This window comes from Nocardiopsis sp. CNZ308, from assembly GCF_004217075.1.
In genome coordinates, this window is the sequence record NZ_SHKJ01000001.1 from 1,268,776 (window position 1) to 1,326,003 (window position 57,228).

51 protein-coding genes are annotated in these 57,228 nt (G+C 72.9%); 17 read left to right on the forward strand and 34 right to left on the reverse strand.

Annotation, left to right across the window (positions count from 1 at the left end):
• The first annotated feature begins 221 nt into the window (after window positions 1-221).
• Both EV372_RS05380 and EV372_RS05385 read left to right on the forward strand, forming a co-directional pair.
• Window positions 222-446 carry a hypothetical protein gene (locus EV372_RS05380; RefSeq protein ID WP_013154830.1) on the forward strand — a complete coding sequence of 75 codons (225 nt, stop codon included), beginning with the start codon at window positions 222-224 and terminating at the stop codon, window positions 444-446.
• Window positions 447-710: 264 nt separating this feature from the next.
• Window positions 711-1,349, forward strand: coding sequence for a TetR/AcrR family transcriptional regulator (locus EV372_RS05385; RefSeq protein ID WP_013154831.1), 639 nt, complete (start codon window positions 711-713; stop codon window positions 1,347-1,349).
• Between the two features lie 36 nt (window positions 1,350-1,385).
• Here EV372_RS05385 and EV372_RS05390 read toward each other — a convergent pair whose 3' ends face one another.
• A complete protein-coding gene (locus EV372_RS05390; protein ID WP_197044362.1) occupies window positions 1,386-2,744 on the reverse strand; it encodes an IS4 family transposase in 1,359 nt (452 codons plus the stop codon).
• Between the two features lie 413 nt (window positions 2,745-3,157).
• Between EV372_RS05390 and EV372_RS05395 the strand changes: the two genes are divergently transcribed.
• The gene (locus EV372_RS05395) at window positions 3,158-3,955 is read left to right on the forward strand and encodes a mechanosensitive ion channel family protein (RefSeq protein WP_130395098.1); all 798 of its coding nucleotides are present in this window, start codon (window positions 3,158-3,160) and stop codon (window positions 3,953-3,955) included.
• 105 nt (window positions 3,956-4,060) lie between these two features.
• On the opposite strand, the gene EV372_RS05400 is transcribed toward EV372_RS05395, so the two are convergent.
• The 3 genes from EV372_RS05400 to EV372_RS05410 all read right to left on the reverse strand — a co-directional run bounded on the left by EV372_RS05400 (window position 4,061) and on the right by EV372_RS05410 (window position 5,731).
• Entirely contained in the window at window positions 4,061-4,303 is a 243-nt protein-coding gene (locus tag EV372_RS05400; RefSeq protein WP_013154833.1) for a hypothetical protein, read from the reverse strand.
• Between the two features lie 271 nt (window positions 4,304-4,574).
• On the reverse strand, window positions 4,575-4,886 hold the full coding sequence (locus tag EV372_RS05405; protein WP_013154834.1) for a DUF6401 family natural product biosynthesis protein: 312 nt from the start codon (window positions 4,884-4,886) through the stop codon (window positions 4,575-4,577).
• A 161-nt stretch (window positions 4,887-5,047) separates the two neighbouring features.
• Entirely contained in the window at window positions 5,048-5,731 is a 684-nt protein-coding gene (locus EV372_RS05410) for a ferritin-like fold-containing protein (RefSeq protein WP_019608167.1), read from the reverse strand.
• Window positions 5,732-6,293: 562 nt separating this feature from the next.
• Here EV372_RS05410 and EV372_RS05420 point away from each other — a divergent pair.
• A complete protein-coding gene (locus EV372_RS05420) occupies window positions 6,294-7,859 on the forward strand; it encodes a DEAD/DEAH box helicase (RefSeq protein ID WP_130395100.1) in 1,566 nt (521 codons plus the stop codon).
• Between the two features lie 189 nt (window positions 7,860-8,048).
• Window positions 8,049-8,921, forward strand: coding sequence for an alpha/beta fold hydrolase (locus tag EV372_RS05425; RefSeq protein WP_130398768.1), 873 nt, complete (start codon window positions 8,049-8,051; stop codon window positions 8,919-8,921).
• A gap of 85 nt (window positions 8,922-9,006) precedes the next feature.
• Here EV372_RS05425 and EV372_RS05430 read toward each other — a convergent pair whose 3' ends face one another.
• The 8 genes from EV372_RS05430 to EV372_RS05465 form a co-directional block, all read right to left on the reverse strand.
• The gene (locus tag EV372_RS05430; protein WP_130395101.1) at window positions 9,007-10,026 is read right to left on the reverse strand and encodes an MBL fold metallo-hydrolase; all 1,020 of its coding nucleotides are present in this window, start codon (window positions 10,024-10,026) and stop codon (window positions 9,007-9,009) included.
• Window positions 10,027-10,136: 110 nt separating this feature from the next.
• Window positions 10,137-11,012, reverse strand: coding sequence for a PHP domain-containing protein (locus EV372_RS05435; protein ID WP_130395102.1), 876 nt, complete (start codon window positions 11,010-11,012; stop codon window positions 10,137-10,139).
• A 61-nt stretch (window positions 11,013-11,073) separates the two neighbouring features.
• On the reverse strand, window positions 11,074-11,739 hold the full coding sequence (locus EV372_RS05440) for a DUF6758 family protein (protein WP_130395103.1): 666 nt from the start codon (window positions 11,737-11,739) through the stop codon (window positions 11,074-11,076).
• Window positions 11,740-11,830: 91 nt separating this feature from the next.
• Entirely contained in the window at window positions 11,831-13,723 is a 1,893-nt protein-coding gene (gene typA, locus EV372_RS05445; protein ID WP_019608173.1) for a translational GTPase TypA, read from the reverse strand.
• A gap of 278 nt (window positions 13,724-14,001) precedes the next feature.
• Window positions 14,002-14,436 carry a (deoxy)nucleoside triphosphate pyrophosphohydrolase gene (locus EV372_RS05450; protein ID WP_130395104.1) on the reverse strand — a complete coding sequence of 145 codons (435 nt, stop codon included), beginning with the start codon at window positions 14,434-14,436 and terminating at the stop codon, window positions 14,002-14,004.
• 253 nt (window positions 14,437-14,689) lie between these two features.
• A complete protein-coding gene (gene recD2 / locus EV372_RS05455) occupies window positions 14,690-16,942 on the reverse strand; it encodes an SF1B family DNA helicase RecD2 (RefSeq protein ID WP_130395105.1) in 2,253 nt (750 codons plus the stop codon).
• A 19-nt stretch (window positions 16,943-16,961) separates the two neighbouring features.
• Window positions 16,962-17,387 (reverse strand): MmcQ/YjbR family DNA-binding protein, encoded by a 426-nt coding sequence (locus tag EV372_RS05460; protein WP_130395106.1) that lies wholly within the window; start codon window positions 17,385-17,387, stop codon window positions 16,962-16,964.
• Between the two features lie 93 nt (window positions 17,388-17,480).
• The gene (locus tag EV372_RS05465) at window positions 17,481-18,566 is read right to left on the reverse strand and encodes a hypothetical protein (protein ID WP_130395107.1); all 1,086 of its coding nucleotides are present in this window, start codon (window positions 18,564-18,566) and stop codon (window positions 17,481-17,483) included.
• A gap of 179 nt (window positions 18,567-18,745) precedes the next feature.
• Here EV372_RS05465 and EV372_RS05470 point away from each other — a divergent pair, with 179 nt between their 5' ends.
• Window positions 18,746-19,819, forward strand: a complete 1,074-nt coding sequence (locus EV372_RS05470; RefSeq protein ID WP_130395108.1) for a serine/threonine-protein kinase — start codon at window positions 18,746-18,748, stop codon at window positions 19,817-19,819.
• 154 nt (window positions 19,820-19,973) lie between these two features.
• Here EV372_RS05470 and EV372_RS05475 read toward each other — a convergent pair whose 3' ends face one another.
• A complete protein-coding gene (locus tag EV372_RS05475) occupies window positions 19,974-20,534 on the reverse strand; it encodes a hypothetical protein (protein ID WP_013154847.1) in 561 nt (186 codons plus the stop codon).
• Between the two features lie 285 nt (window positions 20,535-20,819).
• Here EV372_RS05475 and EV372_RS05480 point away from each other — a divergent pair, with 285 nt between their 5' ends.
• A complete protein-coding gene (locus tag EV372_RS05480; RefSeq protein WP_130395109.1) occupies window positions 20,820-22,958 on the forward strand; it encodes a 5'-nucleotidase C-terminal domain-containing protein in 2,139 nt (712 codons plus the stop codon).
• 127 nt (window positions 22,959-23,085) lie between these two features.
• On the opposite strand, the gene EV372_RS05485 is transcribed toward EV372_RS05480, so the two are convergent.
• Window positions 23,086-23,691 carry a PT domain-containing protein gene (locus EV372_RS05485; RefSeq protein WP_130395110.1) on the reverse strand — a complete coding sequence of 202 codons (606 nt, stop codon included), beginning with the start codon at window positions 23,689-23,691 and terminating at the stop codon, window positions 23,086-23,088.
• 776 nt (window positions 23,692-24,467) lie between these two features.
• Between EV372_RS05485 and EV372_RS05490 the strand changes: the two genes are divergently transcribed.
• Window positions 24,468-25,136 carry a response regulator transcription factor gene (locus EV372_RS05490; protein ID WP_013154850.1) on the forward strand — a complete coding sequence of 223 codons (669 nt, stop codon included), beginning with the start codon at window positions 24,468-24,470 and terminating at the stop codon, window positions 25,134-25,136.
• Between the two features lie 63 nt (window positions 25,137-25,199).
• A complete protein-coding gene (locus EV372_RS05495) occupies window positions 25,200-26,486 on the forward strand; it encodes a sensor histidine kinase (protein WP_130395111.1) in 1,287 nt (428 codons plus the stop codon).
• A gap of 112 nt (window positions 26,487-26,598) precedes the next feature.
• Here EV372_RS05495 and EV372_RS05500 read toward each other — a convergent pair whose 3' ends face one another.
• The 3 genes from EV372_RS05500 to wecB all read right to left on the reverse strand — a co-directional run bounded on the left by EV372_RS05500 (window position 26,599) and on the right by wecB (window position 32,006).
• Complete coding sequence (locus tag EV372_RS05500) at window positions 26,599-28,812, reverse strand: glycosyltransferase (protein WP_253794900.1); 2,214 nt, start codon at window positions 28,810-28,812, stop codon at window positions 26,599-26,601.
• Window positions 28,813-28,850: 38 nt separating this feature from the next.
• Window positions 28,851-30,566: a hypothetical protein gene (locus EV372_RS05505; RefSeq protein WP_130395112.1), complete on the reverse strand. Its 1,716-nt coding sequence runs from the start codon at window positions 30,564-30,566 to the stop codon at window positions 28,851-28,853.
• A gap of 330 nt (window positions 30,567-30,896) precedes the next feature.
• Window positions 30,897-32,006: a non-hydrolyzing UDP-N-acetylglucosamine 2-epimerase gene (wecB, locus tag EV372_RS05510; RefSeq protein ID WP_130395113.1), complete on the reverse strand. Its 1,110-nt coding sequence runs from the start codon at window positions 32,004-32,006 to the stop codon at window positions 30,897-30,899.
• A 229-nt stretch (window positions 32,007-32,235) separates the two neighbouring features.
• On the opposite strand from wecB, the gene EV372_RS05515 reads away from it, so the two are divergent.
• The 4 genes from EV372_RS05515 to EV372_RS05530 all read left to right on the forward strand — a co-directional run bounded on the left by EV372_RS05515 (window position 32,236) and on the right by EV372_RS05530 (window position 37,543).
• Window positions 32,236-33,963 carry a glycosyltransferase family 4 protein gene (locus EV372_RS05515; protein WP_130395114.1) on the forward strand — a complete coding sequence of 576 codons (1,728 nt, stop codon included), beginning with the start codon at window positions 32,236-32,238 and terminating at the stop codon, window positions 33,961-33,963.
• Between the two features lie 103 nt (window positions 33,964-34,066).
• A complete protein-coding gene (locus EV372_RS05520) occupies window positions 34,067-35,428 on the forward strand; it encodes a nucleotide sugar dehydrogenase (RefSeq protein WP_130395115.1) in 1,362 nt (453 codons plus the stop codon).
• Window positions 35,429-35,672: 244 nt separating this feature from the next.
• Window positions 35,673-36,827: a glycosyltransferase gene (locus EV372_RS05525; protein ID WP_130395116.1), complete on the forward strand. Its 1,155-nt coding sequence runs from the start codon at window positions 35,673-35,675 to the stop codon at window positions 36,825-36,827.
• Window positions 36,828-36,937: 110 nt separating this feature from the next.
• Window positions 36,938-37,543 (forward strand): malonic semialdehyde reductase, encoded by a 606-nt coding sequence (locus EV372_RS05530; protein WP_130395117.1) that lies wholly within the window; start codon window positions 36,938-36,940, stop codon window positions 37,541-37,543.
• A 109-nt stretch (window positions 37,544-37,652) separates the two neighbouring features.
• Here EV372_RS05530 and EV372_RS05535 read toward each other — a convergent pair whose 3' ends face one another.
• The 6 genes from EV372_RS05535 to EV372_RS05560 all read right to left on the reverse strand — a co-directional run bounded on the left by EV372_RS05535 (window position 37,653) and on the right by EV372_RS05560 (window position 43,355).
• Entirely contained in the window at window positions 37,653-39,335 is a 1,683-nt protein-coding gene (locus EV372_RS05535; RefSeq protein WP_130395118.1) for a PP2C family protein-serine/threonine phosphatase, read from the reverse strand.
• The gene (locus EV372_RS05540) at window positions 39,332-40,381 is read right to left on the reverse strand and encodes a SpoIIE family protein phosphatase (RefSeq protein ID WP_130395119.1); all 1,050 of its coding nucleotides are present in this window, start codon (window positions 40,379-40,381) and stop codon (window positions 39,332-39,334) included. The genes EV372_RS05535 and EV372_RS05540 overlap by 4 nt, the downstream gene beginning before the upstream one ends.
• The gene (locus EV372_RS05545) at window positions 40,378-40,812 is read right to left on the reverse strand and encodes an anti-sigma regulatory factor (protein WP_130395120.1); all 435 of its coding nucleotides are present in this window, start codon (window positions 40,810-40,812) and stop codon (window positions 40,378-40,380) included. The genes EV372_RS05540 and EV372_RS05545 overlap by 4 nt, the downstream gene beginning before the upstream one ends.
• Window positions 40,809-41,204, reverse strand: a complete 396-nt coding sequence (locus EV372_RS05550) for an STAS domain-containing protein (RefSeq protein ID WP_013154862.1) — start codon at window positions 41,202-41,204, stop codon at window positions 40,809-40,811. The genes EV372_RS05545 and EV372_RS05550 overlap by 4 nt, the downstream gene beginning before the upstream one ends.
• A 12-nt stretch (window positions 41,205-41,216) precedes the next feature.
• Window positions 41,217-42,104: an STAS domain-containing protein gene (locus EV372_RS05555; RefSeq protein WP_130395121.1), complete on the reverse strand. Its 888-nt coding sequence runs from the start codon at window positions 42,102-42,104 to the stop codon at window positions 41,217-41,219.
• A 126-nt stretch (window positions 42,105-42,230) separates the two neighbouring features.
• The gene (locus EV372_RS05560; RefSeq protein ID WP_130398770.1) at window positions 42,231-43,355 is read right to left on the reverse strand and encodes a PP2C family protein-serine/threonine phosphatase; all 1,125 of its coding nucleotides are present in this window, start codon (window positions 43,353-43,355) and stop codon (window positions 42,231-42,233) included.
• A 220-nt stretch (window positions 43,356-43,575) separates the two neighbouring features.
• Between EV372_RS05560 and EV372_RS05565 the strand changes: the two genes are divergently transcribed.
• The gene (locus EV372_RS05565) at window positions 43,576-44,067 is read left to right on the forward strand and encodes a MarR family winged helix-turn-helix transcriptional regulator (protein ID WP_197044363.1); all 492 of its coding nucleotides are present in this window, start codon (window positions 43,576-43,578) and stop codon (window positions 44,065-44,067) included.
• A 656-nt stretch (window positions 44,068-44,723) separates the two neighbouring features.
• Window positions 44,724-44,924: a hypothetical protein gene (locus EV372_RS29320; protein WP_253794902.1), complete on the forward strand. Its 201-nt coding sequence runs from the start codon at window positions 44,724-44,726 to the stop codon at window positions 44,922-44,924.
• Between the two features lie 120 nt (window positions 44,925-45,044).
• On the opposite strand, the gene EV372_RS05575 is transcribed toward EV372_RS29320, so the two are convergent.
• The 8 genes from EV372_RS05575 to EV372_RS05610 form a co-directional block, all read right to left on the reverse strand.
• The gene (locus tag EV372_RS05575) at window positions 45,045-45,911 is read right to left on the reverse strand and encodes a glycosyltransferase family 2 protein (protein ID WP_130398773.1); all 867 of its coding nucleotides are present in this window, start codon (window positions 45,909-45,911) and stop codon (window positions 45,045-45,047) included.
• Between the two features lie 302 nt (window positions 45,912-46,213).
• Window positions 46,214-46,984: a CDP-alcohol phosphatidyltransferase family protein gene (locus EV372_RS05580; RefSeq protein WP_019608196.1), complete on the reverse strand. Its 771-nt coding sequence runs from the start codon at window positions 46,982-46,984 to the stop codon at window positions 46,214-46,216.
• Window positions 46,962-48,011, reverse strand: coding sequence for an iron-containing alcohol dehydrogenase family protein (locus EV372_RS05585; RefSeq protein ID WP_130398774.1), 1,050 nt, complete (start codon window positions 48,009-48,011; stop codon window positions 46,962-46,964). Before EV372_RS05585 ends, EV372_RS05580 begins: the two co-directional genes overlap by 23 nt.
• Before the next feature lie 5 nt (window positions 48,012-48,016).
• A complete protein-coding gene (locus EV372_RS05590; protein ID WP_013154871.1) occupies window positions 48,017-48,748 on the reverse strand; it encodes a phosphocholine cytidylyltransferase family protein in 732 nt (243 codons plus the stop codon).
• A gap of 33 nt (window positions 48,749-48,781) precedes the next feature.
• The gene (locus EV372_RS05595) at window positions 48,782-49,423 is read right to left on the reverse strand and encodes a DUF5941 domain-containing protein (protein ID WP_238347033.1); all 642 of its coding nucleotides are present in this window, start codon (window positions 49,421-49,423) and stop codon (window positions 48,782-48,784) included.
• A gap of 86 nt (window positions 49,424-49,509) precedes the next feature.
• Window positions 49,510-50,496: a hypothetical protein gene (locus tag EV372_RS05600; protein ID WP_130395122.1), complete on the reverse strand. Its 987-nt coding sequence runs from the start codon at window positions 50,494-50,496 to the stop codon at window positions 49,510-49,512.
• Between the two features lie 214 nt (window positions 50,497-50,710).
• Window positions 50,711-51,595, reverse strand: coding sequence for an ABC transporter ATP-binding protein (locus EV372_RS05605; protein ID WP_130395123.1), 885 nt, complete (start codon window positions 51,593-51,595; stop codon window positions 50,711-50,713).
• Window positions 51,595-52,437 carry an ABC transporter permease gene (locus EV372_RS05610; RefSeq protein ID WP_130395124.1) on the reverse strand — a complete coding sequence of 281 codons (843 nt, stop codon included), beginning with the start codon at window positions 52,435-52,437 and terminating at the stop codon, window positions 51,595-51,597. The genes EV372_RS05605 and EV372_RS05610 overlap by 1 nt, the downstream gene beginning before the upstream one ends.
• 613 nt (window positions 52,438-53,050) lie before the next feature.
• Between EV372_RS05610 and EV372_RS05615 the strand changes: the two genes are divergently transcribed.
• Both EV372_RS05615 and EV372_RS05620 read left to right on the forward strand, forming a co-directional pair.
• Window positions 53,051-53,800: an IspD/TarI family cytidylyltransferase gene (locus EV372_RS05615; RefSeq protein WP_130395125.1), complete on the forward strand. Its 750-nt coding sequence runs from the start codon at window positions 53,051-53,053 to the stop codon at window positions 53,798-53,800.
• Window positions 53,797-54,570 (forward strand): glycerophosphodiester phosphodiesterase, encoded by a 774-nt coding sequence (locus tag EV372_RS05620; RefSeq protein ID WP_130395126.1) that lies wholly within the window; start codon window positions 53,797-53,799, stop codon window positions 54,568-54,570. The genes EV372_RS05615 and EV372_RS05620 overlap by 4 nt, the downstream gene beginning before the upstream one ends.
• Before the next feature lie 89 nt (window positions 54,571-54,659).
• On the opposite strand, the gene EV372_RS05625 is transcribed toward EV372_RS05620, so the two are convergent.
• From EV372_RS05625 to EV372_RS05635, 3 genes are all read right to left on the reverse strand, one after another.
• The gene (locus EV372_RS05625) at window positions 54,660-55,706 is read right to left on the reverse strand and encodes a DUF4429 domain-containing protein (protein WP_130395127.1); all 1,047 of its coding nucleotides are present in this window, start codon (window positions 55,704-55,706) and stop codon (window positions 54,660-54,662) included.
• A gap of 103 nt (window positions 55,707-55,809) precedes the next feature.
• Complete coding sequence (locus tag EV372_RS05630; RefSeq protein ID WP_013154879.1) at window positions 55,810-56,805, reverse strand: glycosyltransferase family 2 protein; 996 nt, start codon at window positions 56,803-56,805, stop codon at window positions 55,810-55,812.
• Window positions 56,806-56,929: 124 nt separating this feature from the next.
• Entirely contained in the window at window positions 56,930-57,166 is a 237-nt protein-coding gene (locus EV372_RS05635) for a TM2 domain-containing protein (protein ID WP_013154880.1), read from the reverse strand.
• Between the last annotated feature and the right edge of the window lie 62 nt (window positions 57,167-57,228).

Genomic DNA, 57,228 nt, shown 5'->3' on the forward strand with positions numbered 1-57,228 from the left:
GAGGGGGCGGGGAGGCGAAGCGTGCTTGCACTCATACCCAACCTAACGGGTGGGGTATTGCATTCCCGTCACCGGGAGGCGTGGAGCACACCCTTCGCGGGTCCGTCCCCGCCCGTCACAACCAACGCGGCGTGCGAGTTCATCCCGGGGGCCGCGCGTACCGGCCCGGGCGGCGGGTAGTGGTCGGGCGTACGCACGGCGACGACGTTGGGGAGGACCCCGTGGCACAGGAGAACCGTTCCGTGGGACGCCGCCCGGCCGCCGGAGGGGACCCCGCGGCCGAGGTGCCCGAGGCCGACGCGGTCGAGCAGCGCGCGTCCGCCGGGGCCGACGAGGGCGGGGACGGGTGGGAGGACCCGCCGCAGGAGAGCTTCGAGCACGCCGCCGAGGCCGACGTGGTCGAACAGGCCCGCGAGGCGGGCCCGGACGACGAGGAGCGGCGCTGACGGGGGCTCCCCCGCCCGGAAGCGCGTCCTTTTTCCTCCGCTTCCTCCCGGCCGCCGATCGCGGCCCTGACCACGTGTTCGGCCGGTGCCCCACCGTGCCCGCCCGGGACCCCGGCCGGCTTCCCCCTGCTCACGGGGAACCTACGCCGGAGTAGGATGAGGGGGACCGCTGTGGAGCGCGCCACTGGCCGCGCTCCGCGAGCACTAGCCACGCAGATGTCCGGTTATGGCGTGCATCTGCCATGCCGAGTTCGGAGGGTCGGTGTGACAGCTCCTTCAGACTCCCGCGCCCGGGGAACCCGTCTGCCCCGGGTCAGGCGCCGCCGCCAGCTCCTGGCGGCGGCCCAGGAGGTCTTCGTCGCGCGCGGGTACCACGCGGCGGCGATGGACGAGATCGCCGACCGCGCCGGAGTCAGCAAACCGGTCCTCTACCAGCACTTCCCGGGGAAGCTGGAGCTGTACCTGGCCCTGCTGGAGGAACACTCCGAGGTGCTGGTCGACAAGCAGCGCGAGGCCCTGGAGAGCACGGACGACAACCGCCAGCGCGTCATCGCGAGCTTTCGCGCCTACTTCGACTTCGTCGCGGGCGACGGCGAGGCCTTCCGCCTGGTCTTCGAGTCCGACCTGCGCAACCTCCCGGCCGTGCGGGCCAAGACCGAGGAGACCTTCCAGCGCTGCGCCGAGGCCATCGGCGAGGTGATCCGCCAGGACACCAGCATCTCCGACGAGGAGGCGCACCTGCTGAGCATCGGTCTGGTCGGCATGGCCGAGACCAGCGCCCGGTACTGGCTCAACAGCCGCGGCTCCGTGCCCAAGGACGCGGCCGAGCAGCTGGTGGCCCGCCTGGCCTGGCGCGGGATCAGCGGCTGGGACCTCCAGCGCGGCTCCGGCGAACAGGGCTAGGGGCAATGCCGTTTAGTTAAGGCTGAGCGAGCGCTGTCAAGAGCCTGGTGGAACCAGGACATCAATGCTGATGGTGGCCTTGTAGCTAGTTCGGTCCACCACACCTTTCGCGTTGTACTTGGAGATCGCGCGTTTGACCACACGGGGTCGCACCCGCACACGCCGACCCGGCAGCAGATCGGCCAACACCCGGCGACCGATAACGCCCACCAGATCGATGACCGCGCCCGAGACCACGCCCGCGGCCTGCACGACCAGGTCGCGGGCGGTGTTCACCGCGATAGCGAAGCTGACCCGATCTGGGTCCACACCCGCCCGAGCAGCGGCCGCATCGGCCATGCACAGGCGCACGACCTGGTAGGTGACCAACAACGCGTACACCTCCTGAGCCACCCCTTGCGGGGTCCGCGCCCGCAGCACGCGACCGCCCAGCAGGGTGGACTTGATCTCCAGGTAGGCGGTCTCGATCTCCCACCTTTGGTGGTAGAGCGCGATCAGTTCAGTAGCGGGGTGGGTGCGGTGGTCGGTCAAGGTGGTGACCAGCCGGTAGCCGCTCCTGCGCAGGCCAGCGGTGGTGGCGACACTGATCTCGCAGTCGATGACGCGCACCTGCACAGCGCCCAGACACGACAAGGAGGAACCATCGTCCAGACGGCCCAGGACGGGCAGTCGACGGCCCTGTTTGACGCGTACCAGGGTGTGCGCTCCGGTCCGGGCGATGGCCTGGACCAGAGCCTGGGAGGCGAAAGCGCGGTCGGCCAGCACGATCATGCCCGCTCCCATACTGCGCACCAGCGTGGGAGCGTAGGTGCTCTCGCCCTGGGCAGTGGGTCCGAAAACGGCGTCGATGAGCGTGCGGGTGCCGCAGCACACCAGGGTGAGCAGCCGCAGGGCGGGGTGGCTGGAACCGCCGTTGTGCGAGCCGTGCTTGGTGTAGCGGGACAGGTTCGCGGGGCTGTCGGCCAGGGCCATGGTGGTGCCATCGATCGCGCATACTCGCAGGCCGTGCCACCACACTCCGGGGGTCGCGATGCCCGGGGCGGGGCCGCGCAGCAGGTCGAACAGCCACTGGAGTGGGGCGGTGCCCACCCGTGTGCGGGCCTGGGCCAGCGCGCTGCTGGTCGGGCAGGCCACCGGTAGTCCTTGGAGTCCGGCGGTCAGGCGCTGCCATACCTGTGACCAGCCCAGGTCGGGGAACAGGGCTGCGGCCAGGAGGAGGTAGACGACCACGCGGGAGGGGAGGTCACGGACTCGTTGTTGTGTTCGATGGGTCTGAGCGAGGGCTTCGTCGACCATGTCGAAGGGCACGGTCTGGGTCAGTTCGCCGAGGTGGCCGGGAGCGAAGGCTCCCGCGGCGACCACGACCGGGCGGGAGATGGCACACTGGGTGTCCAACGGAGCTCCTGTTGAACGGTGATCTTGGTCGACACGGTTCTAGCAGGAGCTCCGTCCTGTTTTCAGGTGGTTTGACGTACCAGCGTCTCGCTTAACTAAACGGCATTGGGGCTAGGGGCGCGGCCGCACCCGCCGCCCGAAGGGCGAGGGCACCCGTGCGCGCACGGGGGCCCTCGCCCTTCCCTGTGCCCCCGGAAAAGCGCCCCGGCACACGGAAAAGGGATTTCTTCCCACCGCCGCGCAAGGAATGTCCCAAAAAAAGGTAATCACCTCCGCTTGCGTGGGACAAGCGATTCAATTGCCGCCCGCCGGGTATCGCCGGAATGAGAAGTAACGCACTTCTCTTCGCCGTATCCGCCCGGTCCTTCGCTTCGAAGCCCCGGCGGAGCAAGCGATTTGGGGGTGAAGACGTTATGGACATGGGTCAGGGCCTGTCGACGGCCTGGCAGGCGGTGGCGAGTTTCGTGCCTCTGCTGATCGGCTTCCTGGTGATCCTGGTCCTGGGATGGATCATCGCCTGGCTGGTGGGCAAGGCGGTCGCCAAGGGTCTGCACGGCGTCGGACTGGACCGCGCCCTGCACCGCGGGGGTGTGGGCGAGTACTTCGAGCGCAGCCGGTGGAGCGCCAGCGAGCTGTGCGGAAAGATCATCTACTACGTCGGGCTGCTGTTCGTGTTCACGCTCGCGTTCAGCGTCTTCGGACCGAACCCGATCAGCACGCTGCTCAACGACGTCATCGCCTGGATCCCGCGCGGCATCGTCGCGCTGGTGATCGTGGTGGTGGCCGCGATGATCGCCAAGGCGGTCCGCGACATCGTCTCCGGCGCGCTGGGCGGCCTCTCCTACGGCCGCTTCCTGGCCAACGCCGCGGGCGTGTTCATCCTGGCCCTCGGCGTCATCGCGGCGCTGAACCAGATGGGCGTGGCGGTGACCGTCACCGTGCCGGTGCTGATCGCGGTCCTGGCCACGATCGGCGGCATCCTCGTCGTCGGCGTGGGCGGCGGCATGATCGAGCCGATGCGCTCGCGCTGGTCCCGCTGGCTGGACGTGGCCGAGCGCGAGACCAACCGCATGAGCGAGGAGGGCAGCTACCGGGCCGGTCGCGAGGCGGCCCTGGGCCGTCCCGCGGCCGCCGAGCGCACGGAGCCGCGCGAGGGCGCGACCTCCCAGAGCGCGCGGCGCGGCACGGGCGGCGAGCCGCCCGCTCCGTAGCCGGGGCGCGCACACGCGACGAGGGCGGGGCCGTGCGGCCCCGCCCTCGCCGTGTGCCGTCAGGATCGCTCGGCGGGCCGGTGCGAACGGCCCGCGAGGCGCCTCCTAGAGGAATTCGGAGTCGCGCAGTTCCAGGCGGGAGAGGTGCTCGATCCGCCGGAAGGTCAGTACGACGGAGGCGATGATCGGGAGGAAGGCCAGCCAGAAAGCGGCGTTCCCGGGCCCGGTGAAGACCATCGACACCAGCGCGACGACGAAGATCAGTGCGAAAAGCGCGAAGTCGACGCGGTCCTGTTGGATCAGGACGCCGACCGGTGGGCGCGCCGCCCCATGCCGACCGCTCCTCATTCGCCTTCCTTTCTCGCGGCTCTGCGGGCCGCTCCGCCAGTTACGGCGCCTGTGGTCCGTTTTCCGGACCGACATAACACCGTCAGTCCCAGGTTGCATTCCGCAGGGCCCTGGTTCCGCCGCGGTGCGCCGGGCCGTCGTCGGCCGCTGTGGAGTCACCGGTACTTTTCAGCGTACGCCCGATGACGGGTTTCCACCGGAGAACGGGCAGGGGCGGGGGCCACGAGGAGCTCGGGTTGTGGACCACACCGTTCTGCGGACGCCACCAAACCTAGCGGACGAAACCGCGCTCCTTGGCCAGTCGGCAGATCGCGAGGATGCGCAGTGTCTCCCAGTCGTACTCGACCGCCTCGGAGTCCCAGCCCCGTTCGAGGCAGCCGTCGAGGAACCCGTGCAGGTAGGTGCCCAGGGTGCGGGCGTTGAGCACGCCGCCGGAGGAGGTGATGCCTTCGCACACCTGTGCGGCGTGCTGGTCCAGCTCAGCGCACATCCAGGGCTCGATCGGGGCGCCGAGGGGGCCGATCCGGTGGAAGTCACGGGTGAGTCCGGCCAGCGGATGGCGCACGGAGGTCCCACTGGGCATGGAAGTACCTACTCGCGTGGTCAGGAGACGGAAACTTCACTGATTTTACGGCCAGTGCCCAACGAATCGTCACGAAAGTGTTGGATATTACCCGCGCTTGACCAAGGTCGCACAGGTTCCGGTCAAGGACGGGCAAGGAATCGGGCCGCCGCGACGGCGGGTCAGGCGGTCAGCCCCATGGCCTTGAGGCGGTCGGAGTGGCGGTCGGTGAGCGAGGCGAACATCCGGCTGACCGCGGCGAGGTCGCCGAGCCCCGTGCCGTCCGCGGCGTGTCCGCCGTCCCCCGCCAGGAGCGCGGCGAGCCGGGGGCGCGAGACCGCCACCGCCTGCGCCTGGCTGAGCGCCTCGCCGACCAGGCGGCGAGCCCACAGGGACAGGCGCCCGACCAGCTTGGGGTCCTCCTCCACGGCCGCGCGCACCGTCGCGGAGACGAACTCGGCCCGGTCGGTCTCGGCCAGCACGCCCTCGACCAGGGTGCGCGTGTCCTCGTCGGCCAGTTCGGCGACCTTGCGGTAGAAGTCCCCCGCGATGCCCTCGCCGACGTAGGTCTTGACCAGGCTCTCCAGCCAGCTCTGCGGCTCGGTCCTGTCGTGCCAGGCGTCCAGCGGCTCCACGAAGGGCTCCATGGCCTCCTCGGGCACGACGCCCAGCTCCTCCAGCCGGTCGCGCAGCGACTGGTAGTGCGCCTGCTCGGTGGCGGCGAGGGCGGCCAGCTGACCCTTGGAGCGCAGCGACGGGGCCAGGCCCGCGTCGTCGGCGAGGCGGAAGAAGGAGCCGAGCTCCGCGTAGGCGAGCAGGCCGAGCAGGTCGATCACGCCGGGCTCGGCGGAGGGGCCGTGGGTCATGCCCGTCAGGGTATCGCCAGGCCGCCCGGGCGCCGAACCGGGGACTAAACGGACCGAAGGCACGGTTGTACACGCCGGGAGCGGGTACGGTCCAAGCCGTCCACAGCCCGGTGAACTGGTATGTCCACCTGGCGAGTCACCAGCTAGACTCTGCGTGATGACCGGTGTGTGCGCCCGACGCGGACATCTCCCTCACACACGCGGGATCTCCCACGTACCGGCGCCGCGGAGGCGGCGCCCGCACAGGCGCGGACCCCACCGACGGTGGCCCGGACCGCGCGAGGAACAACGAAGAACCACGGATGCACCCCGTCCCGAGCGGGGAGGGTCCCGATCCGCGGCCGGACAACCCCTGCGCCGCACGGGTCCTCACGGCAGCGCCACCGCACCGTTCCGCCACAGGAACGACCGGTGAGCCGCGCCCCCCGCGGCGGCCAGGAGCCGTCCGCGACCGCATCCCGCCGCGGCCACGCCAACGTTGCGGCCCGCCAAGATGGAGGCTTGAGCCCTGAGCAGCACAGCAGAGACCACCAAACCCAAGACGACCTTCCGCGACCTCGGTGTGAACACCGAGTTCGCGGACGCCCTGGAGGCCGAGGGGATCGTCGAGCCCTTCCTCATCCAGGAACTCGCCCTGCCGATCGCGCTGGGCGGCAGCGACATCATCGGCCAGGCCCGTACCGGCACCGGTAAGACCCTGGCCTTCGGCCTGCCCCTGCTCCAGCGGGCGCAGAAGGACCCCGGAACGTCCAAGAGGCCGCGCGCCCTGGTCGTGGTCCCCACCCGCGAGCTGGCCATCCAGGTCGCCGCGGACCTGACCACCGCCAGCAAGCGCAGCGGGACCCGCATCCTGACCGTCTACGGCGGCCGTTCCTACGAGCCGCAGGTCAACGGGCTCAAGGAGGGCACCGACGTCGTCGTCGGCACCCCGGGCCGCCTGCTGGACCTGGAGAAGCAGAAGCACCTGCGCCTGGACGGGGTGTTCGCGGTGGTGCTGGACGAGGCCGACAAGATGCTCGACCTGGGCTTCCTGCCCGACATCGAGCGCATCCTCACCAAGACCCCGGACGAGCGCCAGACCATGCTCTTCTCGGCCACCATGCCGAGCGAGATCGTCTCCCTGTCGCGCAAGTACCTGCACCGTCCCACGCACGTGCGCGCGAGCGACGACGACGAGATCGACGGGTCGGCCATCACGGGGCAGATCACGCAGCACGCGTTCCGCACCCACCAGATGGACAAGATCGAGATGCTCGCCCGCCTGCTCCAGGCCAGCGACCACGGCCAGAGCATGGTGTTCTGCCAGACCAAGCGGGCCTGCGACCGGGTGGCGGGCGACCTGGAGGCGCGCGGGTTCGCCGTCGCGGCCGTCCACGGCGACCTGGGACAGAGCCAGCGCGAGCGGGCCCTGCGGGCCTTCCGCAACGGCAAGATCAACATCCTGGTCGCCACCGACGTGGCCGCCCGGGGACTGGACGTGGACGACGTCACGCACGTGGTCAACTACGAGACCCCCGAGGACGAGAAGACCTACACGCACCGCATCGGCCGCACCGGCCGGGCCGGGCGCAGCGGCACCGCCGTCACCTTCGTGGACTGGCAGGAGATGCCGCGCTGGAAGCTGATCAACGGCGCCCTCGGCCTGCCCTTCCACGAGCCGGAGGAGACCTACTCCAATTCGCCGCACTTCTTCGAGGCGCTGCGGATCCCGGCCGGGACCAAGGGCAAGCTGGCCGAGGACCGGCGCGACGATCACGCGGGCCTGGAGGCCGAGGAGATCGAGGACATCGGCGACACCGGCGTGGCGCGCGGCGAGCGCGGCGGCCGGCGGGGCCGGGGCCGCGTCGAGGGCGCGCGCTCGGGGGGCGGACGCGGTGAGAGCGGACGCGGTGAGAGCGACCGTGACGAGGGCGGGCGCGGTCGCGGCCGCAACCGTTCGCGTCGGCGCACCCGCGGCGGCCAGGGCACGGCCGGGTCCGAGACCGCCTCGGGCGGCAGGGCCGAGAGCGCACCCGCGGTCCAGGAGGCGCCGCGCGAGGGCGCGGCCCCCTCCGACGAGGGCGCGCGCAGGGTACGGCGCCGCCGCCGCACCCGCGGCGCGGTCCGCAGGGACCCCGAGAACACCTGACCCCTTCCGGCGCCCGCACGTGGCGGGCGCCGCGGCCGTGCGCCCCGCGACCCGTTCGCGGGGCCCTGGGACCGACGTACGCGCCGGTCCCGGCCGTCGGCCACGGCCCGGGTTATCTCTGCCCGGGCCGGCGATCGTCTAGGGTGACCCGACGTGAGTACACCTCAGTTCATCGACCTGCCACCGGGCGTGCGACGCGCCGATCTGAACCTGTCGTACGGTCCGGTGGCCGCCCTGCGGGCGCTGCCCACCTCCGGCGGCCCCGAACTGGCCCCCGCTGTCCTGGTGCACGGTTTCACCGGCAGCAAGGAGGACTTCATCGCCCTCCTCCAGAGCCTGGCCCAGGCCGGGCGGGAGGTGGTCGCGATCGACCTGCCCGGCACCTACGAGTCACCGGGCCCCGAATCCCTCTCCCCTCCCCCGGGCGTGCGCAGACCGGACTACGGCCTGCCCTCCCTGGGCGCGGTGGTCGCCGAGGTCATGGACCAGATCGGCGACGGCGGCCCCGTCCACCTGCTGGGCCACTCCTTCGGCGGGCTGGTCTCCCGCGAGGCCGCGCTGGTGGAGATGGCTCCGCTGGCCTCGCTCACCCTCCTGTGCTCGGGCCCCGGCGCCCTGAGCGGCCCGGGCGCGAACACCGCGAGCGCCCTCGTCGCCGCCGTGTCCATCAACCCCACCGCCGAGCGGCTCCGCGAGCTGTGGGAGGAGCAGTTCGACTCCGTGGCGCGGGCCCGCAGCCCCCGGTCCGAGATCCGCGACTTCCTGCGCGAGCGGCTGCTCAGGAGCAGCGCCGTGGGCCTGATGCACATGGCCGAGGAGCTGGTGTCCGCGCCGGACCGCGTGGACGAGGTGGCCGGGGTGGAGGCCCCCAAGCTGGTCCTGTACGGCGAGAACGACGACGCCTGGCCGCTGGAGGAGCAGGACCGGATGGCCGAGCGGCTGGGCGCCAAGCGCCTCGTGGTGCCCGGCGCCGGTCACTCCCCCAACGTGGAGGCGCCCGAGACCGTCGCGAGCGCGCTGACCGCGTTCTGGAACGAGGCGGAGTCGGTGGGCCGCCGCTGACCCCGTCCCGCGCGGCGACGGCCGCCGCCCCGTCCGGGCGACGGGGCGGCGGCCGTGCGGGGGCGGGGCCCCGGAAGGTCCGTGCTCAGACCCAGGAGTCGAAGTTCTTGCCCTCGGCCGCCGCGGTGGTGGCGGGGCCGCGGTCGGGCAGGATGCGCGTGTCCGGGGGCAGGGACAGCAGCGCCTCGCCGATGGAGGCGAGCTGCGTGGTGTAGTCGATGTAGGTGTTGCCGACCATGCCGGGCTCGCCCTTGCGCAGGGTGTCGCCGCCGAAGACGACACCGCGCTCGCTGACGTAGTAGCCGACGGTGCCGGGGGAGGTGCCGGGCAGGGCCAGGACGTCGATGTGCAGCTTGCCGATGTCGAGGGCGCCCTGGCCCTCCACCTCGATCTCGGGGCGGTGCTCGGCGCCGTGGTGGCGGCGCCAGGCGCGCATCTCACGGGGGTGCAGCGCGATGGGGGCCTCGGACTCCTCGGCGACCTTGATGGCCGACTCGATGTGGGGGCTGTAGGCGTTGGTGCAGGCCACCAGGTAGACCTCGCGCTCACCGACGGCCGCCAGGATCGCCTCGGCGTCGTGGCCGGGGTCGATGACGACGACGCCCTCGTCGTCGGCGTCGATGATCCAGGTGTTGCTGACGACCGGGTACTCCTCGCCGTCGAACTCGAAGGTCCCGGCGGTGCGCACGCGCGTGATGCCGTCCTCGTCGGGACCGGTCACCCCGGCTTCCTCGCCCTCGTCGGCGAAGACGTCGGCCTTCACCGGCGCCTCGTCCTCCTCGTCCTTGTCGGACTCCTCGTCCGCGTCGGAGTCCTCGGACCCGTCCGTCTCCCCGGCCTCCACCTTCTCGTCGGCGGCGGAGCCCCCGGCGTCCTCGTCCTTCTCCGCCTCGGCGAGCTCCCCGGCGTCGGCCGCGGGCTCCGCGGCGCCGTCGTCAGCGGCCTCCGCGGCGGCCTCGGCGGTCCCGGCCGGGTCCTTGGCCCCGTCCTCCGCGGCCGCGTCCCCGCTGGCGGCGGTGGTCTCCTCGCGCTCCGCCGCGGCCTCCGCAGCGGAATCGGTGGCCTCCTGGCCCTCCTGCTTCTTCGACTTCCGATTCCAGAACACGGCTCAGACCTCTCGACTTCGTCCGGGTATGGGTGGTTGCGCTGCGACCATTGTCGCGCTCCCGCACAGTGGTCGGTACCGTACCGGACGCCGGTACGACGACACGCGGTTCACCCGCGCAGAAGGGGGACCCCCGTCGCGGGCGCCACCAGCCGTTCGAACGCCTCCGGGTCGGTGGTCCTGCACCCCAGGCGGCGGCCGGTCAGGCTTCCGTGGTCGTCGCTGGACCCGGTGACCAGCACGCCCAGCTCCTCGGCCACGCCCCGCCAGTGGCGGGCCTGGTGCCGGTTGTGCGAGGGGTGGTCGGCCTCGATCGCCCCCAGGCCCGCCCCGGCCATGCGCTCCACGAGTTCGAGGGGGACCGCGCCGTTGAGGGCGCCCTCCGCCCGTCCCGGGTGCGCCAGCGAGCAGACCCCGCCCGCCGCCCGGACCAGCTCCACCGCGCGGACCGGGTCGATCGCGTACCGCGAGACGTAGGCCGGGCCGCCGGAGCCGATCCAGCGGTCGAAGGCGTCCTGCACGTCCTTGGCCGCGCCCGCCTCCACGATCGCGCGGGCCAGGTGCGGGCGGCCGATCGTGTTGGCGTCGGCGTACTCGTCGCGGCCGGCGCCCGCGATCTCCAGCACCCGCTCCCAGGTGACGTCGACCCCGTTCTCGTGGAGCTTGCGGACCATCTCCTCGGCACGGGAGGCACGGTCGGAGCGGACCCGGCGCAGTTCACCGTCGAGCGCGGGGTCGTCGGGGTCGAACAGGTAGCACACCAGGTGGACGCTGGACCCCGCGTGGGCGCAGGAGAGCTCCATCCCGGGGACCAGGGTGAATCCGGGGGGCAGGTGCTGGGCCGCCTCCCCGATGCCGCCGACCGTGTCGTGGTCGGTGAGGGCGAGCACGTCGAGACCCGCGGCGACCGCGTGCTCGACGACTTCGGCGGGTGTGTCGGTTCCGTCGGAGACCGAGCTGTGGGCGTGCAGGTCGATACGTGTCACCGGGCGATTGTACGTAGGGCGCGGTCCGGCGCGCTCGGCCGGGGCGAGGCCCCTCGCCGGTTCAGTCCGCGTCCCGCCGGGGCGCCAGGGCCTGGGTGAGGAAGGGGCTGGGCGCGCCGAAGGGCGGTTCCAGGGAGAGTCCGCCGTCACGGATGTCGCGCAGGTCCCGCAGGGAACCGATCTCGCACATGAGCACGCCGGTGTCGGCGGAGGCGAAGACCAGCCACAGCCACTGGGCGAGCGCCTCGCCGGTGTAGACGGCGCGGTCGGGGCCCACGTCCAGGCTCCACAGGGCGATCTCGTGGCCGTCGAAGCGCACCTTGGCGTCGGCGGCGGAGGCGTCGAAGCCGTCGCCGGGGTCGGGGCCCTCCAGCCCGGCGAGGCGGGCGCCGAGCCCGATCCCCGGGTCCTCGGCGACGATGACCACCTCGCCGACACCGCCGACCAGGTCGGGCCCGGAGAGGGCCACGGCCGTGGCGAGGGCGCCGCTGCGGTCGTCACCGGCCTCGGCGAAGCCGGTGACCACCCAGTTGGCGGGCAGCGGCCAGGGGATCCAGACCGGGACGTGCGCCTGGGGCAGGAGTGCCTCCAGCGCGGCCGCCCCGGGGGCGCGCACCTCCTGGAGGGGCGCCACCGGCCCGTGGGCGTCACACTGCCAGGCGCTGGTCCACAGCCCCGGAGGCTGGACCGCGCGCCCGCAACGGGGACACGTGGGCTCGGACTTCATGCTGCTCAGGGGTCTACCCGAGGGGACCGGCCGGAAAACGCGTCGTGGGCGGGCCGCCGGAGCGGCCCGCCCACGGGCGGTGGCAGCGGTCCTACTGCTGCTGGCGCTTCTTGTTGGCCGTCATGCGGCCGCGCTCCTTCTGGTCCAGGACGACCTTGCGGATGCGCACGTGCTCAGGGGTGACCTCCACGCACTCGTCCTCGCGGCAGAACTCCAGGGCCTGCTCCAGGGACAGCTTGCGCGGCGGCACCAGGCGCACCAGCTCGTCGCCGGTGGCCGAGCGCATGTTGGTGAGCTTCTTCTCCTTGGTGATGTTGACGTCCATGTCGTCGGCGCGCGAGTTCTCGCCCACGATCATGCCCTCGTAGACCTCGGTGCCCGGCTCGACGAAGAGCGTGCCCCGCTCCTGGAGGTTGAACATCGCGAACGCGACGGCCGCGCCGGCGCGGTCGGCCACCAGGGACCCGTTGGGGCGGGTGCGCAGCTCGCCGAACCACGGCTCGAACTTCTCGAAGACGTGGTGGGCGATACCGGTGCCGCGGGTCTCGGTGAGGAACTCGGTGCGGAAGCCGATGAGGCCGCGGGAGGGCACCAGCCAGTCCATGCGCACCCAGCCGGTGCCGTGGTTGACCATGTTCTCCATGCGGCCCTTGCGAATGCTGAGCAGCTGCGTGATGGCGCCCATGTACTCCTCGGGGGCGTCCACGGTGAGGCGCTCGACGGGCTCGTGCACCTTGCCGTCCACGACCCGGGTGACCACCTGCGGCTTGCCGACGGTCAGCTCGTAGCCCTCGCGGCGCATCTGCTCGACCAGGATGGCCAGCGCCAGCTCGCCGCGGCCCTGCACCTCCCAGGCGTCGGGGCGCTCGGTGGGCAGGACCCGCAGGGAGACGTTGCCGACGAGCTCCTTGTCGAGGCGGTCCTTGACCAGGCGAGCGGTGACCTTGGCTCCCTTGACCTTGCCGACCAGCGGCGAGGTGTTGGTGCCGATGGTCATGGAGATGGCGGGCTCGTCCACCTGGATGAGCGGAAGCGGGACCGGGTTCTCCAGGTCGGCGAGGGTCTCGCCGATCATGATGTCCTCGATACCGGCGATGGCGACGATGTCGCCGGGCCCGGCCTTCTCGGCGGGCTTGCGCTCCAGGCCCTCGGTCATGAGCAGCTCGGTGATCTTGACCTGCTGGGTGCTGCCGTCGGTGCGGATCCACGCGACCTGCTGGCCCTTGCGCAGCTCGCCCTGCTGGATGCGGCACAGCGCCAGGCGGCCCAGGAACGGGGAGGCGTCCAGGTTGGTCACGTGCGCCTGGAGCGGGGCCTCGGGGATGTACTCGGGGGCCGGGATGGTGTCCAGGATGGTGCTGAACAGCGGCACGAGGTTGTCGTTGTCGGGCACCGTGCCGTTGGCGGGGCGCTCCAGGGAGGCCTTGCCGTCGCGGGCGCAGGCGTAGACGATCGGGAACTCGATCTGCGACTCGTCGGCGTCCAGGTCCATGAACAGCTCGTAGGTGTCGTCCACGACCTCGGCGATCCGGCTGTCGGGCCGGTCGACCTTGTTGATCACGAGGATGACGGGGAGCTTGGCCTGGAGGGCCTTGCGCAGCACGAAGCGGGTCTGCGGGAGGGGGCCCTCGCTGGCGTCCACGAGCAGGACCACGCCGTCGACCATCGACAGGCCGCGCTCGACCTCGCCGCCGAAGTCGGCGTGGCCGGGGGTGTCGATGATGTTGATGACCACGTCCTCGCCCTCGGGCGTGGTGTAGTGGACGGCCGTGTTCTTGGCGAGAATGGTGATGCCCTTCTCGCGCTCCAGGTCGTTGGAGTCCATCACCCGGTCGTCGACGTCCTGGTTCTCCCGGAACACACCGGACTGCCAGAGCATGGCGTCAACGAGGGTCGTCTTGCCGTGGTCCACATGGGCCACGATCGCGACGTTGCGGAGGTCGCTGCGGCGTGCGGAGCCCTCGACGGGCGTAGCGCTGGACATGGGAAAGCTCGATCTCCTGGTACTGGGAAGAACCGCGGAGTGCCACGGCCCACCGCCAGTTTATGCGGTCATGGTGGACTGCTGGGGAAACGTGCAGGCCGCCGCCGTTGTCACGGCCCCGCGCGGACGGGCCCGATGGAGGCGGGCCCCGCGCAGGCGGGCGCGGTGCAGGCAGGCCCCGCGCGGGCGGGCCCGGTGGAGACGAACCCGGTGGAGGCCGGTCGCCCCTGCTGGATGCGCGGCGGTGGCGCCGGGCGGCGCCCGTTCGCCGGCGGGGGTCAGGAGCGGGGGACGGCGCCCGGGGTGAGCAGGGGTTCGACGAGGTCGAGGAAGGGCACGTCGGCGGGCAGCCAGTCCGGTCCGCGCAGTTCGTCGGCGGCGAGCCAGCGCAGGGACAGGTGCTCCAGGGGCCGGGGCTCCCCCGCGACCAGTTCCGCGCGCCAGATCCGCAGCACGGCGGGGCGCGTGTGCCTCCTGGCGGGCGCGGGGAAGGGCGCGTCCGCGCCGAGCTGGTGCAGGGGTCGGACGGTGGCGCCGAGTTCCTCGCGGCACTCGCGGACCAGGGCCTGCTCCGGGGTCTCCCCCGGATCGACCTTGCCGCCGGGGAACTCCCACCGGCCGCGCAGGGCCTCGGGTTCGGCGCGCTGGGCGGCCAGGACGCGGCCCTCACGGACGAGGACGGCGCCCACCACGATCAGGGTCTGCTGTTCCACGGTTCCCGAGCCTAGCCAGTGCCGGTGACCTTCGGGACGGGGTCCCGGGCGCCGACGCGGAGAGGCCGGCGCCCGGGGGTGCCGCCGCTCTCCGGGGGGAGTGGAAGGAGCGTCGGCCTCCGATGTGGCTGGTGGTCCGGCCGGGGCGGGACGCGGCGCCCGGAACCGGAGGTCGGGGCAGAGCCTACGTCGCCGGACGGAGGAGCGTGAGGGGTGTCGGCGAACGTTCACCTCCTTTTCCCGTGATGTGCGGTCAGGGGGCGTCCGGGGGCGGGGGCTCCTCCGGCGGCCGACCGGCCGACCGCAGCCGGTGCGCCAGGGCCGTGTGCCGACGCCCGGAGGAGGCGTTGCGCACCGCCTGGGCCAGGGCGCGGCGGGAGCCGACCAGGACCACCAGCTTCTTGGCCCTGGTGACGGCCGTGTAGAGCAGGTTGCGCTGGAGCATCATCCAGGCGCTGGTGGTGACCGGCACGACCACCGCGGGGTACTCGCTGCCCTGGGAGCGGTGCACGGTGATGGCGTAGGCGTGGGCGAGCTCGTCGAGTTCGGCGAAGTCGTAGGCGATCTCCTCGTCCTCGTCGGTGCGGACCAGGACCTCCTGGGCGACCTCGTCGAGTCCCGTGACCACGCCGAGCGTTCCGTTGAACACCCCGTTCTCGCCCTTGTCGTAGTTGTTGCGGACCTGGGTGACCTTGTCGCCGACGCGGAAGACGCGCCCGCCGAACCGGCGTTCGGGGACGTGCTCGCCGGAGGGCGTCACGGCGGCCTGGAGGGCCGTGTTGAGGTTGGCCGCCCCGGCCGGGCCGCCCTTCATGGGGGTGAGGACCTGCACGTCCCGGCGCGGGTCGAGGCCGAACCGGCGCGGGATGCGGCGGGCGACCACGTCCACGGTCATCTCGGCCGCGTCCTCGGTCTCCTCGCACGGGAAGAGGAAGAAGTCGGACATGCCGTGGAACTCCGGCGGCTCGCCGCCGTTGATCCGGTGGGCGTTGGTGATCACCCCGGAGTTCTGGGCCTGGCGGAAGACGTGGGTCAGGCGCACGCTCGGCACGGGCGAGTCCCCGTCCAGCAGGTCGCGCAGCACCTGGCCCGCGCCCACGGAGGGCAGCTGGTCCACGTCGCCGACGAACAGCAGGTGCGCCCCGGGCGGGACCGCCTTGACCAGCTTGTTGGCCAGGATCACGTCCAGCATGGAGGCCTCGTCCACCACCAGCAGGTCGCAGTCGAGGGGGTTGTCGCGGTCGTAGGCGGCGTCGCCGCCCGGGCGGAGTTCGAGGAGCCGGTGCACCGTGCGGGCCTCGATGCCGGTCATCTCGGTGAGGCGCTTGGCGGCGCGCCCGGTGGGCGCGGCCAGGACGATCGTGGCGTGCTTGGCCATGGCCAGGGTGACGATGGAGGCGACCGTGAAGGACTTGCCGCAGCCGGGCCCGCCGGTGAGCACGCACACCTTCTCCGACAGGGCCAGCCGCACGGCCTCCCTCTGGGCCTCGGCGAGGTCGGCGCGCGTGCGCGAGCGCAGCCAGTCCAGGGCCACGTCCCAGTCCACCCCGGCGAACGCGGGCATGCGGTCGGCCGGGGCGTGGAGCAGGCCGCGCAGGCCGGAGGCGAGGCCGATCTCGGCGCGGTGCATGGGCAGCAGGTAGACGGCGCGCACCGGCTCGCCCTCGGGCCCGGGCACGGTCTCGCGCACCACGCCCTCGGTGGCCACGAGTTCGGCCACGCACTCGATCACCAGTCCGGCCTCCACCTGGAGGATCTTCACGGCCGCCGAGATGAGCTTCTCCTCGGGCAGGTAGACGTGCCCGTCGCCGGTGGACTCCGAGAGGGTGAACTGGATGCCCGCCATGACCCGCTGCGGGCTGTCGTGCGGGATGCCGACCGCTCGGGCGATGGTGTCGGCGGTCTTGAAGCCGATCCCCCACACGTCGGTGGCCAGGCGGTAGGGCTCCTTCTGCACGATCTGGATGGAGGCGTCGCCGTACTTCTTGTAGATGCGCACGGCCAGGGAGGTGGTGACCTCCACCCCCTGGAGGAAGACCATCACCTCCTTGATGGCCTTCTGCTCCTCCCAGGCGTCGGCGATGAGCCGGGTGCGCTTGGGCCCCAGGCCCGGGACCTCGATGAGCCGTTCGGGGTGCTCCTCGATGACCTCCAGGGCGTCGGTGCCGAAGTGGTCGACGATCCGCTCGGCCATCTTGGGGCCGATCCCCTTGATCAGGCCGGAGCCGAGGTAGCGGCGGATGCCCTGGACCGTGGCGGGCAGGACGGTCGTGTAGTCGTCCACGTGGAACTGGCGGCCGTACTGCGGGTGGGAGCCCCAGCGGCCGCGCATGCGCAGCGCCTCGCCGGGCTGGACGCCCATGAGGGAGCCCACGACGGTGAGGAGGTCGTGCGCGCCCCGGCCCGTGTCGACCTTGGCGACGGTGTAGCCGTTCTCCTCGTTGGCGTAGGTGACCCGCTCCAGGACGCCCTGGACGACGGCTGGTCGGAAGGTCGCGTCGGGCACGTGGCCGTCCTCTCCTCGTTCACGCCCTCTCGGGGGCCCGCGGGGCCGGTCCGCCGGTCTCCGGCGCGCCGTCGCCCAGCGCCGCGAGCACGCGGTCGCGGTCGGCCCGGCGCAGGCTCCCCGCCACCAGGACGTAGGAGTGTCTGAGCATCTCCAGGATCTCGTCCTCGGGCACCGTGCCGTCCAGGAGCACGGAGTTCCAGTGCTTCTTGTTCATGTGGTACCCGGGCGTGACGGCGGGGAACTGGTCGCGCAGCTCCAGGGCCAGCTCGGGGTCGCACTTGAGGTTGGCCGTGGCGGGGCCGTCTCCGTCGTCTCCCCCCATGAGCAGGGCGAACATCTTCTGCCCGGCCACCTTGTAGACCAGGTAGCCGGGACCGAAGGGCTCGGTCTCCCCGGCCTCGGGGAACCACAGGGCGGCGTCGATGAACTGTCCGGGGGTCATGCGGAGCTCCCTTCCTCCCCTACGACAGTGCCAGAGACCGCCGACGTTCGGCGGCCCCGGCCTCGGCCTGTGGACAACCCGCGCGGGAGCGGTTCAGTCCTGGTCGTCGGCCAGCGCGGCCACCCGCAGGGCCAGCTCCTGGGCCCGCACGAGGGAGTCGAGCGTCTCGGCGCTCTGCTCGTGCACGGCGCCCGCCTCGGCGGCCTCGGCGGCGATCGCGTCGAGTTCCCGGGCCGACCTGCGGTCCTGGTCGTCCAGTTCGGCGGCGCGCACGCGGTCCGCGTAGTCCTCCAGGACGGCGATCCGGGCCGTCACCTCGGCCGTCTCGGCGGCCAGGACGGCAGCGGCGCGTGCGGCGGCCTCGCGGCTGCGCTCCCCGGGCGTGGGTGTGCGGGCGATGCGCTCCCTGACCCGGGTCTGGTGGAGGAGGCTGCGCGCGAGGGACCACTCCACGTCGGCCAGCACCACGCGGTTGCGGACGGTGTCCAGCAGGAGCCCCCGCTCGTGCAGCGGGGAGTCCAGGACCGCGTCCACGGCCCTCTGCGCGCGCTTCAGGAGGGCGCGGGACTCCTCGTCGAGCGCTCCGGGGGACACGAACTCCCCCTCGGCGGACTGGACGATCCGCACGGGGTCGCGCTCCCTCTCCGCGCGCTGGTGGCGCGCGCGGGCCAGTGCCGCGCCCGCCACCGCGAGCGCGGACGCCGCCAGAAGGGTGATCTCGGCGCCCAAGGGCAGGTCCAGGACCATCCAGCACACGGCGAGGGCCCAGAAGAGCGCGTAGGCCACCCGCGCGAACGCCCTGTTCCGTTCGTTGCCGCCGGTGCCGCGCCGGAAGCGCCTGCCGCGCACCGCGTCCAGGGCCAGGCGCAGCCTCCGGGCGCGCTCCTCGGGGAGGGAGGGGTCGAGCGTGGGCCTGCCCTCGCGTCCGGGGCCGCCGAGCAGACCGGCCAGGGGCATGAGCACGGACCGGGCCTGGATCCCGCGCTCGGTGAGGACGAGCACCCCGTGGGCGTCGCGTTCGGCCAGGCCCTGGGCGATGAGGGGTGCGCTCTCCCCCGGTTCGCGGACGTCGGGGCACCACACGTCCGGCCGGTCGGGCGGGGGCGCGGCCAGGCGGATCGACCGGATCATGTCGGAGGTGAGGATGACGTTGTACCCGCCGGAGAGGGTGAGCTCCATCGCGTCCTTCCCGGTTCGGGCGCGTGACCACGCGTGGGCTTTACGACATCTTTATACCGAAACCTCCTGCGGTGTAGGGGTTTTCGACCGCGCGGGCCCGCGCCGACGCCTCCGTGCCGGATAGGATCGCGTCCCCTGTGTCCCCAGGGAGACGTGTCCCCGGTGCGGAGGGAGTCCCCATGAAGGCGCGAGGCGTGCGCAGACTCGACCCCCTGGAGCCGGACGACCCCCGCGAGATCGGCGGGCACCGGGTGCGGGGGCGGATCGGCTCCGGGGGGATGGGCACGGTCTACGCCGCCGACTCCCCCGGCGTGCACGGCTACCTGGCGGTCAAGGTCGTCCACGCCGAGCAGGCGGCGGACCGGCGCTTCCGGGAGCGCTTCGCGCACGAGGCCCGCCTCCTGGCCAGGGTGAACAGCCCCTCGGTGGCACGGTTCGTGCGCGCCGACGTGGAGGCGCCGCGGCCGTGGATGATCACCGAGTACGTGCCGGGGCCCACCCTGCGCCACCACGTGGAGCGGTACGGCCGCCTGCGCGGGGGGATGCTCCTGGGCCTGGCCGTGGGCACCGCCGAGGCGCTGCGTGCCGTCCACGCGGCCGGGGTGGTCCACCGCGACCTCAAGCCCAGCAACGTGGTGCTCTCGGGCAGGGGGCCCAAACTGCTGGACTTCGGGATCGCTCACCCGGTGGAGGACCCCGACCCCACCAAGTGGATACGTCTGCGGCGGATGCGCCGCGCCTACCGGGACCTGCGGCTGCCCTCGCCGGAGGGGCTGGCCGACGAGCGGGTCAGCGAGCGGGTCGACCGGCTGGGCACCCCGGGGTGGATCAGCCCGGAGCAGTACCGGCGCCAACCCACCGCGCAGAGCGCGGACGTGTTCCTGTGGGGCGCGACGGTGGCCTTCGCGGCGGCCGGGCACGACCCGTTCGGGCGGGCCGGGGCCAAGGAGATGGCCCGGCGCGTGATGTTCGAGGAGCCGGACCTGGAGTACCTGCCGCCCGGCCTGGAGGGGCTGGTGCTGGCCGCGATGTCCAAGGACCCCGAGGAGCGGCCCGACTCCGCCGGACTGCTGCGCGCCGCCCTGGGCCTGGAGAACGTGGAGGGCGGGGTACGCGCGTCCGGGGAGGGCGGGGACGCGGCCGTCACCGGGGCGGCGGCCGTGCGGGGTTTGCTGGAGCGGCGGTGGACCGAGGTGGCGGTGCGCCCGCCGCGGCCCCCGCGGGCCGGGCTGTTCGGCCGCGGGGAGGACTGAGGGGGCGCGGGAGCCGGAGGCGTGCGCCGGGCCGGTCGGGGGTGACCCGTCACAGGAGGCGGGCAGCACGGCGTGGGAGAGCCCTGGGGACCCCCCGACTTCCAGGAAACCGCAAAGGCGCGGGCCCCGGTAGGGGGCTGTGGACAACCCCCTGTCAGAGGAGCCCGTAGTGGGCGCGGCCCTCCCGGGAGAGCATGTACGCCACCATCATGACCGCGAAGCCCAGCGGGACGAGCGCCAGGATGTCCCCGGACAGCACGGTCCACAGCAGGAGCGCGCCCGCCGCGCCCTGGAAGAGCACCACGCCCCAGAAGACGCCGACCGTGCGGCGCCGGATCCTGCCCGCCAGGAGCGTGGACAGCAGCCCGTACACGCCCGTGACCGCCGCCATGACGACCATCATGGCGCGCATGGCCTCGGCGCTGACGGCGAGCTCCAGCCCCTCCTGGGCGGCGAGCTCGGTCTGCTGGCGCAGCGCCTCGTCCATCGCGTCGGCCGGGACGCTGAGCCCCATGAGGAAGAGGCCGGACAGGGCCAGTCCGCAGGCGCCGCCCACGAACATCAGGGCGCGGACGACGGCCACCTTCCTGGGGAGGGGGGCGTCGGGGTGGAGCGCGTCGAAACCGGCCCCGGAGCCGGGCGCCCCGTACGGCGGGACGCCGCCCGCGCCCTGTGTCCCGTTGGGGTCGTACGGGTCCTGGCCAGAGGAAAACACGGACGTCCTCCGAGGGAAGTCGAGACGGCTGGTCCCGTCCATGGTAGGGGTCCGGAGCGCGGGGGGCGCGGCTCCGGGCGGGCCAGGGGAGCCGCCCGGTGACGCAGTGCGATACGGGCAGGCCAAGAACCGGTATCGGAACCGCAGATTCTGCAAATCGTAACCGTGGGGACCATGTGCCCCCGGCCCGGGCGGCTCTAGGGTGAACCCCTCCGGGCCTGTCCGTCCACCCCGGTCCGCCCCGGCGGATCCCCCGTCCCCCGCCCGCGAAGGAGCCCCGCAACGATGTCCAGACTCGTGCGCGCCTCGGCCGCGCTGGTGCTGACCGGCGCCCTGGTGGTGCCGTCCGCCCCCGCGGCCGGAGCGCCCGTCCCCATGAACCCCGGGGACGGCGCCGACTTCACCCTGACGATCCTGCACGCCAACGACCCCGAGTCCCAGCTCCTGTCCGCCTCCGGACAGGAGGACTTCGGCGGCGCCGCCCGCTTCACGACGCTGCTCGACCGGCTGCGCGAGGCCGAGGGCGGCGGCGCCGAGGCCGGGGAGGACGAGGCCGACGAACGCGGCGTCGTCACGGTCAACGCGGGGGACATGTACCTGCCGGGGCCGGAGTTCGCCGCCTCCCGGGAGGAGGGCGCCCCCTTCTACGACGCCCTCGCCGCCGACCAGGCGGCCTACGACGCGGTCTCCATGGGCAACCACGAGTTCGACTTCGGACCGGACGTGTACGCCGACTTCCTCGAACAGCTGGAGGGGGACGCCGCGGTGGTCGCCGCCAACGTGGACGTGTCCGCCGAGCCGCGCCTGGCCGCCCTGGCGGACGCGGGCCGGATCGCGCCCAGCACCGTGGTGGAGGCCTCCGGCCACGAGGTCGGCGTCGTGGGCGCGCTGTACCCGCCGCTGGACACCGTCACCAGCCCGCGTGACGTGGTGGTGGAGGACCTCGTCGCCCCGGTGCAGGCCGAGGTCGACCGGCTGACCGCCGCGGGCGTGGACAAGATCATCCTCCTCTCGCACCTCCAGGGGATCGCCTACGAGGAGCGCGTGGCCAGCGAGCTGACCGGCGTCGACGTCATCGTCGCGGGCGGCGGCCACGAGGTGATGGCGGGCCCCGACGACGCCCTGGTGCCCGGCGACGAGGTCACGGCGCACCCGGAGACCGGCGAGCCGCTGTCCTACCCGCTCCTGGCCACCAACCCCGAGGGCGTCGAGGTGCCCATCGTCACCGCCGGGTCGAACTACAAGTACGTGGGCCGCCTGGTCGTGAACTTCGACGGCGGTGACCTGGTGTCGGTCTCCGACCGCTCCGGGCCGGTCCGGGTCTCCGGCGTCGGAGAGGACGCGGTGGAGCCCCACCCCGAGGTGGAGTCGCGGGTCACCGCGCCCGTGTCCGAGTACGTGGCGGGCCTGGCGGAGACGGAGGTGGCCACCAGCGAGGTCGACCTCAACGGCGTCCAGAACCCCGGCGTGCGCACCCAGGAGACCAACCTGGGCAACCTGGTGGCCGACGCGCTGCTGGACACCGGCGTGCGCAACGCGCGGGAGTACGGCGTGCCCGCCCCTCGGATCGGCATCCAGAACGGCGGCGGCATCCGCAACGCCTCGGTGGTCCCGGCCGGTCCGCTGACCGCGCTGGACACCTACTCGATCGCCCCGTTCGCCAACCAGGTGGCGGTGGTCCCCGACATCCCGCGCTCGCAGGTCAAGGAGCTGCTGGAGCAGGGCGTGGCCGCCGCTCCCGCGGCCAGCGGCGCGTTCATGCAGGTCGCCGGGGTCAACTTCGCCTACGACCCGGAGCGCACGGCGCAGGTGGTGGACGGGGAGGGCGCCGTCACCACGCCCGGCGAGCGGGTCCGCAGCGCGGTCCTGCACGACGGAACGGTGCTCGTGGAGGGCGGCGAGGTCGTGGACGGCGACCCGATCACGGTCGTGACCAACGACTTCTCCGCCCGGGGCGGCGACATGTACCCGTTCCGCGGGGCGGACTTCACCGTGGTGGGCGCGACCTACCAGGCCGCGCTGGAGGGCCTGCTCACCGGAACGCTGGAGGGCCGGGTGACCGAGGCCGCCTACCCCGAGGGCGGTTCCGGCCGCATCGTGGTGGGCGAGCAGGCCACCGTTCCCGACGGTGACGGCGGCGGAACGCCCACCGACCCGCCGACCGGCCAACCCACCGACGGGCCCACCGACCCGGACGGCGGGCCGAGCCCGGACCCGACGGACCCGCCCGCCACGGACGGCCCGGACGACGGCTCCGGCAAGCCCGGCGGGAACGCCGACGGCTCACTGCCGCGCACGGGCGGCGCGCTGCTCGGTCTGGTGGCGGCGGCCGTGGTCGCCGTCGCGGCAGGCGGGGCCGCGCTCTACCTGGGCCGCAGGCGCGGGGGGACGGCGGGCGCGGACTCCCCCGGCTCGGACTCCTGACAACGGGGCCGGACGGCCTCCCGGCACCGCGCGTGCGGAGTCGGGCGGCCGTCCGGCCGTCGCGCTTCGCGGACCCCGGCGCCGTACCGGCCGCCGCCACGGGGTCCGGCTCCCCGGCCCGGGCCGGTCAGGGGCAGCCCACGATCTCGCGCGTGGCCTCGGCCATGTCGTCGCGCTCCTGCTGGTCCAGGCCGTTCTCCTCGAACCACACCAGCACGAAGTGGCAGGCGTCCTGGATGTCCGCCGCGGTGTTCTCCTCGCTCTCCAGCATGGCCATCGCGGCGATCATCGCGATTCCGGAGTTCTCGAAGGCGGCCACCCGCACCAGGTTGGTGTCCATCGACGAGGTGCACTGGAAGAGGGTCGTCTCCTCGGCTCCGGGGTCCGAGCCGCAGACCTCGTCGGTGATGTCCAGGCGGGCGTCGATCGCGAAGTCGCGGCGCAGCTCGTCGATGAGCTCCTCCGAGCTGATGAGGTTCTCCGCCCCGGAGGACGGTTGGTCCGTCGGCTCCGCGGAGGGCCCGTCGGTGGGCGAGGGCTCCCCGGTGGGCGCGGGGGCGGCGGTGGGGGCGGGGTCCCCGGTCGGCGCCTCCCGGGTCGGCTCGCCGCTGGGCTCCGCCGAGGGCTCGGAGCTCCTGGCGGCGACGAGGCCGGTCACCCTGCCGCCGAAGGCGAGGCCTCCGCCGAGGAAGGAAGCACCCGCCAGCACCGCGATCACGGCGAGCACGGCCACCAGACCCGTGCCGTAGCGGCCCGGGCCAGGCGACCGGGGCGGCTGGGGCGGCTGCCCGTAGGGCCCCTGCGGGCCTTGAGGTCCATGCGGCCCCTGCGGGCCTTGGGGGACCTGTCCGTGAACGCCTTGGGGACCTTGAGGGGCAGGAGGCCCCTGATGTGTCTGGAACCCCGGAGGAAGCGGAGGCCCCTGGGCGCTCTGGGAGGCGTGCGGCCCCTGAGTCCCCGGTGTGGGCTGAGGGCCTTGGGCGCCCTGCGCTGCATGAGGGTTCTGGCCTGGCTGAGCACTCTGTCCTGTCTGAGGGCCCTGTCCCGCCTGAGGGCCCTGCTGCCCCGGAGGCGACGGCGGGCCCTGGGGACCCTGTGTGCCCTGCGTGCCCCCGGCTCCGTGGGGAGGCGGCCCGCCCCGGGGCGTGTACGCCCCCGGCGGTCTCCAGGGCGGTGGCGAACTGTCGGGATTCACGTACGTTCTCCTCGTTGTCGGGGCTGGTGGCGGACGCCTCGGCTCCACGCTTCGCTGTCCTGACGCCGACTTACCAAACGTTTTGCAATGAATCGTCCCATTTTCTCCGCCACACTGTTCACCGGGGGGCATGATCCGGGCGACACGGAACCCGAAGCAAGCTTCCCATTATCACCATGTAAGTGTAAAGAAAAGTACCAAGATGTCGAATTGAACCTTTTGCCCGGTATGTGATTAGCGTATTTTCGACCAACCTTGGGACATCCGGCGCGCATAATAGGGAAATGCGCGTCCCCGGACCTACGATCGACAACATGACCTGCGTTTTGCTGGCCGAAGACGATGTCTCGATCTCCGAGCCTCTCGCGCGCGCGCTCCGGCGCGAGGGCTACACGGTGGACGTGACCGTCAACGGCGTTGAGACACTCGACCGTGCCCGTGCGGGAGACATAGACCTCATGGTCCTGGATCTCGGGCTGCCCGAAATGGACGGGCTAGAGGTGGCGCGTCGGCTCCGGGCCGAGGGTCACGGAACGCCCATCCTCATCCTGACTGCCCGCGCCGACGAGGTGGACACCGTCGTCGGCCTCGACGCGGGCGCCGACGACTACGTCACCAAGCCCTTCCGGCTCGCCGAACTCCTGGCGCGCGTGCGCGCCCTGCTGCGCCGGGGCGGCGCCGAGGTGCCCGTCGTGCACGGCGTGCGCATCGACAACGACTCCCGCCGGGCCTGGCTGGGCGAACGCGAGCTCCAGCTCACCACCAAGGAGTTCGACCTGCTGCGCGTGCTCGTCCGCGACGCGGGCAAGGTGGTCACCCGCGAGCAGATCATGCGCGAGGTGTGGGACACCAACTGGTGGGGTTCGACCAAGACCCTGGACATGCACATCTCCTGGCTGCGCCGCAAGCTGGGGGACGACGCCAACCAGCCGTCGTACATCACGACCGTCCGGGGTGTGGGCTTCCGGTTCGAGCGAGACTGACGCGACCTTTCGGGGCGCCCCGCGCCGGCCGGTCGCCTCCGGGTCGCACGGACATGAGGTGACATGCGCAGGCGGATGGTTTTCTCCACCCTGGTGGTGACCGTCATCGCCGTCATGCTGCTCGGGCTGCCCCTGGGCGCGCTCACGTACAAGCTGGTGTACGACGAGAGCACCCGCCAGCTCCAGGGCGAGGCGGAGCTGATCGGCGCCGAGAGCGACACCATGCTGGAGCTGCACGGCCAGCTCGACCTGGGCGAGTTCGACCGCGACCATCCCCACCGCTTCATCCGGATCACCCCGGCGGAGGAGCCCACCTCGGTGACCGCGGGCGATCCCGCGCTCAATCCCGAGGCGCCCGACTCCCCGAGCATGCTCAAGGCGACCGCGACCACCGGCCGGGGCACGCGCGTCGAGGTGTGGATGAGCGCCGAGAGCGTGCAGCAGAGCGTGGTCCGCGCCTGGATGGGGATCGCGTCGCTGTCCCTGCTGGCCATCGGCGTCGCCGTGGGCCTGTCGATGTTCCAGGCCCGCAGACTGACCCTGCCCCTGCTCGACCTGGCGGCCACCGCCGAGCGCCTGGGCTCGGGCGTGACCACGCCGTGGGGCCACCGGTACGGGATACCGGAGGCCGACCGGGTGGCGGAGGTCCTGGACCGCAGCGCCGAGCGCATCGCCGGGCTGATCGCCACCGAGCGCCACTTCGCGACCGACGCCTCGCACCAGCTGCGCACGCCGCTGACCGCGCTGACGATGCGCCTGGAGGAGATCCTGGCCGAGGCGGACAACCCCGAGGTGGTCCGCGAGGAGGGCGAGGCCGCCCTGGCCCAGACCGAGCGCCTGGTGGAGACCGTGGAGAGCCTGCTGGGACGGGCCCGCAAGAGCCAGAACCCCGAGGTGGAGGCGGTGGAGATCGACCCCGTCCTGCACCACCTCCAGGAGGAGTGGCAGCCGGTCTTCCAGTCCGCGCAGCGCAGGCTGCTGGTCACCGGCGACCCGGGGCTGACCGCGATGACCGTCTCCGCCGACCTGGCGCAGATCGTCGCGACCCTGGTGGAGAACGCCTACAAGCACGGCGCGGGGACGGTCACCATCCGGCGGCTGGACACCGGGCAGTCGGTGCGCATCGAGGTGAGCGACGAGGGCGAGGGCGTGCCCGAGCACCTGTCGGGCCGGATCTTCGAGCGCGAGGTGAGCGGCGGGGGCGGGACCGGGCTGGGCCTGGCCCTGGCCCGGCACATCGCCGAGTCCGAGGGGGCCCGGATCGAGCTGGTGCAGACCAAGCCGACGACCTTCGCGCTGTTCCTGCCCGCGGGCGCGGGGGGCCTGTCCAAGATGACGGGCCCGGTGTAGGCGCCCCCGGGAGGCGCGTCGCGGGCCTCCCGGGGAACGGTCCCGTTCCCGGCGGTACCGGCGGGAACGGGTTCACCGACGCCTCGGCCCGGGTCCGCGCCCCGGCCGCGCCTCAGGCGCCCGCCGCGGCGGCGGAGTGCTCCGCCTGGGGTGCCCTGCCGCGGACCACCAGGTCGCTCCACAGCGACCGCACCCGGGACAGGCCGTAGGCGGTGGTGACCTCCTCGCGTGCGCGCGCGGCCTCCGCGGAGAACCGCCCCTCGCTGACGGTCTCGTGGATGGCCTCGGCCATCGCCACGGCGTCGTCGTGGATCCAGTGCGGGTCGTAGATGGTGTCCGCGCCCGGCCACGGCAGCAGGGCGGGCACGCCGCCCGAGGCGGCGCACTCGGCGGGCGCCAGGTGGAAGGACTCGTCGTCGCTGGTGGAGAGCATGAACCCCACCCGCCGCAGCCAGGTGGCCACGTCCGGCCCGAAGGGGTCGAACACCACCCCTGCGGCGAGGCGCTCGTCGCGCTGGATCCGCCGGTAGACGCGCTCGAAGTAGGCGCGCTCCTCCGGTCGGTTCCAGATCCACCAGTACTCCCACGGCTGCTTGGTCTTGACCGACAGCGTGTACCGCGGGTCCATGCGCCGCAGCTCGGCGATGACGTCCAGGCCCCGGTCCAGCCGCTTGCGCGAGGGCGCGATGCCGACCATGCCCAGGGAGTACTCGGCCCCGGGGAGCTTGGGGCGGCCGAGCTGCTCGTCGTCCACCCAGTTGGGGACCACGACCACCTTCCCGGCGGGCCACCCGGTGATCTCGCGGGTCAGGTCGGCGTAGTGGGGGCTCACGCACACCACCGCGTCGACCTTGTCGATGTCGAGCTTGCGGGGCCACTCCGCGTAGAGCTCGAAGCGGTGCAGCCGCACGATGAGCCGCTGGTCGGGGCGCTTCCACTTGGAGTAGAACAGGGCGTTGGGCCCGCACCACTCGCAGATCACCACGTCGGCCCAGGCGGCCAGCTCCCGGGAGCGGTACTGGTCGTGGGTGCTCAGCCCCTCCCACTCGTCCATGCGCACGTCGAGGCCGGGCAGCGAGTCCAGGTACTCGGCCAGGCGGGTGAAGAACTTCATGTCGTGCCCGGCGATGACCACCTTGAGCGGCCGCTCGGGGTCGGCGCCCTCGGGGGTGGGCGGCAGGGCGTCGGCGAGGTAGCCGCGCAGCCGCTCGGCGGCCCGCTCCAGCGTGTGGTCGGCCGCGGCGTCGCGGCAGCGCGCGGCGGCGTCCGCGTAGACCGCGCGGTCACCGTGGGCGCGGGCCACCGCGTCGGCGACCGAGGCGACGTCGGTCCCGGCGAAGAGCGGGTAGTCCGCGCCCAGCATGGCCTCGTGCATGGGCGTGCGGTTGAGCACCACCGGCAGGCCGAGCGCGCCCAGCTCCAGCACCTTGGTGGACAGCTCCAGGCTGGCGTCCATGGACGGGTCGCGCCAGGACAGCCCGAAGCCGCACTGGGCGGCCTGGCGGAGCGCCTCGGCGCGCGACATCCCGCCGCGCCAGTCCACGTTCGGGGTGCCCTCCAGGGCCCTGCGCATGTTCTTGGCCCAGTCGGCGGGTTCGGCGTGGATCTTGTCGCCGATCATCACGAGTTCGGCGTCCACCCCGCGCCGCGCCAGCTCGGCGGGCAGCTCGGTCATCTCCAGGGTGTTCCAGCGGGGCGCGAACTTGCCGGTGTAGGCCAGGCGGGCGCGGCCGCCGGCCCCGCCGTCGGCGCGCACGTCCTCGGGGACGACCACCACGGGCGGGAACAGGACCGACCGGCCGCAGGCGGCGGGCACCGTCGACTCCAGGAAGGCGCGCAGCTCCTCGGTCTGGCAGAGCAGGAACCGCGAGGCCAGCGCGATCTCGGTGAGTTCGGCGGTGGCGGTCGCGGACAGCTCTCCCACGCTGTGCGGGAAGTCGGTCAGGTAGGTCCACAGGCGGCCCGCCAGCGCCTCCTCCTGCGCGGCCAGTCCGGCCAGGCGGCGCCCGCGCACGACGACGAGGTCGAAGGGCTTGCGCTCGTGGTGCCTGGTCATCAGGGTGACGGCCTGCTCCGGGGTGAGCCCCCTCGGCCCCAGGTCGGGCAGCGCCTTGTCCTCGTAGGGCCGCAGCAGCCGGACCCCGGGCACCCTGGTGAGGGGCTCGGTGAGCCGGTCGGTGCGCACGGGCGCCTTCAGCAGCAGGGTCACCTCGCATCCGGCGGCGGCCAGGGCCTGCGCCATCGACTGCGCCCAGATCGCGGAACCGTCGATGATGTTGAGGTCCACGTCCCCGTACAGGAGTGCGCGCGGAGGCGGTGTGCTCACGTTCTTCCCTTCGGATGCTTTCTCGTTGCCCGTACGGCTCATCCGACGGCGCCGGTCGAGGCGTCGGCCGCGTCGGACACGGGGTCCTCCGCGTCGTCGCCCGTCCCGTGGTCGGGGCCCAGGGCCAGGAGCCGGGTGCCGCGGCGGTTCCACTCCGCCGGGTCCCAGCCGCGCCTCAGCAGCGTGGTGCGGACCAGCTCCGGCACGACCGCGCTGACGAAGACGTACTGACGGTCCGCGGTGCCCGGACGGTCGAGGGAGCCGTGCTCGCCCGGCTCGGCGGCCGACGCGTCGACGGTACCGACCGCGTCGGCGTCCGTGCACTCCACCGCGCAGACCAGGTCGGCCAGGCGCCCGCGGCCGACCGGAGCGGTCCACAGGTGCGACCACGGCGCGGTGGCGCGCTCGGCCAGGGTGGCCCAGGGCTCCCCGGCGCGGCCGCCGGGCTCGTCGCGGGTGAGTTCCTCGGGGGTGTCCGGGGCGTTGAAGCGTACCGTGCGCACGGTGACGCCCTCGGCGCGCAGCCGCTGGATCCCGGGCAGGCGGGAGGCCGTGCCGGGCACGACCACCTCGGCGGGCCTGAGCGCGGCGGCCAGCAGGTCGTCGGCGAGCCGGTCGGCGTCCACCTCCCCCGCGGGGTCGGCCAGGACGGCCACGGACCGGCCGCGCAGCGGCAGTTCACGGCCGGGCGTGCCGGGCGGGAAGTCCAGGCCGTCCAGGATCTCGGCGAGGCGGACCGGGGTGGCCTCGCGCAGGAAGACCTGGCGGAGCATGCCCCGCTGCTCGGCCGCGGTGGGCTCCTCGGCGCGCATGCGCGGCACCGTGACGGCCAGCCCCTCCCCCGCGGTCACCGCGCGGGTGCCGCAGGCCCAGGCGCGGCTGTGCAGCCGGGGCTCCTCGGCGGTCAGGGGCGCGACGACGGCGACCTTGGCGGCGCGCAGGGCGTCGGCGAGGCCGCGGGAGTCGGCCTCCACCACGCCCGCGCCCAGCCCGGCGAGGACGCCGGGGACGGGCTCCTCGCGGTGGACGCGCACGAAGACCGTCTCGGGTCCGGGCGTCAGGTCGGCGGCCACGGGGTTGAACAGGTGCAGGGGGACCCCGGCGTCGCCCCGGTGGACCCTGTCGAAGCCCAGCTCGCGCAGGGCGGGCGGCGAGGGGACGTCGTCGAGCAGGACCGTGGGGATGCCGCGGGAGGCGGCGGACTCCAGCACCCAGTGCAGGGCGCGGGTGCGGTCGGCGGCCGCGGGGTCGCCCACGTGCGCCCACGGCGACCCGGGGGCGGCGGCCGAGGCCGAGACCAGGACCAGGTCCACGTCGACGCCGTCCATGACGATCTGGGCGTCGTGCGGGCGCAGCGGCACCGGGCGCACGTAGGGGTCGATCGCCTCCGCGATGGAGGGGCCGACGACCGTGGCGACGACCAGCAGGTCCTCGCTGCCGCCGCTCAGGCCGGTGAGCAGGCGCGACTCCTGGCGCTCGGCGTCGAAGGAGCGGACCGGCTCGGCGCCGCCGCGACGGCGGCGCTCGGTGTGCCGGGTGTTGCCGCTGCTGCGCCAGAGACGGTAGAGGTCACGGGGAAGTTTGACCAGGGACTTGCCGGGGCGCTTGGCGGCGGCCGTGAGCGCCTTGCCCACCTGGAGCGAGGTGGAGCCCTCCAGGGCGGCGAGCCGGCTGCGCGCCTCCTGGAGCTGGGCCTCGCGCTCGGCCAGCGCCTGCCGGAGCTGTTCGGTCTGGCTCTGTTCACGCCGTTTCACGGTCTGCCACCTTGTGTTCGGTTCGGTTCGGCGAAACCACCGCGCCGTGCGTCGGGTCCGACTGCGACGTGCGGTGCACCCTGCGAGCGCCCGGCCGGGTGCGGATGCCCATGGCCAGGCGTGTCGCGGGCCCGGCGGGGCCCCTGGGGTGCGGGACGGTTGGAGGGACGTGTGCCATGGTGGATCACCTGGACCGCTGCGGGGGAATAGGGGCCGCTCTCCGGCGTGCCCCGCGTGCCTGGACCGGGACCGCGCCCCGTACGGCGCGTTCCCGCGCGCTGGCGTTCCTGGGTGCGGGAACGGGTGCGCGGTGTTCGTGTGTCATGGGGTTCACCTCGACCACTGGGTGAGCACGGAGGCGATGCGCTCCCCCGCGCGGCCGTCCCACAGGGGCGGGGTGTCGCCGATCCGCTCCGGGCTCCGCCCGTGCAGGACCTTGGTGACGGCCTGGAGGAGGTCGGCCTCCGTGACGAGCTGGTTGGTGCCGTGGGTGATGGTGACGGGGCGCTCGGTGTTGGGGCGCAGGGTCAGGCAGGGGACCCCGAGGATCGTGGTCTCCTCCTGGACGCCGCCGGAGTCGGTGACCACGGCGGCGGCGCCGCGGGTGAGCGCGACGAAGTCGAGGTAGCCCAGGGGTTCGAGGAGCCGCACGCGCGGGTGGTCGCCGAGCCCGGCCCGGTCGAAGGCGGCCTTGCCGCGCGGGTGCACGGGCATGACCACGTCGGCGAGGTCGGCGATCTCGTGCAGGCGCGCGGCGAGGCGGGCGACGGTGTCGGGGTCGTCCACGTTCGCGGGCCGGTGCAGGGTGGCGGCGACGTAGCGCTCGGGCAGGTCCAGGCGCTCGCGCAGGGCCTCGGCGTCGAAGCGGTCGAGGTTGCCCAGGAGGGTGTCGATCATGGGGTTGCCGACCAGGTGGACGCGGGAGGGCGGGACGCCCTCGGCGGCCAGGTGGCCGACGGCCTCCGGGCTGGTGGCGAAGCACACGTCGCTGAGCTGGTCGGTGACGCGGCGGTTGATCTCCTCGGGCATGGTGTTGTCGAAGGAGCGCAGCCCCGCCTCCACGTGGGCGACGGGGACGTGCAGCTTGGCGGCGACCAGGGCCGCGGCCACGGTGGAGTTGACGTCGCCGTAGACGACCACCATGCCGGGCCTGCGCTCGGTGAACTCCTTCTCCAGGCCCACCATGAGCGCGGCGGTCTGGGCGGCGTGGGAGCCCGAGCCGACGCCGAGGTCGACGTCGGGGGTGGGCAGGCCCAGGTCCCGGAAGAACACCGCGGACATGCGGTCGTCGTAGTGCTGGCCGGTGTGCACGACCGCCTGGTGCGCGCCGCGTCCGCGCAGGGCGGAGACGACGGGCGCTGCCTTGACGAAGTTGGGGCGCGCGCCGACGACGTGCACGATCCCGGTGTCCTGGCTCCCCAGGGGGGCACTCGTTGCCACGGCTCTCACGTTTCCTTCTGTTGGGGTGGTGTTCCCGCCGTGACCGGCGGGACTGGTGTGGTCCGGCGGCGTTCCTTGCCCGAGCCGTCCCGTCCGTGTCGCCGTGGTGTCACCGTACGGTCACGTCCGCGTGGTTGTGTGACTGACCGTGCATGACACCCAAGCTTCCGAAACCCAGGTTCCGCGCCCGCGCGCCCGCTGGCCGCGAGCGGCGACGTTCACCCTCTCGTTGGCCTGGCGACACCTGCGGGCCGAACCGGCCCGGCTGCCGCTGCTGGCGCTGCGGCTGACGCCCGGTCCGCCCCGGCGCGCGGTGCGCGCCCTGGCCTCCCGGGCGGGCGGCCGGGCCCGCGCCTACGCCCTGTGGGACCAGGGCCGGCGCGCGGACGCCCGCGAGGCGGTGCTCGCCGCGGCGAGCGGTGCCTCCCCCCGCCGGGTGGGCCGCCTGGTGGCGTCCTGCCTGGCGGCGGGAGACGCGGCCACCGCCCGGGAGCTGGTCGAACAGCTTCCGGAGGGCGCTCTTCGGGAGGCCGCGGAGCATCGGACGGCCCTGGCCACGGGACGCGCTGTCGCCGCGCCCCCGTCCACGTCGCCTGACCGTCACGCCATCACGTTAACCCGCGATCCACGAACGCCGCCCGACGCCACGGTGAACGCTCGGCGACCGGAGGCGTCGGAGGGTGAACGGTGGCGTGTGGCCGGGGACCCGGCGTCACCCGGAGCGGGCCTGCGGGTGCTGCACCTGGTGACCAACGCGCTGCCGCACACCAACGCGGGCTACACCCAGCGCACCCACAAGATCGCGGTCGCCCAGCGCGAGGCCGGGATGGACGTGCACGTGGTCACCCGGGCGGGGTACCCCCTGGTCAAGGGGGTTCCCGACCCGCGCACGCTGGTGCGGGTGGACGGCATCCCCTACCACCGCCTCCTCCCCTGGACCGCGCCCGCCGACGCCGCCCAGGAGCTGGCCGCGGGGGTGCGGCTGGGGTCGGAGCTGGTGGAGGCGCTGCGGCCCGACGTGCTGCACGCCGCGAGCAACCACCACAACGCCCGCCTGGCCCTGGAGCTGGGCCGCAGGTTCGATCTGCCGGTGGTGTACGAGGTGCGGGGCTTCCTGGAGGAGTCGTGGCTCTCGCGCGACCCCTCGCGCAGCGTGGACGACGCCTTCTACCGGGCCGAGCGCGCGAGCGAGACCGAGTGCATGCTGGCCGCCGATCTGGTGGTGACCCTGGGCGAGGCGATGCGCGCCGACATCGAGGCGCGCGGCGTGCCGCGCGAGCGCCTGCTGGTGGTGCCCAACGCGGTGGACGCCTCCTTCCTGGCCCCGCTGCCCCCGGGCGCGGGGGTGCGCGCCGAGCTGGGGATCGGCGGCGGGGACTTCGTGGTGGGCACCACCACCAGCTGCTTCGGCTACGAGGGCCTGGACACGCTGCTGGAGGCGGTGGCCCTGATGCGCGAACGCGGCGAGGCGGCGCACGCCCTGGTGGTGGGGGACGGCCCCGAGCTGCCCGCGCTGCGCTCCCTGGCCGACTCGCTGGGTCTGGAGGGGGCCGCGCACTTCACCGGCCGCGTCCCGGCCGCGCGGGTGCGCGACCACCACGCCGCGCTGGACGTGTTCGCGGTGCCCAGACGGGACGAGCGGGTGTGCCGTCTGGTCACCCCGCTCAAACCCGTGGAGGCCATGGCGGGCGGGCTTCCGGTGGTGGCCAGTGATCTCCCCGCGTTGCGAGAGATCGTGGAACCGGGAGTGACAGGAGAGTTAATTCCGGCAGGCGAATCGGCGACCCTAGCCGATGTGCTGACAAAACTCGCTTACAGTCGTGAAAAGCGGATCTCCTACGGCAGCGCGGGTCGCGACCTCGTCGGCGACCGTACCTGGGCCGAGGCCGCATACCGCTACAACCAGGCGTATCGGGTTCAGATTCGCGAAATGACCGAACCAGGCCAGAACCCGTAAGCGTGGACAACACGTGCTTACACTCAGACGTCTAACGCACTGAGCAATGGCACTTCCCGCTATTTACGCCCGTTCACGAGATGAATGCGAGTGTGACCACGAAGTGGATGCCGCAGCCTCCAACCCAGCCCTTGTCTCCGAGCAGTCCGCCGGTGCGGTCAGCGACCTCGTCGTCCTCGGCCTCGGCTACGTCGGCCTGCCGCTGGCGGCCGAGGCCGTGTCCGCTGGCCTGAAGGTCACCGGCCTGGACGTGAGCGACCGCGTCGTCGACGGGCTCAACAACGCCGTCTCGCACGTGGACGACCTCTCCACGGAGGACGTGCGCCGGATGCTGGACCGCGGTTTCACCGCGACCACCGACCCGGCCTGCCTGGCCGCCGCGCGCACCATCGTGATCTGCGTGCCCACGCCCCTGTCGGCCGAGGGCGGCCCCGACCTGGGCGCGGTGACGTCCGCGGCCGAGGCGATCGCCGCCCAGCTGCAGCCCGGCACCCTGGTCATCCTGGAGTCGACCACCTACCCCGGCACCACCGAGGAGGTGGTCCGCCCGCTGCTGGAGAAGTCCGGCCTGGTCGCGGGCGCCGACTTCCACCTGGCCTTCTCGCCCGAGCGCATCGACCCCGGCAACCCGACCTTCGGCGTGGCCAACACGCCCAAGGTGGTCGGCGGCCTGACGCAGGAGTGCGGCGAGGCCGCGGCGGAGTTCTACGGCGCCTTCGTGAACACGGTGGTGCGGGCTCGCGGCACCCGCGAGGCCGAGATGGCCAAGCTGCTGGAGAACACCTACCGCCACGTCAACATCGCCCTGGTCAACGAGATGGCCATCTTCTGCCAGGAGCTGGGCGTGGACCTGTGGGACTCCATCGCCGCGGCGGCCACCAAGCCGTTCGGCTTCCAGGCCTTCTACCCGGGCCCGGGCGTGGGCGGCCACTGCATCCCCATCGACCCGAACTACCTGTCGTACAAGGTCAAGACCCTCGGCTACCCGTTCCGGTTCGTGGAGCTGGCCCAGGAGATCAACGGCCGCATGCCCTCCTACGTCATCCAGCGGGCGCAGGAGCTGCTCAACGACTCCGGCCTGGCGCTGTCGCGCTCCAAGGTGCTGCTGCTGGGCGTCACCTACAAGGCCGACATCGCCGACCAGCGCGAGTCCCCGGCCCGGCCGGTCGCGCGCAAGCTGGCCGCCAAGGGCGCCACGCTGACCTACCACGACCCGCACGTGGAGTCCTGGCAGGTCGACGGCGTGGACGTGCCCAGGTCCACCGACCTGGACCGCGCCCTGGCCGAGGCCGACCTGGCCATCCTGCTCACCGACCACGCCGAGTACCGGCCCAAGCGGCTGGAGGAGTACGCGCGGCTGCTCCTGGACACCCGGGGCGTGCTGCGCCGCCCCGACCCCGAGGACTCCGCGGTCCCCGCGCAGGTGCGGCGCCACGTCACGCGGGAGGGCATCGAGGTCCTGTGAGCTGAGGGAGCCGTCCCGACGGGCACGCCGATCCGCGAGCACACCGCGTTCATCGGCGTGCCTTTCGGCGTTCACCTTCCCCCGGCCGAAGGTTCACCCGCTGCACTCCGTGCGGCCACCGGGCTTTCCTCAGCGCGTCTTTCCCGCTGAATACCGTGACGAAGAGCTGATACCGCTCCGGGAGGAGCGGCCAGGCCGATCCGCCCGAGAGGGCCTCAGACGGCGACACAGGTAGGTGAGATCGATGCACGCGCTCGTGGCCACGGTGGTGCACCACCCGGAGGACGCACGGATCCTGCACCGGCAGATCCGCGCCCTGTTGGACGCCGGACACAGCGTGACCTATGTGGCGCCGTTCCGCGAGTGCGGGGTGACCCCGTGGTCGGAACTGCGCTCGGTGGACGTGCCGCGCGCCTCGGGGCGCGAGCGGCTCGCCTCGCTGCGCGCCGCCCGCGCGGTGCTCGCCGAGCAGGCGCCCCTGGCCGACCTGCTGCTCTTCCACGACCCCGAACTCCTGATGGCCCTGCCGTCCAGACGCCCGGTGACGGTGTGGGACGTGCACGAGGACACGGCGGCGGCCCTGCTCACCAAGGCGTGGGTGCCCCGGGCGCTGCGGCGTCCGCTGGGCACGGTGGTGCGCTCCTTCGAGCGGCACGCGGAGCGGCGGATGCGGCTGATGCTGGCCGAGGAGGGGTACCGCTCCCGGTTCCGCCTGGAGCACCCGGTGGTGCCCAACACCACCGAGGTGCCGGAGTTCCCGGCGCGCGAGCCGGGCGACGACCGGATCGTGTACCTGGGCCAGGTGTCCGAGGCGCGCGGCGCGCGCGAACTGGTGGAGCTGGGGCGCATGCTGCGCCCGCACGGGGTGCGCCTGGAGGTGATCGGCGGGGCCGACGCCGGGGTGCGGCCGCTGCTGCGCGAGGCCCAGCAGGAGGACGTCCTGCACTGGTACGGGTTCGTGCCCAACGACCGGGCACTGCGGATCTGCGCGGGCGCCATGGCGGGGCTGAGCCTGCTGCACGACACGCCCAACTACCGGCACTCGATGCCGACCAAGGTCGTGGAGTACATGGCGCACGGCCTGCCGGTGGTGACCACGCCCAACCCGATGGCGCAGGAGCTGGTGACCGGCCGCCCGGAGGGCCCGTCGGGCCTGGTGGTGCCGTTCGGGGACGTGTCGGCCGCGGCGGAGTCGGTGCTGCGGCTGCGCCGGGACGCCGAGCTGCGCCGGAACCTGGCGCGCACCGGGCACCAGATCGCGCGGACCTCCTTCCACTGGCCGGTCCAGGCGCGCCTGTTCGTCAAGCGCCTGGAGGCGTGGGCGGACGAGGCCTCCGGCGGGCCGCTGCCCGTCGTGCCGCCCCCGCGGAGTCGCCAGCGCACTCCCGTGCGTGACTGACCCCACTTCCATTCCAAGAAATATCTTCCTCGTCAACAAGTGTTGTGGTCCGTGTCGGAGCCGACTCCGCACGGCCCCCCGCCACACCACGAGCACGACCGAGGAAACACATGACTGACGCGCTGGTACTCGACAAGGCGGCCCAGGACCTGCTCTTCCGGGACGCCCGTACCGCGAACAGCTTCACCGACGAGCCGGTGACCGAGGAGCAGGTCCGGGCGATCCACGACCTGGTCAAGTACGGGCCGACCGCCATGAACAACCAGCCGCTGCGGGTCACCGTGGTGCGCTCGGCCGAGGCCCGCGAGCGCCTCGTGCCGCACATGGCGGGCAACAACGCCCCCAAGACCTCGACGGCGCCGCTCACCCTGATCCTGTCCGCGGACTCCGACTTCCACGAGCACTTCCCGAAGACCTTCCCCGTCGCGCCCGACGCCCGGGACAACTTCTCCGGGATGCCCGTCGAGGCCCGCGAGAGCATGGCCCTGCAGAACGCGTTCCTCCAGATCGGCTACCTGCTCCTGGGCGTGCGCGCCGCCGGCCTGGCGGCCGGGCCGATGACCGGCTTCGACGCCGAGGGCGTGCGCCGCGAGTTCTTCGGCGAGGACTCCGCGCTGCGCCCCCTGGTGGTCATGAACGTCGGCAGGCCCGGCCCGGACGCGTGGTTCGACCGCCTGCCGCGCCTGGAGTACGACGAGGCCTTCACCGAGGTCTGATCCGCGGCCCCGTCCGCCGGGCCCGTGGAGGGCGGGCGGCGGGGCAACGCGTACGGGGGGCCGGGCACCGAGGGGTGCCCGGCCCCCCGCGCGCGGGTCCGGGCCGCCGCTACCCGTCCGCCCGCGGGGCGTCCCGCTCGGCGGCGAGGAAGACCAGCAGGCACACGTCGTCGTCGCAGTCCTGGTACTTGACCATGGCGTCCAGCAGGTCGTCGGCCGCCTTGTCCGGGCCGCCCCGCCAGTACGGCGGTCCCCCGAAGCCCTCCACCAGGCGCGCGATCCCGTCGTCGATGGACTCCCCGCGCCGCTCGATCAGGCCGTCGCTGTACAGCAGCAGAGCGGCGCCCGGGGGCAGCTCGACGGTGTGGTCGGTGTAGGTCAGCTCCACCGGCAGGCCGAGCATCCCGCCTGACGGCAGGCGCACCGCCTCCGCCCTGCCCTCTCCGTCGCGCCACAGCGGCGGCGGGTGCCCGGCCCCGGCCATCACCACCTCGGGGTCCCCCGGCCGGAAGCGCACGATGACCGCGGTCGCGAACAGGTCCGGTTCGAGGTGGCACAGCAGACGGTGCAGGCGTTCCAGCAGCACGGCCGGGCTGCGCTCCTCAAGCGCGTACGCGCGCAGGGCCGTGCGCAGCTGGCCCATCATCACCGCGGCGTGGATGCCGTGTCCGGTGACGTCGCCGACCACGCCGATGAACTCGCCGTCGCCCCGCGAGAAGACGTCGTACCAGTCGCCGCCCACGTTCATGCCGCGCGTGGCGGGCAGGTAGCGGGCCGTCAGCTCCATCCCCGGCGTCTCGGGCAGCTCGGTGAGCATGGCGCGCTGGAGGGTGGCCGCCGTGTCGCGCTCGCGTTCGAAGCGGCGCGCGTTGTCCAGCGACGCCGCCGCCCGCCGCGCGAGTTCGTCCAGCACGACCTCGTCGTCGGTGTCCAGGGGTGCGGCGCGGCGCAGCAGCAGCACCCCGAGCAGTCCCGAGCCCGTGAGCAGGGGGAGGGCCAGCTCCCCCTCCCCGGCCAGGGCGTCCGTCGGGCGCCGCCGGGCCGCGGCCAGGAGCACCGTGTCCGGCACGGCGGCCTCACGCGCGTCGGAGGAGCACAGGCCGCCGTCCTCGTCGGTGAGCCACACCTCGACGGCGTCGGCGCGCTCGGGCACGAGCAGGTCCCGGAGGCGGGCGAAGATCTCCGCCTGGTTCAGGGAGGTCATGAGCCTCGCGCTGGCCGTGGAGAGGAACGTGAGCCTGTTGCGGGCGGCCTCCGCCTGGTCCCGGGCCGCCCGCTCGGCCGCCAGGAGCCTGCGCTGCTCGTCGCTGGCCTCGGCGAGTTCGGCGTGCAGCGCGAGCACGCCCTGGTTGGTCTCCTCCAGCTCGCGCTGGTGCCACTCCAGCTCGCGTGCGCGCTCGGCCGCCACGGCGGCCACCCTCCCCGCGCGCTCGGAGGTGCGCAGCAGCTCCGCCGCCAGGAGTTCGGCGTCGGCCTCCTCCGGACCGCCGACCGCCGCGGCCCCCGGGTCGAGGGGCTCGGGGAGGGGCAGGGCGGACTCCCACCGGCTCTCCCCCGCGCCGTCGCGGACGGTGGCGCGCAGCACGAGCCCGTCCTCGGACAGCTCCACCGCCAGCGCGGCCGGGCCGTCGGGTTCCGCCGCGCGCAGCGCCCACGAGGAGGCGCCGTCCAGGAACTCCAGTTCGGCCTCGTCCCCGCCTCGCGCGGCGCCGAGCACGCGTGCCATGGCCGCGCGGGCCCGCGCCGCGTCGACCGCGCCGCGGACCCGCAGGTCGAGCAGCGGTTGCGTCATCGTCCTCCCCTGTCAGGGTGTGCGGTGTGCGTGACCACGGCGACGCTGGTGTCGTCGCGCAGCGGACGGGCGGCGCTGCCCGAGTCGCGGAACACCGCTCCGGCCACGACCGCGGCGTCGTGGCCGCGCAGGGCCTCGACACCCTCGGGTTTCCAGCGCCCCGGCACCCCGTCGCTGTGCAGGATGAGCATGTCGCCCGGGGACCACTCCCGCCGGGCCGGGGCCGGCGTCCGCAGGGAGAAGGCCCCCACGATCCCGGGCTGGGAGAGCAGCGTCTCCCAGCGCCCGCCCCGGTACAGGCGCGCGCCGATGTTGCCGACCCCGCAGAAGGTGAGGCGGCCCCGGGACTCGTCGATCTCGGCGATCGCCACGGCCGCGCCGCGCGTACGCCGCAGCGCCTCGTGCAGACCGCGCAACAGCGTGTCGGGGGCCCCTCCCCGGCTCCCGGTCACGAAGCGCGAGGCCACGTCGGCGGCGTCCGACGCGGCCTCACCGTGCCCGAGTCCGTCCGCGAGCATGACCGTGCGCAGGGCTCCGCCGCTGCGGAAGGCCAGGGCGTCCCCGGAGAGCTTGTAGCCGCCCAGGGGGACGTGTATCCCGCCCGTGGCCGCGCGGGCGCCGAACAGTGCCCGGTCGGCGGGCCGGGCGAACCGGGCCACCGCGACCGTCCCCCTTCCGGGAGCGCTCTGGACCTCGAAGAAGTCGGCGGCGCGCGCGCAGGCGCCGAGCCCCGCCCCCAGGGAGTCCTCGGAGGTGGAGAAGCCGTCCTCCATCGCGCGCGCGACGTCGGGGATCCCGGGGCCGTGGTCCAGCGCGAGGATCTGCAGGGCCCGGGCCGTTCCCCACGGCTCCCTGGCCTCCTCCGCCACGAAGCGCCCCCCGCCCGCGTACCTGCACATGTTGGTCGCCAGTTCGGACGCGGCGAGGGCCGCGGCGTCCGCCGCGGCCCCGTCCAGACCGATGCCGAGCGCGGCCTTGCGGGCGGTCCGGGCCGCGTCGGACACGTGCGTGGCGTCGGTGACCGCCAGGTCCCAGACCCTGGTCATCGGGCTCCGCGCCCGTAGGGATCGGCCCAGGAGGTGATGGTCACCCTGGTCCCTCCCTCGGGGAGGTTCTCGATCTCGAACTCCTGCACGAGGCGCTTGGAGCCGCTCAGGCCCATGCCCAGGCCGCCCGCGGTGGAGTAGCCGTCGGTCAGGGCCATGTCCACGTCGGGGATCCCCGGCCCGGAGTCGATGAAGGACACGCGCAGGCCCTGTCCCATCCGGCCGTGCACGACACGGATCTCGGTGGAACCGCCCCCGCCGTGCAGGAGTGTGTTGCGGGCCAGCTCACTGGCCGCGGTCACGAGCTTGGTCTGCTGGACCAGGCCGAACCCGGTCTGCTGTGCCAGGGCCCGCACCTGTTGGCGGACCGCCGTCAGGTCGGTGTCCCTGCGGATGGACACGTGGATCGGCTCCGCGGAGGCCTGGCTCACGTCGCGCCCCGTTCCGGCCGATCCTTCCGCTCGATGGTGACCCCGAAGCTGGCCGCCGCCTCGGTGACCGTGCGGGCGGTGTCCATGCCCGGCAGGGTCAGGCCCAGTTCGACCAGGGTGATGGCCACCGCCGGGCGCATGCCGACCAGGACGGTCCTGGCCGCGAGGAGCCGGGAGGAGGCCGCCACCTCGGCGAGGACCCGCGCGAGGAAGGAGTCGACCATGTCGAGCGAGCTGATGTCGATGATGAGTCCGCGCGAACCGGTGTCGGCCACAGCGGCGGTCACGTCGTTCTGGAGATCGACCGCGGCCTCGTCGGGGAGTTCGCCCTGGATGCTCACGAGCAGCAGTCCGCCGAGGTCGAGGACCGGGATGGTGGGAGGACTAGTCACGTACCTGTCCAATCAGCTCTCGGGGCCCTTGACGGACCGCACGTTGCGCTGGCGGCGCTCCAGCGCCCACTCCAGCGCGTCGGCCAGACTGGCGCGGGTGGTGACCGGGCCCAGGTCGAGGCCGAGTTGGACGATGGTCTGGGCGATGGCGGGGCGGATACCGGAGATCACGCACTCCGCGCCCATGAGCCGCGCCGAGGCGACGGTCTTCATGAGGTGCTGCGCCACGAGCGAGTCCACCGTCGACACGCCGGTGATGTCCAGGATGGCGATGGTGGCCTTGTGCTCGACGATGGCCTCCAGGAGGTTCTCCATCACCACCTGGCTGCGCGCGCTGTCGAGCATGCCGATGAGCGGCACGGCGACGAGGCGGTCCCAGAGCTTGACGACCGGGGTCGCCATCTCCAGGAGCTGCTGGCGCTGGCGCTGGATGATCTCCTGGTTCTCCTGGAGCATGCTCTCCACGACCATGACCCGCAGGGTGGCGAACAGCGTGACGAGCTGGACGCGGACGTCGCACAGCTCGTCGGGCCCGGTCTCGGGGGCGTCCGCGACCAGCAGGTCCATCGCGGCCTCGCCCAGGACGCCGACCTCGCGGTCGACCTGCGCGATGGACAGCCCCGACCTCGTCCGCGAGGCGGTCATCGCGACGAGCTGATCGCGGACGGGGTGGAAGCCCGGGGCCTCCAGGTCGTCGACGCGTCCGCTGTCGGCGACCACCGCGAGGGAGTCGAGGACCGCGTGGCAGGCCTCGACGGCCTCGTCCCGGGTGACGGTGAACACCGTCTGGAAGAGGGGCAGGTCTGCCCACCGCTGGGCGATCTGCTCCCTGCGGCGCCGGAGGAAGGCGGACACGATCCGCGCGCCCGACCCGGAGTGGTCGGATGCTCCGTCAGTCATACATCTCCTCGTCGTCCTGCGTGTCGCTGGAAGGGGGGTTCCGCGTTGTTGCCGCGTGGCAATTGTCTACCAGACCTGAGGCGGGTGGGCACGGGGCTCGGCGCGCACCGGAGCGGGACGCGACGCCTACTCCGACTCGCTCCGGCCCCGCCAGTCCAGGCAGACCACCAGCGCGTCGTCGACGGACTCGTGCTCACCGCGGTACTCGGCCAGGTGGCGCAGGACCTCCTGGGGGACGGAGGAACTGGGCACCAGCCTGGTGGCCAGGATGGCCAGGGACAGGGCCCGGCTTCCGAAGGTCTCCTCCTCGGAGGACCCCTTGGCGTCGAACACGCCGTCGCTGACGAACACCAGCCGGTCGCCCGGCTCGACCCGGAAGCGCTCCGCGGTGTAGACGGTGTCCTCGGCCATGCCCATGGGCAGCTGGGCCTCGAAGGGCAGCTGCTCGACGCGGTCGCCGCGCAGGCGGTAGAGGAGGGGCGAGCCCGCGTCGACCGCCTGCACCTCGCCGGTGGCCAGGTCGAAGCCGAGCAGGAGGACGTCCAGGTAGCGCTCTCCCCGGTAGTGGGCGTAGACGGCCTTGTCGGCGAGGGCGACCTGGTCGGCCAGCGGGATACCGCTGCGGCGGGCGTTGCGCAGGGCGTTGACCGCCAGGCTGGTCAGCAGCGAGGCGTCGATGCCCTCGCCCATGCCGTTGGTGATGCCCAGGGTGAGCCGGTCCGGGTCGGCCGACCAGTCGAAGTTGTCGCCGCGTATGGAGTAGGCCGGCTCCAGCTGGGCGCCGATGCTGTACTCGGGGCACTCGAAGCCCCGGCCCGGCAGCAGGTCCCACTGGACCTCGGCGGCCAGGGTGAGGCGGTCCCTGCGGCGCAGCGTCCGGTAGACGTCGGTGTCGCGCTCGGCGACGAAGATCTCGTGGCCCAGCAGGCCGGCGACCTGCTCCAGTTCGGCGAGCACCCCGGCGGAGTAGTCGGCCGCCTTCAGTTCGACGGTGAGCACGCCCAGGCGGTCGCCGCGGGCGCTCACCGGGAGGTGGACGGTGACGGCCTCGGAGCCGAAGCTGTCCTCGACGAAGGTCTCCTGCGCGCCGAAGACCCTGCCCACGACACTGTTGAAGACGGAGTACTCCCCCGCGCACTCCCCGGGCGGATCGGGGACGTGGCAGAGTACCTTGAGTCCGTAGTCAGCGAGGAAGAGTTCGGCGGACACCGCCGCGTAGTCCTCGGAGAGAGCCCCCCGGAGGACCGCCATGAGCCCGTGCGGCTGGGCCTCGCGAAGGGACCTCGCTACGGTCTCGTATCTGTTCACTGGCTCGACCTGTGTTTTCTGTGCCGATTGGAGAAGTACCCCGCGCACCGGCACGGGCACGGTCGGCGGGCATGGAACTGGGTGTTCCGTTATGGTCGTAGAGGTACCCGATTTCCGATGGCGGATGGGTACAGCTCACAGACGCGACGTGTGAGAGTGGAAAGTGAGTCCTGAATCGCAGGAACCGACAGCCGAAGCAGCCCGTGCGGCCTCCACCGTCACCGAACTCATGGAAGTGCTCTGGGGGCGCGGCCGTGAGGTCGCCTCCTCACCGGTCTCCCCTCCGCAGCTCAAGGTCCTCTTCATCCTTGAGGAGGAGGACGGCGTGAACCTGCGTACGGTGACCGAGCGCCTGGGTTCCACTCCTCCGTCCGTGAGCAGGCTGTGCGACCGCCTCCAGGCGGTCGGCTTCGTGACCCGGACGCCGAGTCCGAACAGCCGTCGTGAGCTGAGGCTCTGGCTGAGCGAGAGCGGCCGGACCTTCCTGCGCGACCTGAGGGCTCGCAGGGAGGCTGAGCTCCACGAGGTCATCGCCCGCATGCCCCCGCGCAAGCGGGTGATGCTCATGGAAGGGCTCGTGTCCTTCCGCGAGGCGGCGAGCCGCTCCGAGGAACGCGCCGACAGTTCCGACCAGCCGAACTTCCGCACGGCCTGAGCCACTGGTGCGGACCGGGCGGTCGGCCCGGCGCCACGTCTGGGTGGAACCCCGGCATCCCCGCCCTGTCCTGGGCAGCCGCCACCTCGGGGCGGGCTTCCCAACCGTAAACAATGCCGCCAGAGTCAACTATTGTCAAGCGGCAACAGTTTTCCGTCACCGCATCGAGGCCGCGGCCGCCGCCCTGCCCCCGCCGCGTCCCGCCCCGAGGAATCCGGGTCGAAAACGCCGCACCGCCGGTCCGTTGGAGCCCGCTCCCCCAGGCTTCACCCGCGCTGGGGCCGCAGCAGCTCGGGCGCTGCCCCTCCTCCCCTCTGCGCGACCGGCTGGGACTGCGTATGGTTCGTCCACGACACCCGAACAAGGATCTGGAATCCGTGCTCCGGGCAGCCGGGGTCAGACAGTGGAGGGTCGAGCGCAGGAAGAAGTACTACAAGATGTAGTGCCCGTGCCCGGAGAGACACTCCAAGACCGTTAAGCTCACGCCCTCCGGGGAAAACCACCTCAAGGACCTGCTGGGACAGCTGCGTCGGGCCACATGCTGGGAGGCGCGGAACGGCGCCGACAGTGACGGGGACTTCGACGACTTCGGCGACCGCTTCGTCGACGAGTCGGACAGCCTCCAGGAGTGCGCCCCCGGCATCGTCGGCCCCGACGTGGTCGGAAGCCCGGCCAACCGCACGCTCTCGGTGGCGATGGGCGTGGAGGCCGCAACCCCGGAGGACGCCTCACGCCTGTTCTCCGCCAACGTGCGCGCGGCACTGCACGCGGCCGAACGCGGAACGCCGGCCTGGCCCCACTTCGTGCCGAAGGAGCGCGCTCCCCAGGTGCGCCACCGCGACGCGGCCACCAGCTGAGCGAAAAGCCCCCTCGACCGGTGGGTCCGAGGAGTTCTGGGACTCCGGGATCCGTCGGTCGAGGGGGCTCTTCGCTGTCGTGGCCGGGCCGGCTACCGGCGCGCGGGGGCGGCCGGGGGCTCAGATGATCGGCGGGCGTCCGGCGCGGGTCATCCGCCACGCGGTCGACCAGCTGATCGGGGTGCGCGGACCGGCCTCCTCGCGCCAGCCCTCCCGGAAGCCCGCGAACCACGAGCGCAGCGCGCCGCGGTCGCGCTCGCGCAGCACGGTCACCCCGACCCAGGTGCCGAGGTAGGCCGCGGCCAGGGGCCAGGGCAGGTTGCGGCGGGCCAGCCACACCCGGTTGCGGGCGTTGAGCCGGTAGAAGTTCTCGTGCCGGGTCGGCGCCACCGCCGGGTGGTACATCACCGCGTCGGCGTCGTACTCGATCCCGTAGCCCGCGTCCATGATCCGCCAGGCGAGGTCGGTCTCCTCGTGCGCGTAGAAGAAGTCGCCCGGCAGGCCGCCCCCGGCCTCGAAGGCGGTGCGCCGGATCGCGCACGCCCCGCCCAGGAACGTGGTCACCACGCTCGATTTGCGGGAGTCCCCCACGCGCAGGCGCGGCACGTGGCGGCGCTGGTCGGGGCCGCCGTCGGGGTCGGCGATGCGGAAGGACAGCGCGCCCAGCGACGGGTCGGCGGCGAAGCGCTCGCGCACGTGGCGGGCCAGGTCCCTGGAGCGGTACCAGCCGTCGTCGTCCAGGAAGAGGATGATGTCTCCGCTGGTCGCGCGCACCCCGTGGTTGCGCCCCTCGGGGATGCCCACGTTCTCCGGCAGGCGCACCCGCGTGACGCCCTCGGGCAGCTCCGGCAGGTCCGCGCCGTTGCCGACGACCACGACCTCGACGTCCGCGTCCTCCTGCTCGAACACGCTGGTGATGGCGCGGCGCAGCTCGGCGGGACGGTTGCCCATCGTCAGCAGGACGCAGGACAGGGTGGGCGCGGACACCTGGGGGCGGCTCCGTTCGGCTCTGGGCGCTGGGGAGACCGTCACCTCCGGCTTCTCCGGGCTCGGTGAGGACGGAATCACGGGTGTGGCCATGGTTGCGACCGTTCAGTGGACGAAGTGTTACTGGAAGGTTGACACACGGCCAACGATCGCAGGAACAGACTAACGAAAGAATAAAGGGAAGGTGGACGGGACCGTGGACAGGGTAACCTGCACGGCCCCGTTCGTGACGTCAACGTCATCGGCGCGTCGTTCGTGGCGCTCCGACCCGGTTCTGGCCGGGGGCGCCCGAAGTGTCCGCGCTATTCGAGGCGGCGCGAGGCGAGCACGCTCACGAAGTGCGCGAAGCTCATCAGCACGCCCACCGCGGCGCACGCCGCCACCAGGATCCGGGTGGCCGTCAGGTCGCCGAGGAAGGCGTCCACCACGGCCGCCACCACGACGATCAGGGACAGCTCCACGGCCTGGATGAGGCGGTGCACCTTCAGCGCCGAGGCCAGGCGGCGGGCCAGGCTCAGCCCGGACGAGCGCGGACGCATCGCCTCGTCCGAGACCTTCTCGGGCAGGCCCGCCTTGGCCCGCGCCACCACCACGTTGTCGGTCTCGGCCTTGATGAGCGCCACCCCGATCGCCGCGGCCATGCCCAGGATCACCCAGCCGCCCGGCTCCCACTCGCCCTGGGCGCGTACGCCCAGGCCGATGAGGAGCGCGATCTCGGACACGTAGTGGCCGATGCGGTCCAGGTAGATCCCGGCCACGCTGGTGCGGCCGGTGTAGCGCGCCACCTCGCCGTCGGAGCAGTCCAGCAGCAGGTACACCTGCACGAACAGCGCCGCCACGATCGCCGACCACAGGCCGCCGAAGGCGACCACGACCCCGGCGAGCACGCCGAAGGCCATCATCAGGTAGGTGATCGGGTTGGGGGGGACGCCGAGCCGGACGAAGAACGTGGTCAGGTACGGGGACAGGTCGCGCATGTAGAGGCGGCCCGCCCAGTGCTCCTCGTTCGTCCTCTCCTTGATGCCGGCGGGCTGGCCGCCCGCGCGGACCTCAGCGACCGACGGCTTCGACATAGTCCTTGACGCTCCGTCCGATCTCGTCCTCGGAGAGGTTCAGGTGTTCCAGGATGGTGAACCGGCCCGGACGGGTGTCCGGGGCGTGGACCACCGCCCGTGCGAACTCCGCCTCGTCGAGTCCGACGTCGGAGGGCACGACGGGCAGCTCGTGACGGATCAGGCAGTCGCGGATCTCGTTCATCCGCGCCTGCGACCAGTCCAGGTGCCGCACCCGCAGGAAGGACGCGTACAGCGCGCCCAGCCCGGCGAGCTCGCCGTGGTTGCTGGTGCCCGGGTGGAGCTGGGTGACCGCGTGCAGGATCTCGTGGCACGCGCCGCTGGCGGGGCGGCTGGACCCGGCCACCGACATGGCCATCCCCGAGAGCACCAGGCCCTCGGCCAGCACCGTGAGGAAGGCCTCGGACTCCACCGAGTCCGGGCGGTGCAGGACCGCCTCGGCCGCGACCCTGGCGAAGGTGACGGCCATGCCGTCCACCGGCTCGCCGTTGATCCGGCCCGCCAGCTCCCAGTCCTCGATGGCGGAGATGTTGCTGACCACGTCGCCGATGCCCGAGCGCACCAGGTGCGAGGGGGCCGCCCGGACGTAGTCGACGTCGATGACCACGGCGATGGGCATGGTCACGCCGATGGAGGGCTTGCCTCCCTCGTGCTCCAGCGAGCTGACCGGCGAGGCGATGCCGTCGTGCGCGAGGTTGGTGGCCACGGCCACCATGGGGATCCCCGCCATGGTGGCGGCGAACTTGGTCACGTCGATGGTCTTGCCGCCGCCGATCCCGGCGACCGCCTCGTAGGCGCCCGAGCGGAGCTTCTTGCCCAGCTCGGTCGCGGCGTCGACGGTGCCCTCCTCGACGTGGAAGACCTCGCAGTTGGGCAGGTCCAGCTCGGAGGCGATCTGCGCCCCCTGCCCCGGGCCGACGGCCACGGCGATGCGGCCCTCGGTGGCGATCCTGCGGTCGGCGAGCAGCGCCCCGAGGGAGGAGACGGCTCCCCGGCGCACGTCGATCGCCAGCGGGGAGGGGAGCATGCGGGCTAGTAGCGGCATGCGATCTCCCTCGCCTTGGCCAGGTCGTCGTGGTTGTCGACCTCGACCCAGTCCACCTCGCCGATCGGCGCCACGGCGACCTTCTCGCCGCGGTTGACCAGCTCCTGGTAGCCGTCCTCGTAGTACAGCTGCGGGTCGCGCTCCCAGGTGGCCTTGAGGGCGTCGGCGAGACGGGCGTCCAGGGAGCCCTCGATGAGGGTGGCGCCGATGTACTCGCCCGCGGCGGTGGCCGGGTCCATGAGCTTGGTGATCGTGCGCAGGTGGCCCTCCTCGTCGAGGGTCACCTTCATCTCCTCGTCAGCGAGGCTTTTCACGCTGTCCACCGCGAGGAGCAGTTCCGGTCCCCGTGCGGCGAGTAGCGTTTCCTCGACGCTCACGGGGTGAACCGTGTCGCCGTTGACGAGGAGGACGCCCTCGGAGAAGAACTCGCGCGCGGTCCACAGGGAGTAGGCGTTGTTCCACTCCTCGGCCTTGTCGTTGTGGCTGAGGGTGAGCTTGACGCCGTGGCGCTCCTCCAGTGCCTCCTTGCGCGCCTCGACCGCCTCCGCGCGGTAGCCGACCACGACGACGACGTCGGTCAGCCCGGCCGCCGCCAGGTTGCGCAGCGAGATGTCCATGATGGTCGTCTCGCCGTCGACGGGCACCAGCGCCTTGGGCAGGGTGTCGGTGTAGGGGCGTAGACGGCGCCCCGCGCCTGCGGCGAGAACCATTCCGAGCATGAGGGCGTGTTCCTCCTTAGTCGGGGAGGGCTCTCACGCCTCCCCGTTCGTTCCGGCGGCCGGTTGGCCCCCGTCTGCGTGGCCTGGTCGGGGGATCCGCGGATCCCCCTGGTCCGTGTCGCCCTCGCCGGGGGCGGCGCTGGCGCGTACGTCGGCCACCGGTGTCGCGCTCCAGGTGCGCACGGCCTCGCGGACGAGCAGCACCGCCAGGTATCCGGCGAGTATGCCGTAGGCGGGGGCGAGCGCGTGCAGCGCTCCCGCGACCGCGATGACGAGCATGCGGCCGTCCCAGCCGAGCGCCGCGGCGCGCACCCCCGCGGGGCGGGCCGCGCCGACCGCGGGACGGGCCACGTCGTCGCCGTGGTGACAGGCGACCGCCATCAAGAGTACGAACACCAGTGGACCCGGTACACCGGACGCCAGCCCCAGGACCGCCAGGTACCCGTACTCGGTGACGCGCAGGACGGGTGGCACGAGCCAGTCGAACCGTCCGTCGTGGGGGTGGCCCGAGGCCAGTCCGGACAGTAGCAGGGCAGCGACCGGTGCGAACAGGGTAATGCCTGCCAGCCGTCCGTGGCCTGCCGCGAGGAGCGTTCCGACGACCAGGAGTCCGGTGAGCGCCGTGAGCAGGGGCGGCGCTCCCCCCGGCGCGATCCGGCCGAGCAGGAGCGCCATGTGACTGTCATCACGAAGAAACCGCAGGTCGGGACGGATCGGGTCGTACCGGTCCCGGTCCGAACCCCCGTGCGCGGCGCTCGCGTTCACTGTCGGCTCCGGGCGGGATCGGCGAGTTGGGCGGTCACCGCGACGACGCAGCCGACCACGAGGGTGACGAAGGCGACGCGCGCGTCCCAGAGCGTGGCGGTCACCGCGATGGCCAGGAAGCGCACGGGTTGGGGGAAGTCCGCGATCCGGCGCAGCGGCGAGGGGGCGGGGCGGTCGGCGGCGCCGTCCGCGCCGCGGTCGTCGGTTCCGGCGTCGGCGCGCTCCCGGGCAGGGGTCCCGTCCGGGGGGAGAGCGTCCGGGCGGGCCCCTTCCTCGGGACTTCCGTACAGGGGGGTCCTGTGCCTGACGGCCCCGTTCACCCGGGCGCCGTTGGCGGAGACTCCGTTCACCGCGGGCCCGTTCACGGCCGTTCCGTTGGCGCGGGCACCGGCTGGGGCGCGGACCGGGCGCGAACCGCCCGTTGTGCCGTCCACCACGGTGGCGCCGAACAGGCGCTCGGTCAGGCCGGGGTCGCTGGCGCGCGGCCCCTGGGGCGGGCGGGGCGCCAGACCCCCCAGAAGGCCGCCAGCGGGCCTCTGGGCGGACGAGGGGGGTCTCCTTCGACCCGGCCCCGTCCCCGGGACGGCCGGAGCGGACCCGGCCGCCAGGAGCGAGTCGCGCAGGGCCAGGGCGACCAGCGCGCCCGCGGCCCACCCCCAGGCCCCGCCGGTCCCGGCGGCCACGGCGCCCGCCGCCAGGCCGAGGTAGACCGCGTACTCGCGCAGCTGCGACAGCATCGCCGCGAGCCACAGGGTGAGGGCGTCGCGCCGGTCGGCCCGCATGCGCTCGCGGACCGCGTCGCAGAACAGGACCGCGCCGAGGAAGGCCGAGCCCGCCAGGCCGCCGACCGCGTCGGCCCGGGAGAACCAGACCGCCGCGCCCACCGCCCCCAGGACGCCGATCCGGGCCACCCCGGAGCGGGTGACGTGCCTGCGTTCGAGCATCCGCGCGGCCAGCCGCGCCACGGTGCCGCTGTGGGCCATGGACGTGTCCTCTCCCAGCTCTGATGGGAGACACCGTTTCTCACTCTGTGTAACGGTTCAATCACTGACACACGCGCGGATCGTCGCGGCGGAGTCGGGTGGTGCGGTGGCCTGTCCGCACATGTGGTGAAACGCCGGACGCGCACCGCCGGACAGGACTCCGGTGGTGCGCGTCAGCGCGTTCGGCGGGAAGGCCGGGCGGACCCGGGCGGTTTCAGGCCGTCTGGCCGCCGTCGCCGCCGTTGTCGGCCTCGGCGGCCTTCCTGGCCTTCTCCTCCGCGCGCTTCTTCTTCTCGGCGTCGCGCTTCTTGCGCTCCTCGATCTCCGCCTGGGTGTCCTCGTTGTAGGCGGCGAGCGCGGCGTCGATGTCGGTGTCCAGCGCGAGCCCGCCGTCCTTGACGTAGAGCCCGCGGTTGCAGAACCGGCGCAGGTCCCTCTCGCTGTGCGACACCAGGACCATCGTGCGCTGGTTGGCCAGCATGCGGTCGATGGCCTCGTAGCACTTGCGCTTGAAGGCCTTGTCGCCGACCGCGAGCACCTCGTCGACCAGCATGATCGGGTGCTCCAGCTGCGAGATCAGCGCGAAGCCGAGCCGCACCTTCATGCCGCTGGAGTAGTGGCGCACCGGGGTGTCCACGAACTTGGGCTTGATCTCGGCGAAGTCGATGATCTCGTCGAAGCGCTCGTCGATCTGCTTCTCGGTCATCCCGTGCAGGGAGCCGACCAGGTACACGTTCTCGCGGCCGGTCAGGTTGTCGTTGAACCCGGCGCGCAGCTCCAGCAGCGGGGCCACCTTGCCGTGGACGTGCACCTCGCCCTCGTCGGGGATGAGCACCCCGGCGATCAGCTTGAGCAGGGTCGACTTGCCGGTGCCGTTCTTGCCCACGATGCCCACGCACTCGCCGCGTCCGATCTCGAACGTGACGTCGCGCAGCGGCCAGAACTCGTCGCCCTCGGCGTTGGGGTCGCGCTTGGTGCCGTGGATGAACATCTCGCGCAGGCTGCGCTTGCGTCGGCGGTTCACGGCGAACTTGACGCCGAGGCCCTTGGCCTCGATGACCGGACCGGTGGTCCCGGCGCCGTAGGTCGTCTGCGCCATCACAGCTCCTTCAGGACGGACATCTCCAGACGGCGGAACGTCCAGTATCCGATGATCAGCATGAGGACCGAACCGACCACCGACGAGGTCAGCGCGAGCGTGCTCGGGGTGAGTTCGTCGAACCCGGCGAACCACACGGCACGGTGCATCTCGAAGATACCCAGCAGCGGGTTCAACTGGAAAAGTGTCTTCGCCCACTCGGGAACCGTGGTCGAGTCGAGGACCATCGTGGCCGGGAAGAGGATCGCCGAACCGTAGAACAGGATGCGGGAGGCGATGCGCACCAGCCGCTCGACGTCGCGCAGCAGCACGTTGACCGCGGACAGGAAGAGGGTGAGGCCCAGCCCGAAGGCGAACTGGAGCACGACGGCCAGCGGCAGCCACAGCAGCACGCCCTCCCACGAGGGCCTGCCGCCGAGGAAGATCACGAAGATGATCAGCACGGGCCAGGTGAGCAGGTATTCGGCGAACTTCGTGCCGACCGTGGCGATGGGGAAGATCTCCCGCGGCACCTTCATCGTGGTGATCAGCTTGGCGTGCGTGATCATCGCGCGGGGCGCCTCGGACAGGATCGCCCCGAAGGTGTTCCAGGGCAGGATCCCGGCCACGAGGAACAGCAGGAAGCCGCCGGGGGCATCCTCCGGCATACCCCGTTGTGCGTTGAGGATGACGCCGAAGACGACGAAGTAGACCCCCGTCAGAGCCAGCGGCTCCAACATCGTCCACGCGTACCCCAGTACGGACTGCTGGTACTTGACCTTCAGGTCGCGCCGGACCAGGAGGCCGACGACCTTCCGGTGCTCCCAGACGGCCAGCGCCCTTGACGCCACCGCCACCTCCAAGGGTTGATGTCTCGTCCGGTCCACGCTGAGGCCGGACGGGCGTGCTCGTACTCGCCTGTGCGCACCGGCCGGGATACGCGGTCCACCCCGTACGGCGTACCGAAACGGGGGAGCGTGTCCGGGCGACCGGGGGATGTCACGGACCGCGCCCGGTTCAACGACCGCTTCTGGGAGGAGGTCGGCACCGGGCACGCCATACAGGCGTCCATAGGTTACCGCTGCGAACGACGGGCTGTGCCACCCCACCTGTCACCAATGCGTGTTTTGTACCTTCGCCCAGAGAGGCCGGACGTGGCGTGCCGGGGCCGCGCGGTGAGCGAAGCGACGGGCGGGGGCTCCGACCGGCGGACCGTGGGCTAGCCTCGGCCGGGAACGCACCGGGCCCGGGGGACCGCGCCGGATCGCGGGGGCGCGGAACCGCGGGCGGCACGGTGTGTAGGCGGCACGGTGTCGGCGGGCCCGGAGGGAACCGCGCGCGAAGCGCGTCCGTTGAGGGCGGTGGAGGGCGACGGGTGGGACCCCCGTACATCCGGGAGACCCGGACGCGGCCGGGCGCACCAGGGGTATCCGGCCGCCGTGGACGGCGGCCGTGGACGACGGAAGAGGTGGAGCCATGCGTCCGCGCGTGATCGCGGCGGTTCTGGCCGGAGGGGTGGGCGCGCGGATGGGCGCGCCCGCGCCCAAGCAGCTGCTGCCCCTGGAGGGCCGGCCCATCCTGGAGCACGCCATCGCCGCCTTCGAGGCGTGCCCGGACGTCGACGAGATCGTCGTGCTCATGGTGGAGGAGTACCTCGACCGGGTCCGGGAGATCGTCGACGCGGCCGGGTTCACCAAGGTCACCGCGGTCCTCCCCGGCGGAGAGACCCGCACCGGCACCTCCGTCGCCGCCCTGGCCGCGATGGGCGGCGCCGCCGACACCGACCTGGTGCTGCTGCACGACGCGGCGCGCCCGCTCGTGAGCCCGGCGGTCATCAGCGCGTGCGTGGCGGCGCTGGCGGAGACGGGCGCGGTCGGGGTGGCGGTGCCCAGCGCCGACACCGTGGTGCGGGTGGTGCCCGGCGGTTCCGGCGGCGAGGTGATCGCGCAGGTCCCCCCGCGCGCGCGGCTGCGCAGGATGCAGACCCCGCAGGGCTTCCGGCTCGGTGTGGCCCGCCGCGCCTACGAGCTGGCCTCGGCCGACCCGGACCTGGTGGCCACCGACGACTGCGGCGTGGTGCTGCGGTACCTGCCGGAGGAGGAGGTGCGGATCGTGCCCGGAGAGGAGACGAACATCAAGGTGACGAACCCGGGCGACGTGGAGATCGCCGAGACGCTGCTGCGCCGCGGGCGCGAGCGCGCCGCCCTGTCGGGGGCGGACGCGTGAGCCGGGTCTTCGAGGCGACCGAGGTGGTCGGGCACCGCGGCGCGGGGCGCGGCGTGGTGGACGGCGCCCGGGAGAACACGCCGGAGTCCTACGCCGCGGCGGCGCGGGCCGGGGCGCACTGGATCGAGATCGACGTGCGCCGCACCGCCGACGACGCGCTGGTGCTCTACCACAACGCCGCCCTGGACGACGGCCGCGCGATCGTGGAGCTGACCGCGCGCGAGTGCGCCGGGGCCGGGCTGGTCGGCCTGGAGGAGGGCCTGGCCGCGATCCCGGCCGGGGTGGGCCTGGACGTGGACGTCAAGTCGGTGATGGAGGACGCGGTCGACGCCCCCTCGCGCCGGACGGTCTCGCTGCTCCTGCCGCACCTGCGCAGGGAGGCCGGACGCCGCCGGGTGTTCGTCTGCTCCTTCGACCCGGGCGTCCTGCTCGCCGTCCGCGAGGAGGTTCCGGAGGTGCCCACGGCGTGGATGCCGTTCGTGCGCAACCCGCTGGACCAGGCCGTGGCGGGCGCCGCCGGGATGGGGTGCCCGGTGGTGGCGATCGACGCGCGCTCGTTCGGGCTGTCCGGCGACGCGCCCCGACCGGACCGCCGGTCGGTGGAGTACACCGTGGACCTGGCGCACCGGGCGGGGATCGAGGTCGTCTCCTGGTGCCCGGACCCGGTGGACGCGGCGCGGTTCGCCGAGGCGGGGATGGACGCGGTCGTGGTGGACGACGTCCCGGGAACGGTGTCCGCGCTCAAGGGCGGCGCCTCCGCGGAGTCCTGAACCGCATCCCCGCCCCGCCTCGCCGATCCCACCGACCGGGTTCCGCCGCCCGGTTCCGGGCCCGCAGGTCCCCGAACCGGGCGGCGGCCTCAGATCCGGCCGAGGAGCTCGGCCTTCTTGGCGGAGAACTCCTCGTCGGTGAGCAGTCCCCTGGCGTGCAGTTCGCCCAGGCGCTCGATCTGCTGGAAGATCCACTCGTTGTCGGGTCGGCCGTCGGCCTCCCCCGGGGCGTCCACGGCCTGCGGCGGGGAGGCCGCCCCGGCCTCCGGTCCGGCGCTCCGCCCCGTGTCCGCGTCCGAAGCCGCGGGCCCCGCGGACAGGGCCCGCAGCTGCCCGGTCGAACGCGCCGCCGCGTCCAGCCACCACCTCGGGTCCCTGAGCCTGGCGGCGACGCCGCGCCCCTCCCGAGCGTCGGGCCCCGACGCCTCCGCGGCCCACACGTGGGCGGTGACCGCCGCGGCCATGAGCAGGGTGTCGTAACCCTCCGCCCCCTCGTCCGCGACGAGGGCGTGCAGGTCCTGCTTGGGTTTGCCGGTGTCCCCGCCGCCGGTGTCGGCGGTGACCAGGCGCATGTAGCCCCACTCCCAGCCGTCGGAGGGCGCCCAGTCCACCCCGGTGATCTCGGAGAGGTCGTACTCACGGCGCTGCGCCCTGCGCTTGCGCCCGCTCGCCTCGCCGCCGGACCAGACCAGGCGCACGGTGGAGCCGTCCAGGGTCGCGGTCCCCTCCGCCGTCTGGATGTGGAAGGGCAGCCGGGGCACCAGGCGGACGGCCGTGTCGGGGGCGGGCGGCCCGCTCTGCTCGGCGGCGAACCGGATCTGGTCGGCCAGGTACTCGGCGACCAGTTCGCCGCTGGCCTGGCCGGTGAGCCGGAAGGGCTGGGACTTCTCCTTGAGCATCGCGCCGACCGCCGCGTAGGGGTCGGTCCGCTCGTGCAGGCGCAGTTGCAGCAGCCACCCCTTCCTGGGGCCCGCGCCGGGCTGGAAGTCGACCTCGGCGATCGCGGCCACGGGGAGTTCGAGCTGGCCGATCCGTTTGAGCAGGGGGTCCTTGAACCAGCCCTGGGCCTCGTACCTGATCGCGATCGTCTCACCGTCGAACCGCCACACGGCCTGGTTGCCGCGCAAGTCGTCCATGACACCCACTTTCCCTTTCCCGTCCCTCACCTCTGCTTAGCAGAAGGCCCTCTCCCGCACGAGAGAGGGCCGGGGCCGGAAGCAGCCGGGGAGGGAGGGCGCATCAGGCCCGGGCGGCCTGCGCCGTGCGCGAGTCCGAGCCGAGTCCGGGCGGGCTGGTGATGAACCCGGCGCCCCACGACATGTGCATGGTGGCCAGCGCGAGCGGGATCATCGGCAGGCTGGCGGCGGGCAGGCCGCGGCCGAGCGGCACCGACGCGGCGGTGACCAGGACCAGGTAGGCGGCCGGGACCAGGAACAGCGGCCAGAGGAAGAAGCCGCCGACCAGCCCGGCGACCACACCCGCCAGGGCGACGGGCGGGGCCAGGTAGCGCAGGTTGATGGTGCCCTTGTGCTGGCGGGAGACCACCCTGCGCCAGCGGCCGTAGTGGAAGTACTGCTTGGCGAGCAGGCGCACGTTGCGCCGGGGGCGGTAGGAGACCCGCATGCGCGGCTGGAACCACACCGTGCCGCCGGTGGTGCGGATGCGGTGGTTCATCTCCCAGTCCTGGGCCCGCAGGAAGGCCTCGTCGTAGCCGCCGACCCGCTCCAGCGCCGAACGCCGGAAGACGCCCAGGTACACGGTGTCGGCCGGACCGCCCTCGCCGCCGGTGTGGAAGCGCGCGTTGCCCACGCCCACCTTGGAGGTCATGGCGGCGGCGACCGCCTTCTCCCAGGGGGTCGTGCCCTCGGCGGCCATGATCCCGCCGACGTTGTCGGCGCCGGTCTCGCGGAGGGTCTCCACGGCCACCCGCAGGTAGTCCGAGGGCATCATGGCGTGCCCGTCGATGCGGGCGACGATGTCGTGCGAGGAGGCCCCGATGGCGGCGTTGAGCCCGGAGGGGGTCCTTCCCGTGGGGTTGTCCACCACCTTCACGCGCGGGTCGGCGGCGGCGATCCCGTCGGCGACCTCGCGGGTGCGGTCCGAGGAGGGTCCGACCCCGAGCACGACCTCCAGATCACCCGGGTAGTCCTGGGCGAGGACGTGCTCCACCGCGGCGGCGAGGTGGCGCTCTTCGTTGAGTACGGGCATGACGACGGAGACAGGCGGCCAGGACACGGGCACTTCCCAGGGTCAAGACGTGTCGGGACTGCGTAGGAGCGTGTCGTACGCGCGTCAACGGTACTGCACACCCGTCGCGGTCCCGGCCCGGCGAAGCCCGCCGGGCCGGGGTCGCGGTGTCTCAGCCCTGGTTCTTGACGGGCCTGCCCTCGGCGTCCTTGAACGAGCCGACGATGATCATGATCAGGTCGATGAGCGTCCACACGCCGGCGCCGCCGCAGGTGAGGATCATCAGGACGCCGGTGCCGATCTTGCCCGTGTAGAAGCGGTGGACGCCGATCGTGCCCAGGAACAGGCAGAGCAGGAGGGCCACGAGCCAGCTCCTGCTGGAGACGGCCTCGGGGTAGGGGTGGGTCACTGGAACTCCGTGCTGCGAGAGGGACGTGGTGAGGGGGAACGGCGCCCTGCGGGCGCCCCGTG

Excerpts from the sequence above, each read along its gene's own strand:
- EV372_RS05395 (WP_130395098.1), top strand. The coding sequence starts at position 3,158 with ATGGACATGGGTCAGGGCCTGTCGACGGCCTGGCAGGCGGTGGCGAGT.
- EV372_RS05400 (WP_013154833.1), bottom strand. The coding sequence starts at position 4,303 with ATGAGGAGCGGTCGGCATGGGGCGGCGCGCCCACCGGTCGGCGTCCTG.
- EV372_RS05405 (WP_013154834.1), bottom strand. The coding sequence starts at position 4,886 with ATGCCCAGTGGGACCTCCGTGCGCCATCCGCTGGCCGGACTCACCCGT.
- EV372_RS05410 (WP_019608167.1), bottom strand. The coding sequence starts at position 5,731 with ATGACCCACGGCCCCTCCGCCGAGCCCGGCGTGATCGACCTGCTCGGC.
- EV372_RS05440 (WP_130395103.1), bottom strand. The coding sequence starts at position 11,739 with ATGAAGTCCGAGCCCACGTGTCCCCGTTGCGGGCGCGCGGTCCAGCCT.
- typA (WP_019608173.1), bottom strand. The coding sequence starts at position 13,723 with ATGTCCAGCGCTACGCCCGTCGAGGGCTCCGCACGCCGCAGCGACCTC.
- EV372_RS05460 (WP_130395106.1), bottom strand. The coding sequence starts at position 17,387 with ATGACCCCCGGACAGTTCATCGACGCCGCCCTGTGGTTCCCCGAGGCC.
- EV372_RS05465 (WP_130395107.1), bottom strand. The coding sequence starts at position 18,566 with ATGGAGCTCACCCTCTCCGGCGGGTACAACGTCATCCTCACCTCCGAC.
- EV372_RS05470 (WP_130395108.1), top strand. The coding sequence starts at position 18,746 with ATGAAGGCGCGAGGCGTGCGCAGACTCGACCCCCTGGAGCCGGACGAC.
- EV372_RS05480 (WP_130395109.1), top strand. The coding sequence starts at position 20,820 with ATGTCCAGACTCGTGCGCGCCTCGGCCGCGCTGGTGCTGACCGGCGCC.
- EV372_RS05490 (WP_013154850.1), top strand. The coding sequence starts at position 24,468 with ATGACCTGCGTTTTGCTGGCCGAAGACGATGTCTCGATCTCCGAGCCT.
- EV372_RS05495 (WP_130395111.1), top strand. The coding sequence starts at position 25,200 with ATGCGCAGGCGGATGGTTTTCTCCACCCTGGTGGTGACCGTCATCGCC.
- EV372_RS05525 (WP_130395116.1), top strand. The coding sequence starts at position 35,673 with ATGCACGCGCTCGTGGCCACGGTGGTGCACCACCCGGAGGACGCACGG.
- EV372_RS05530 (WP_130395117.1), top strand. The coding sequence starts at position 36,938 with ATGACTGACGCGCTGGTACTCGACAAGGCGGCCCAGGACCTGCTCTTC.
- EV372_RS05535 (WP_130395118.1), bottom strand. The coding sequence starts at position 39,335 with ATGACGCAACCGCTGCTCGACCTGCGGGTCCGCGGCGCGGTCGACGCG.
- EV372_RS05540 (WP_130395119.1), bottom strand. The coding sequence starts at position 40,381 with ATGACCAGGGTCTGGGACCTGGCGGTCACCGACGCCACGCACGTGTCC.
- EV372_RS05555 (WP_130395121.1), bottom strand. The coding sequence starts at position 42,104 with ATGACTGACGGAGCATCCGACCACTCCGGGTCGGGCGCGCGGATCGTG.
- EV372_RS05560 (WP_130398770.1), bottom strand. The coding sequence starts at position 43,355 with ATGGCGGTCCTCCGGGGGGCTCTCTCCGAGGACTACGCGGCGGTGTCC.
- EV372_RS05580 (WP_019608196.1), bottom strand. The coding sequence starts at position 46,984 with ATGTCGAAGCCGTCGGTCGCTGAGGTCCGCGCGGGCGGCCAGCCCGCC.
- EV372_RS05585 (WP_130398774.1), bottom strand. The coding sequence starts at position 48,011 with ATGCTCCCCTCCCCGCTGGCGATCGACGTGCGCCGGGGAGCCGTCTCC.
- EV372_RS05590 (WP_013154871.1), bottom strand. The coding sequence starts at position 48,748 with ATGCTCGGAATGGTTCTCGCCGCAGGCGCGGGGCGCCGTCTACGCCCC.
- EV372_RS05595 (WP_238347033.1), bottom strand. The coding sequence starts at position 49,423 with ATGGCGCTCCTGCTCGGCCGGATCGCGCCGGGGGGAGCGCCGCCCCTG.
- EV372_RS05600 (WP_130395122.1), bottom strand. The coding sequence starts at position 50,496 with ATGGCCCACAGCGGCACCGTGGCGCGGCTGGCCGCGCGGATGCTCGAA.
- EV372_RS05605 (WP_130395123.1), bottom strand. The coding sequence starts at position 51,595 with ATGGCGCAGACGACCTACGGCGCCGGGACCACCGGTCCGGTCATCGAG.
- EV372_RS05615 (WP_130395125.1), top strand. The coding sequence starts at position 53,051 with ATGCGTCCGCGCGTGATCGCGGCGGTTCTGGCCGGAGGGGTGGGCGCG.
- EV372_RS05625 (WP_130395127.1), bottom strand. The coding sequence starts at position 55,706 with ATGGACGACTTGCGCGGCAACCAGGCCGTGTGGCGGTTCGACGGTGAG.